This window comes from Bacteroides sp. D55t1_190419_B8 (assembly GCF_015558905.1).
Taxonomy (GTDB): Bacteria; Bacteroidota; Bacteroidia; order Bacteroidales; family Bacteroidaceae; genus Bacteroides; species Bacteroides vicugnae.
In genome coordinates this window covers 1-57,671 of sequence record NZ_JADMOU010000011.1, presented here as the reverse complement: position 1 = coordinate 57,671, position 57,671 = coordinate 1, and the positions used below count along the sequence as shown (strand labels likewise).

General features: G+C 40.1%; 55 protein-coding genes (1 of these 55 running past the window's edge). 39 read left to right on the top strand and 16 right to left on the bottom strand.

Features of this window, described 5'->3' with window-relative positions; all coding sequences use genetic code 11:
* The 6 genes from hcp to I2I13_RS11745 form a co-directional block, all read right to left on the bottom strand.
* Nucleotides 1–1,461: the 5' portion of a hydroxylamine reductase gene (gene hcp / locus I2I13_RS11770; RefSeq protein ID WP_074557015.1), read on the bottom strand. It extends 171 nt beyond the left edge of the window; only the first 1,461 of its 1,632 coding nucleotides appear in the window; its start codon is at nt 1,459–1,461; its stop codon lies beyond the left edge, outside the window.
* 174 nt (nt 1,462–1,635) lie between these two features.
* Entirely contained in the window at nt 1,636–2,304 is a 669-nt protein-coding gene (locus I2I13_RS11765) for a Crp/Fnr family transcriptional regulator (RefSeq protein ID WP_148366943.1), read from the bottom strand.
* Nucleotides 2,305–2,314: 10 nt separating this feature from the next.
* A complete protein-coding gene (locus tag I2I13_RS11760; protein ID WP_195649571.1) occupies nt 2,315–3,628 on the bottom strand; it encodes a PAS domain-containing sensor histidine kinase in 1,314 nt (437 codons plus the stop codon).
* Entirely contained in the window at nt 3,625–4,965 is a 1,341-nt protein-coding gene (locus I2I13_RS11755; protein WP_195649570.1) for a sigma-54 dependent transcriptional regulator, read from the bottom strand. The genes I2I13_RS11760 and I2I13_RS11755 overlap by 4 nt, the downstream gene beginning before the upstream one ends.
* A gap of 97 nt (nt 4,966–5,062) precedes the next feature.
* A complete protein-coding gene (locus I2I13_RS11750; protein WP_370540826.1) occupies nt 5,063–5,671 on the bottom strand; it encodes a hypothetical protein in 609 nt (202 codons plus the stop codon).
* Between the two features lie 52 nt (nt 5,672–5,723).
* On the bottom strand, nt 5,724–6,527 hold the full coding sequence (locus I2I13_RS11745) for a metallophosphoesterase (RefSeq protein ID WP_195649614.1): 804 nt from the start codon (nt 6,525–6,527) through the stop codon (nt 5,724–5,726).
* 267 nt (nt 6,528–6,794) lie between these two features.
* Between I2I13_RS11745 and I2I13_RS11740 the strand changes: the two genes are divergently transcribed.
* From I2I13_RS11740 to I2I13_RS11730, 3 genes are read left to right on the top strand one after another with little or no spacing between them, the layout of a single operon-like run.
* Nucleotides 6,795–9,104, top strand: a complete 2,310-nt coding sequence (locus I2I13_RS11740; RefSeq protein ID WP_195649569.1) for an ABC transporter permease — start codon at nt 6,795–6,797, stop codon at nt 9,102–9,104.
* A gap of 23 nt (nt 9,105–9,127) precedes the next feature.
* Nucleotides 9,128–9,802: an ABC transporter ATP-binding protein gene (locus tag I2I13_RS11735; RefSeq protein WP_004303508.1), complete on the top strand. Its 675-nt coding sequence runs from the start codon at nt 9,128–9,130 to the stop codon at nt 9,800–9,802.
* Nucleotides 9,803–9,820: 18 nt separating this feature from the next.
* On the top strand, nt 9,821–12,139 hold the full coding sequence (locus I2I13_RS11730) for an ABC transporter permease (RefSeq protein WP_195649568.1): 2,319 nt from the start codon (nt 9,821–9,823) through the stop codon (nt 12,137–12,139).
* A 39-nt stretch (nt 12,140–12,178) separates the two neighbouring features.
* On the opposite strand, the gene I2I13_RS11725 is transcribed toward I2I13_RS11730, so the two are convergent.
* Complete coding sequence (locus I2I13_RS11725) at nt 12,179–13,543, bottom strand: MATE family efflux transporter (RefSeq protein ID WP_148366937.1); 1,365 nt, start codon at nt 13,541–13,543, stop codon at nt 12,179–12,181.
* Nucleotides 13,544–13,693: 150 nt separating this feature from the next.
* Between I2I13_RS11725 and I2I13_RS11720 the strand changes: the two genes are divergently transcribed.
* From I2I13_RS11720 to I2I13_RS11710, 3 genes are all read left to right on the top strand, one after another.
* Nucleotides 13,694–14,341: an HAD family phosphatase gene (locus tag I2I13_RS11720; RefSeq protein WP_195649567.1), complete on the top strand. Its 648-nt coding sequence runs from the start codon at nt 13,694–13,696 to the stop codon at nt 14,339–14,341.
* 245 nt (nt 14,342–14,586) lie between these two features.
* Entirely contained in the window at nt 14,587–15,408 is an 822-nt protein-coding gene (gene panB / locus I2I13_RS11715) for a 3-methyl-2-oxobutanoate hydroxymethyltransferase (RefSeq protein WP_148366935.1), read from the top strand.
* Nucleotides 15,409–15,417: 9 nt separating this feature from the next.
* Nucleotides 15,418–16,575, top strand: a complete 1,158-nt coding sequence (locus I2I13_RS11710) for an MFS transporter (protein ID WP_195649566.1) — start codon at nt 15,418–15,420, stop codon at nt 16,573–16,575.
* A gap of 14 nt (nt 16,576–16,589) precedes the next feature.
* Here I2I13_RS11710 and I2I13_RS11705 read toward each other — a convergent pair whose 3' ends face one another.
* Nucleotides 16,590–18,806, bottom strand: a complete 2,217-nt coding sequence (locus tag I2I13_RS11705) for a bifunctional (p)ppGpp synthetase/guanosine-3',5'-bis(diphosphate) 3'-pyrophosphohydrolase (protein WP_148366933.1) — start codon at nt 18,804–18,806, stop codon at nt 16,590–16,592.
* Between the two features lie 177 nt (nt 18,807–18,983).
* Between I2I13_RS11705 and I2I13_RS11700 the strand changes: the two genes are divergently transcribed.
* Entirely contained in the window at nt 18,984–20,618 is a 1,635-nt protein-coding gene (locus I2I13_RS11700) for a phage integrase SAM-like domain-containing protein (protein ID WP_117980045.1), read from the top strand.
* A gap of 223 nt (nt 20,619–20,841) precedes the next feature.
* Here the strand turns inward: I2I13_RS11700 and I2I13_RS11695 are convergent, their stop codons facing one another.
* From I2I13_RS11695 to I2I13_RS11680, 4 genes are all read right to left on the bottom strand, one after another.
* Entirely contained in the window at nt 20,842–21,114 is a 273-nt protein-coding gene (locus I2I13_RS11695; protein ID WP_117980043.1) for a hypothetical protein, read from the bottom strand.
* A gap of 18 nt (nt 21,115–21,132) precedes the next feature.
* On the bottom strand, nt 21,133–21,624 hold the full coding sequence (locus I2I13_RS11690) for a hypothetical protein (RefSeq protein ID WP_117980042.1): 492 nt from the start codon (nt 21,622–21,624) through the stop codon (nt 21,133–21,135).
* Between the two features lie 259 nt (nt 21,625–21,883).
* The gene (locus tag I2I13_RS11685) at nt 21,884–23,698 is read right to left on the bottom strand and encodes a hypothetical protein (protein WP_103877734.1); all 1,815 of its coding nucleotides are present in this window, start codon (nt 23,696–23,698) and stop codon (nt 21,884–21,886) included.
* Between the two features lie 478 nt (nt 23,699–24,176).
* On the bottom strand, nt 24,177–24,671 hold the full coding sequence (locus I2I13_RS11680; RefSeq protein ID WP_062694992.1) for a hypothetical protein: 495 nt from the start codon (nt 24,669–24,671) through the stop codon (nt 24,177–24,179).
* A 66-nt stretch (nt 24,672–24,737) separates the two neighbouring features.
* Here I2I13_RS11680 and I2I13_RS11675 point away from each other — a divergent pair, with 66 nt between their 5' ends.
* The gene (locus I2I13_RS11675) at nt 24,738–25,700 is read left to right on the top strand and encodes a hypothetical protein (RefSeq protein ID WP_103877735.1); all 963 of its coding nucleotides are present in this window, start codon (nt 24,738–24,740) and stop codon (nt 25,698–25,700) included.
* Here the strand turns inward: I2I13_RS11675 and I2I13_RS24495 are convergent.
* The 3 genes from I2I13_RS24495 to I2I13_RS11660 all read right to left on the bottom strand — a co-directional run bounded on the left by I2I13_RS24495 (nt 25,688) and on the right by I2I13_RS11660 (nt 26,754).
* The gene (locus I2I13_RS24495; protein ID WP_229107720.1) at nt 25,688–25,879 is read right to left on the bottom strand and encodes an HNH endonuclease signature motif containing protein; all 192 of its coding nucleotides are present in this window, start codon (nt 25,877–25,879) and stop codon (nt 25,688–25,690) included. The two genes, I2I13_RS11675 and I2I13_RS24495, sit on opposite strands and share 13 nt — an antisense overlap.
* Before the next feature lie 76 nt (nt 25,880–25,955).
* Nucleotides 25,956–26,480: a hypothetical protein gene (locus tag I2I13_RS11665; RefSeq protein WP_229128626.1), complete on the bottom strand. Its 525-nt coding sequence runs from the start codon at nt 26,478–26,480 to the stop codon at nt 25,956–25,958.
* Nucleotides 26,458–26,754 carry a hypothetical protein gene (locus I2I13_RS11660; protein ID WP_103877738.1) on the bottom strand — a complete coding sequence of 99 codons (297 nt, stop codon included), beginning with the start codon at nt 26,752–26,754 and terminating at the stop codon, nt 26,458–26,460. Before I2I13_RS11660 ends, I2I13_RS11665 begins: the two co-directional genes overlap by 23 nt.
* Before the next feature lie 154 nt (nt 26,755–26,908).
* On the opposite strand from I2I13_RS11660, the gene I2I13_RS11655 reads away from it, so the two are divergent.
* The 27 genes from I2I13_RS11655 to I2I13_RS11525 all read left to right on the top strand — a co-directional run bounded on the left by I2I13_RS11655 (nt 26,909) and on the right by I2I13_RS11525 (nt 53,449).
* On the top strand, nt 26,909–27,298 hold the full coding sequence (locus tag I2I13_RS11655; RefSeq protein ID WP_004308833.1) for a phage terminase small subunit P27 family: 390 nt from the start codon (nt 26,909–26,911) through the stop codon (nt 27,296–27,298).
* Entirely contained in the window at nt 27,298–28,920 is a 1,623-nt protein-coding gene (locus I2I13_RS11650; RefSeq protein WP_103877761.1) for a terminase large subunit, read from the top strand. The genes I2I13_RS11655 and I2I13_RS11650 overlap by 1 nt, the downstream gene beginning before the upstream one ends.
* Entirely contained in the window at nt 28,920–30,146 is a 1,227-nt protein-coding gene (locus I2I13_RS11645) for a phage portal protein (RefSeq protein ID WP_117980041.1), read from the top strand. Before I2I13_RS11650 ends, I2I13_RS11645 begins: the two co-directional genes overlap by 1 nt.
* Entirely contained in the window at nt 30,121–31,596 is a 1,476-nt protein-coding gene (locus I2I13_RS11640; protein WP_008648055.1) for a hypothetical protein, read from the top strand. Before I2I13_RS11645 ends, I2I13_RS11640 begins: the two co-directional genes overlap by 26 nt.
* 17 nt (nt 31,597–31,613) lie before the next feature.
* Nucleotides 31,614–32,165: an HK97 family phage prohead protease gene (locus I2I13_RS11635; protein ID WP_195649565.1), complete on the top strand. Its 552-nt coding sequence runs from the start codon at nt 31,614–31,616 to the stop codon at nt 32,163–32,165.
* A complete protein-coding gene (locus tag I2I13_RS11630; protein ID WP_117980038.1) occupies nt 32,165–33,382 on the top strand; it encodes a phage major capsid protein in 1,218 nt (405 codons plus the stop codon). Before I2I13_RS11635 ends, I2I13_RS11630 begins: the two co-directional genes overlap by 1 nt.
* A gap of 1 nt (nt 33,383) precedes the next feature.
* Nucleotides 33,384–33,689, top strand: a complete 306-nt coding sequence (locus tag I2I13_RS11625; protein ID WP_004308845.1) for a head-tail connector protein — start codon at nt 33,384–33,386, stop codon at nt 33,687–33,689.
* Entirely contained in the window at nt 33,686–33,943 is a 258-nt protein-coding gene (locus tag I2I13_RS11620; RefSeq protein ID WP_062695007.1) for a hypothetical protein, read from the top strand. Before I2I13_RS11625 ends, I2I13_RS11620 begins: the two co-directional genes overlap by 4 nt.
* An 11-nt stretch (nt 33,944–33,954) precedes the next feature.
* Nucleotides 33,955–34,272: a phage head closure protein gene (locus tag I2I13_RS11615; RefSeq protein WP_008648050.1), complete on the top strand. Its 318-nt coding sequence runs from the start codon at nt 33,955–33,957 to the stop codon at nt 34,270–34,272.
* Nucleotides 34,265–34,714, top strand: coding sequence for a hypothetical protein (locus tag I2I13_RS11610; RefSeq protein ID WP_032852505.1), 450 nt, complete (start codon nt 34,265–34,267; stop codon nt 34,712–34,714). Before I2I13_RS11615 ends, I2I13_RS11610 begins: the two co-directional genes overlap by 8 nt.
* Nucleotides 34,711–35,112, top strand: coding sequence for a DUF3168 domain-containing protein (locus I2I13_RS11605; RefSeq protein ID WP_062695009.1), 402 nt, complete (start codon nt 34,711–34,713; stop codon nt 35,110–35,112). The genes I2I13_RS11610 and I2I13_RS11605 overlap by 4 nt, the downstream gene beginning before the upstream one ends.
* The gene (locus I2I13_RS11600; protein ID WP_008648048.1) at nt 35,093–35,548 is read left to right on the top strand and encodes a phage tail tube protein; all 456 of its coding nucleotides are present in this window, start codon (nt 35,093–35,095) and stop codon (nt 35,546–35,548) included. The genes I2I13_RS11605 and I2I13_RS11600 overlap by 20 nt, the downstream gene beginning before the upstream one ends.
* 50 nt (nt 35,549–35,598) lie before the next feature.
* Entirely contained in the window at nt 35,599–35,895 is a 297-nt protein-coding gene (locus tag I2I13_RS11595) for a hypothetical protein (protein WP_062695011.1), read from the top strand.
* A 74-nt stretch (nt 35,896–35,969) separates the two neighbouring features.
* Nucleotides 35,970–36,206, top strand: a complete 237-nt coding sequence (locus I2I13_RS11590; RefSeq protein WP_225629834.1) for a hypothetical protein — start codon at nt 35,970–35,972, stop codon at nt 36,204–36,206.
* Nucleotides 36,207–36,212: 6 nt separating this feature from the next.
* On the top strand, nt 36,213–38,021 hold the full coding sequence (locus I2I13_RS11585; RefSeq protein ID WP_117980036.1) for a hypothetical protein: 1,809 nt from the start codon (nt 36,213–36,215) through the stop codon (nt 38,019–38,021).
* Nucleotide 38,022: 1 nt separating this feature from the next.
* Nucleotides 38,023–40,419, top strand: a complete 2,397-nt coding sequence (locus I2I13_RS11580) for a hypothetical protein (protein ID WP_195649564.1) — start codon at nt 38,023–38,025, stop codon at nt 40,417–40,419.
* A complete protein-coding gene (locus I2I13_RS11575; RefSeq protein ID WP_224262699.1) occupies nt 40,406–41,752 on the top strand; it encodes a pertactin family virulence factor/autotransporter in 1,347 nt (448 codons plus the stop codon). Before I2I13_RS11580 ends, I2I13_RS11575 begins: the two co-directional genes overlap by 14 nt.
* Nucleotides 41,753–41,756: 4 nt before the next feature.
* On the top strand, nt 41,757–41,945 hold the full coding sequence (locus tag I2I13_RS11570) for a hypothetical protein (RefSeq protein ID WP_008648040.1): 189 nt from the start codon (nt 41,757–41,759) through the stop codon (nt 41,943–41,945).
* A 364-nt stretch (nt 41,946–42,309) separates the two neighbouring features.
* Nucleotides 42,310–43,461, top strand: coding sequence for a leucine-rich repeat domain-containing protein (locus tag I2I13_RS11565; protein WP_195649563.1), 1,152 nt, complete (start codon nt 42,310–42,312; stop codon nt 43,459–43,461).
* A 347-nt stretch (nt 43,462–43,808) separates the two neighbouring features.
* Entirely contained in the window at nt 43,809–44,759 is a 951-nt protein-coding gene (locus tag I2I13_RS11560) for a helix-turn-helix domain-containing protein (protein WP_195649562.1), read from the top strand.
* A gap of 128 nt (nt 44,760–44,887) precedes the next feature.
* Nucleotides 44,888–46,009, top strand: a complete 1,122-nt coding sequence (locus I2I13_RS11555) for a site-specific integrase (protein ID WP_117921349.1) — start codon at nt 44,888–44,890, stop codon at nt 46,007–46,009.
* A gap of 366 nt (nt 46,010–46,375) precedes the next feature.
* The gene (locus I2I13_RS11550; protein WP_195649561.1) at nt 46,376–47,143 is read left to right on the top strand and encodes a hypothetical protein; all 768 of its coding nucleotides are present in this window, start codon (nt 46,376–46,378) and stop codon (nt 47,141–47,143) included.
* 108 nt (nt 47,144–47,251) lie between these two features.
* Nucleotides 47,252–47,623 carry a helix-turn-helix domain-containing protein gene (locus I2I13_RS11545; RefSeq protein ID WP_195649560.1) on the top strand — a complete coding sequence of 124 codons (372 nt, stop codon included), beginning with the start codon at nt 47,252–47,254 and terminating at the stop codon, nt 47,621–47,623.
* A gap of 4 nt (nt 47,624–47,627) precedes the next feature.
* Entirely contained in the window at nt 47,628–49,019 is a 1,392-nt protein-coding gene (locus I2I13_RS11540) for a DUF3987 domain-containing protein (RefSeq protein WP_195649559.1), read from the top strand.
* Between the two features lie 114 nt (nt 49,020–49,133).
* Nucleotides 49,134–50,156 (top strand): DUF6371 domain-containing protein, encoded by a 1,023-nt coding sequence (locus I2I13_RS11535; RefSeq protein WP_195649558.1) that lies wholly within the window; start codon nt 49,134–49,136, stop codon nt 50,154–50,156.
* Between the two features lie 189 nt (nt 50,157–50,345).
* Nucleotides 50,346–52,376 (top strand): MobV family relaxase, encoded by a 2,031-nt coding sequence (gene mobV, locus I2I13_RS11530; RefSeq protein ID WP_195649557.1) that lies wholly within the window; start codon nt 50,346–50,348, stop codon nt 52,374–52,376.
* A 107-nt stretch (nt 52,377–52,483) separates the two neighbouring features.
* On the top strand, nt 52,484–53,449 hold the full coding sequence (locus I2I13_RS11525; protein ID WP_181975885.1) for a glycoside hydrolase family 5 protein: 966 nt from the start codon (nt 52,484–52,486) through the stop codon (nt 53,447–53,449).
* Nucleotides 53,450–53,582: 133 nt separating this feature from the next.
* On the opposite strand, the gene I2I13_RS11520 is transcribed toward I2I13_RS11525, so the two are convergent.
* Nucleotides 53,583–54,344, bottom strand: a complete 762-nt coding sequence (locus I2I13_RS11520) for an MBL fold metallo-hydrolase (RefSeq protein WP_195649556.1) — start codon at nt 54,342–54,344, stop codon at nt 53,583–53,585.
* A 140-nt stretch (nt 54,345–54,484) separates the two neighbouring features.
* On the opposite strand from I2I13_RS11520, the gene I2I13_RS11515 reads away from it, so the two are divergent.
* The 4 genes from I2I13_RS11515 to I2I13_RS11500 all read left to right on the top strand — a co-directional run bounded on the left by I2I13_RS11515 (nt 54,485) and on the right by I2I13_RS11500 (nt 57,517).
* Entirely contained in the window at nt 54,485–55,378 is an 894-nt protein-coding gene (locus I2I13_RS11515) for an AraC family transcriptional regulator (RefSeq protein WP_117677982.1), read from the top strand.
* A gap of 205 nt (nt 55,379–55,583) precedes the next feature.
* Nucleotides 55,584–56,486, top strand: a complete 903-nt coding sequence (locus tag I2I13_RS11510) for a radical SAM mobile pair protein B (RefSeq protein WP_118145842.1) — start codon at nt 55,584–55,586, stop codon at nt 56,484–56,486.
* Nucleotides 56,487–56,902: 416 nt separating this feature from the next.
* Nucleotides 56,903–57,268, top strand: coding sequence for a leucine-rich repeat protein (locus I2I13_RS11505; RefSeq protein ID WP_195649613.1), 366 nt, complete (start codon nt 56,903–56,905; stop codon nt 57,266–57,268).
* Nucleotides 57,269–57,331: 63 nt separating this feature from the next.
* Complete coding sequence (locus I2I13_RS11500) at nt 57,332–57,517, top strand: hypothetical protein (RefSeq protein ID WP_149958885.1); 186 nt, start codon at nt 57,332–57,334, stop codon at nt 57,515–57,517.
* Nucleotides 57,518–57,671 lie beyond the last annotated feature (154 nt).

Below are 57,671 nucleotides of genomic sequence, written 5' to 3'. Positions count from 1 at the left end.
TTGTTCGTACCAGGCGATGTTGTATACGATAGGCAACTGATTTACATCATCCAGTCCGAAGATTTCTTTCAGTTTTAAAGCGATGACGGCCAGTGAGTAGCTATCGTTACATTGTCCTGCATCCAACACTCTCGGAATCCCGTTGATATCACCTAAAGCCAGTTTATTATATCTGTATTTGGCACAACCGGCAGTAAGAATCACGGTGTCACCAGGTAATTTTTGAGCAAATTCCGTATAGTATTCACGGCTTTTCATACGTCCGTCGCATCCTGCCATTACAAAGAATTTGCGGATAGCTCCGCTCTTCACGGCGTCCACCACTTTATCTGCCAGGGCTGTCACCTGTGCATGAGCGAATCCTCCGATAATCGTTCCGTTTTCAATGGCTATCGGTGGCTGACATTGTTTGGCGTGAGCAATCAGGGCAGAAAAATCTTTCGGTTTTCCGTCTTTGCGTTCGGGGATGTAATGTGCCCCTTCCAAACCACAGGCTCCTGTGATGTAAATACGATCCTTGTAGCTGGCATTTGCACGTGGCGGAACGATACAGTTACTTGTGAACAAGATAGGACCGTTGAAACTTTCAAATTCCTCTTTCTGCTTCCACCAGGCATTTCCGTAATTTCCTGCCAGATGCTTGTACTTCTTTAGTTGAGGATAATAGTGTGCAGGCAACATTTCGCTGTGAGTATATACATCTACTCCTGTGCCCTCCGTTTGTTCCAATAGCTCTTCCAGGTCTTTCAAATCATGTCCGCTGATTAATATACCCGGATTATTGCGTACACCGAGACTCACTTGTGAGATTTCCGGATTTCCGTAGCTGCTGGTATTCGCTTTATCCAACTGTGCCATTGCCGATACTCCATGCTTTCCTGTTTCCAAAGTCAGCTGAACCAGTTCTTCCACTGTAATATCATTGCGGGTCAGTTCGGATAAGGCATGTTGCATGAAAGCAAATATTTCCGGTGACTCGTAGCCTAGGTTATGTGCATGCTCTACATAGGCAGCCATTCCTTTCAGGCCATAGTGTACAAGTTCTTTCAGTGAGCGGACATCCTCGTTGGGAGTGCGAAGCACACCGACAGTTTTTGATTTTTCTTCAAACTCATCTTCGCTTCCATTCCAAAGACATTCGTCGGGAGCATTTTCAATCTTTACCTTGTTGGCAAGTTCTTTTTTCAGTTTCAGTCCTTCTTTGATTTTTTCAGTGATAGCCGCTTTATCAAAATTGGCGTTGGTGATGGTGATGAACAATGCATCATAGATAAATTTGTCTGCTTGTTCGGAAGGATGTCCATCTTTACGCAGATGTTCGTTGTAGACAGCAATTCCACGTACTACGAAGAGTAGTAAGTCTTGCAGGTTAGCCACTTCAGACGTTTTACCGCACACACCTTTCAAGGTACAACCGGTACCCATTGCGGTTTCTTGACATTGATAACAGAACATACTCATAACTTTTACGTTTTTAATTAGTCCAATAGTTTATTTCTTGAACGCAAAAGTAGAGGAAAGGTTTCAGGTGATTCTGTAACCAATGTTACAACAATGAATATTTTTTATATAGATACTCACTATTTGATTATTATCCGGTCAATATTCAATCCATGAATTTTTAAGTCGATTCCATTATTGGATAAGCCGGACCAGTTCTTCTTTCTGTAAGATAGTGATATGCTTACGATCGGCTATCAATAATCCGTCTTCCTGCATATGCGCCAGTTCACGGGCGAGGGAAGGACGGGACACCCCGAAGTAATCACTCAATTCCTGTTGTGAACGGTCGAGGGTGATATGTGCCTGTTGCTGCTGTTTATGTAGTCGGAGCAAGTACGAAGCAAGTTTCTGACGAATCGTCTTAAATGACATGAAGAAAAGCTTATCCGATAAGGTCCGTGCATAATTGGCAGAAAGATTCATATAGTTTTCCAAAAACTGCTCGTTTTTGCGGAATAAACTCAATACACTTGATTTAGGAAGTTCGATAACCTCTGTCGGTTCGTTGGCAGTCACTTCCACCGGATAGCGGTTCTCCTCACCGAACAGGAACAGAGGGGCAATCGCTCTTGGAGCAGCGATGTCCTCCACTTTGATAAGACGCCCCGAATAATCGATCATCTCTCCACGCACACTTCCTTTGGTCAGGATGACAAGGCGGTTGCACACAGCCCCCTGTTGAGCCAGGATTTCCCCTTTCTTATAAGAACGTGTATGGAAACTGATCTCTTCCAGATCGGCAGAAAGTCTTTCCGGAGTGATTCCCCGGAATAAGGGATTGTTGACGAGTGCAGGTATCATATATCAATAGTTATTTGAATTTTAAAATAAACGTTGTTTCTTTCTCCCGCAGCAAAGTGAGACTTCCGCCCGAAAGACGCATGATCTGGCGTGAAATGCTAAGTCCGATTCCACTACCATTTTCTTTGGTGGTGAAGAAAGGTATAAAGATATGCTCTGCTATCTCCGACGGGATTTCAGGGCCGTTGTTCTTGATCTCGATCCATATTTCTTCCATGTCATTGCAATAAGCCCGGATCTCGATTCTACCATCCGGCTGGCTGCCGATTGCCTGAATGGCATTCTTTAGAAGATTGATAACCACTTGGGCGATGAGGTTTTCATCTGCATACAGGATTAAGTCCGCAGGAGAAATCTCCGTGTGGAAACAAATGTTGTCACACGGATTCTGATGGCGGGCAAGTTCAATCATCCTTTCTATGAACGCTTTCACGTAGAACAGCGATGGTTCCGGTGCAGGTATGCGTGTAAACTGCCGGTAAGATTCTACAAAAGAGAGCAACCCTTTTCCTGTGGTGCTGATGGTCTGCAACCCGTGACTGATCTCTTCATCTTTGCCCTCGGACATGGAAAGAAGAGTGTCACAAAGGGAAGTGATAGGAGTGACCGAATTCATGATTTCATGCGTCAGAACCCGTGTCAGGCGAATCCATGAATCTATTTCCTTTTCATCGAGTTCGGTATTGATATCGTTCAGGGCCAGGATACGCAGATGTTCTTTGCGCACATTGATTTCCGATACACGTATGGATAGATTAACGGTTCCCCGTTCGTTGTGAAACATCACTTGCAGTTTGTCTCCGGGACGGCAGTTCTCTATTTTCTCCATGAGCGTAGTGTCTACTTTACTTAACTGATGGATATGCGTGAATATATTCAGCCCCAAAAGACGGAGTGCTTCCTTGTTCTTCTGATAAACCGCCCCATTGTCATTGAGTACCAGCAATCCTGTACTGACAAAATCCAGAATCAGCTCGTAATATTTCTCTTGTTGGGCGGTTTCCGCTTTTACATTATATAAAATGTGTCCCACCCGGTTGAGTGCCCGGTTGATCTTTTGGCTTTCGGGAGTACCGTTTTCTTCGGGAAAATGAAAGGTGTTATCATTGTTTTCAAGCGCGTTAATCATGAAAAGCACCTGTTTGGTGTGAAGTTGGTACAGGCGGATTTGCCAGATGATGCTAAGCACCAGCAGACAAAGACTGACGCCCAACCAACCGTATGATTGATGAATACCGAACCAGACAGTCGATATACAGAAAAGTACAGTCAGCAAAACTCTGAACCAGTACCGAATCCCCAGTTGTTGGATCTGTGAGTTCATAATCCGAATTTTTTCATCTTGTTATAGAGCGTTTGCCGGGTTATTCCCAGTTGAGCGGCCACTGCCGATAAATTTCCCGCACAGGCTTCGAGTGCTTTCCGTATCATCTGCACTTCCATTTCTTCCAGGGTGGAGATGTTTTGTTCCTGAATGGCTATCCGTGGTACGGATAATTGGAACAATTCAGCAGGAATCAGCGGACTGTCATTGATGATAGCCGCCTTTTCGATGACGTGCTCCAATTCGCGGATATTCCCATACCAGGGATGCGCAGTCAATTTATCCTCTGCTTCGGGAGTGAACTTCATCAACGACTTGTCATATTGCTTGCAGAAGTGAGACAAAAATCGTTCGGCCAATGGGATAATATCCTCTTTCCGTTCGCGTAGGGGAGGAATTTCCACATGAATGGTATTGATGCGGTAGAGCAAGTCCTCCCGGAATTCGCCTTTCGCTACCATCTCTTGCAAGTTCCGGTTCGTGGCACATATCAGTCGGATATCAATAGGAATTGGCGTGTTACTTCCCACTTTTACAATGCTTCGCCGTTGGATGGCAGTCAGTAGTTTTGCTTGCAGATGGTAGGGCAAGTTTCCTATTTCGTCAAGAAACAGCGTACTCTTTTCGGCAGCCTCGAACTTACCTGTCCGGTCGGTATGTGCATCAGTGAACGACCCTTTTACATGTCCGAAAAGCTCACTCTCGAATAAAGATTCCGTGATGGTTCCCATATCCACCGCAATCATTTCCTTATGTTTGCGGTTGGAAAGCGCATGGATTTCACGTGCCAGCATCTCTTTTCCTGTTCCGTTTTCACCCGTTATCAGGAGGTTGGCATCGGTGATGGCAACCTTTTCAATCAAAACCCGTAACTGTTGCATTACTTTGCTTTCTCCCCAGTACATAGGCGAGTGAGCAGGCTTTTCTTTGCTTGCTGTTTTCCTGTCATTGTGCGTAGAGGTTGCTGCGGTTTGCAGCGTTTCCACTAGTTTCTGGTTGTCCCAGGGTTTAACGATAAAGTCCGTTGCTCCCTCTTTAATCCCCCGGATAGCCAGTTCAATATCGGCATAAGCCGTAAAAAGTACGACCGGAAGATCCGGACGTACTTTTTTTATTTCATGTAACCAGAATAATCCCTCATTGCCGGTATTGATGCCCGATGTGAAATTCATGTCCAGCAATACCACTTCCGGCATTTCCTCCCGCAGGACGCTCGTCAGGGTGACAGGCGAGGAGAGGGCAACGACCTTTGAGAAATAACTTTTTAAAAGGATTTGTATGGCAGTCAGCACTCCTTTATTGTCGTCTACAATGATGATTGTTCCAGATTTACTCATTTTCGTTCAAGTTTGTACAGCGCAAACTTACGAAAAAAGGATGTGATAATTCAAGAATCATAATTCAAAATTGATTTTAGACTCCTTGTGCCCCCAATCAAAACCACTGGAACTTCAATCCGAATGATAAACTAAGGTAATCACGCGGACGGAGATAACTATTGTTTACCGCACTAATCACATAAAGGTCGCACGTACTTATTTCATAGAAAAAGGTTACGGACTTGGCCATAAATCTGCGTTGCGGGTCAATATCATAGGTCAGGCGTTGTCCCATAAAGACATGGAAACGCACTTTGCTTGAGAAACCATAATACCCTTTCGGATAACGTTCCGGCTCATTCACCCAGAACTGATTTCCAAATACGGTATTCACATAAAGACCACAGGTAAGAGGCTCCGTCGAGAATCCTTTTCCAATGTTAATGCTCCAGGGCATATAGTTCTGTTTGAGCGTCATGGTCACTTTTGCTTTCTTCGAAGAATATTTCGGGATGAATCCGAGCAATACATCCGTTTCCCACTGATTACGCTTTCCATAATCCCATCCTGTGCCGAAAGAGAGTAATCCCATATTTCCGGCATATTGTATTTTGGAATGAGTCGGGATAATCCGCTCCCAGTTTCTGCGGAAACGGTGAACCCGATTGTCATAACGGGTATGTTGGGTCTGTTCCGGTGCGTTTGTCTGGCAGGTGGCAGACATCAGACCGGAAAGCAGGAGAAGCACGTACAGTACTCCTGCGCGTAAGATATAATTAGTATTTAACCAGCTCATATTCGTATTTTTCCGGAGTTATTGTAAATACCAGATAAGTACGGTAATCCATACAATCACTGGTAACATAATGTATTCCATCATCAAAAATCACATCGTCCTGATAGTGATGGGTATGGGCGGCCGTGCAGAACTGTATTCCTGCATACTGTTTGACATAGTGCTGGAATACTTTTGCCACATTATCATTGAACACATCCGTATAGGGACGCGCGTGCATACAAATAACTGTCTTTTCAAACTCCTCCCGCCTGTTCGTTATCTCATTTTCCATAAAGGTAAAGTCCGGTACCGGTTCGGAGTAATCATACTCCAAAGCGTTGGTATTCAAGCAGACAAACTTCACATTGCCTGCGATGAAAGAGAAGTTTGTGGGGCCGAATACAGCCTTGTAGGTTTCCGCTCCCGTGCCCAGGCAGTCATGATTTCCGATCAGAGCCACATAAGGCACATGAAGTCCGTTCATGATATCCCTTTGCCAAAGAAATTCCTTGGTCAGTCCGAAGTCACTCATATCCCCTCCGTGGACGACGAAGTCAATATCATTCCGTTGATTGATCGCTTTTACAAAATCTTCCGTTTCGTCATACCATCGTTGTGAGTCGCCCATTGTTACGAACCGTATCGTAGTTTTACCCTGGCAGCTCGCTTCTATTCTTTCGATGTTGTGTGCATTGACCTCTGTTTCTCCGCTGATGCGGACGTCATACGGATGATAGTCTATCATACCGCATCCCGAAAGGAACAGGCACGAACACAGTGCATATAAATTCTTCCTCTTCATCATTACTTTAATAGTTTATAAAACTGGATGCAAAGATAAAGTTTTCTACCGGGATGGACAATCTCCCCATGGATAATAGAGACTGTTGGAACAATTTAAAGGAGAAATGGAATAGTCTCCCGGTTGTCTAAAAATTAGACGGTACTGTCTAATTTTTAGACAATATTCAGAAAGGTTGAAATGATAAACACCTGATAATGAATTGTTATTCTTTTTTGGCATGCTTTCTGCATGATTGAAAATAGAAAAACAAAAATAAAATATAATATGAAACAAATCTATTATGTGATCCGTACTTTATTGCGGGGGCATGGTTCCAACGTTATCAAAATCCTCTCTTTGGCGTTGGGGCTGACGATGAGCATTCTGTTGTTTGCCCGTGTGGCTTTCGAACAGAGCTTTGACAAATGCTTCAAAGATTATGATAACCTGTATCAGATCTTCTCCGTCTTTTCCGCCAATGGTCAGACTTATGATCCGCAGGATAAGAACTGCGGACCGGTGGCGGGTGCCATACTGGAGAATTTTCCTAAAGAAGTGGAGGCGGCCACCAGCTATTGCGTCTGGATGAGTGCCCCTCTATATCATGGAAGTGTCCGTTTTGAAGCTAACAAAGTGACAGCCGATTCACTATTCTTTCAGACTATGGGTATCGACGTTTTAAGCGGTGTTCCGGAAAAGGAACTGATGCAGAAAGATGTTGTCTTTCTTAGTGACCGGTTGGCTCGTAAGATGTTCGATCAAGAAAATCCGATAGGCAAAGTTATCTCTTATAATAAGGAAATAGAACTGACAGTGAAAGGTACGTATGCTGACATACCTGAAAATGCTACCGTCAGACCGGAGGCTGTGATTTCTCTGCCTACCGTATGGAGCCGTGGATGGGGAAACTACTCCTGGAGGGGAGGCGATAGCTGGATTGCATTTATCCGTTTCCGTCCCGGAGCAGACAAATCCGTGGTGAATGCCCGGTTGAATGACCTGATAAAGAAATATCGTCCTGCAGAAGACCGGAAAGTAGTAGGTTATACCGCTTTTGTAAAGCCGATCCGTGATGTGTACAGGGAAGAGCCGGACGTGAAGCGGATGCGGAATATCATGTCTATCCTGGGAATAATCATCCTTTTTATCGCTACCTTGAACTACGTACTGATCTCCATCTCTTCACTCTCATACCGCGCCAAAGCCATCGGCGTACATAAGTGTAGCGGTGCAGGCAGCGGCAAAATTCTGGGAATGTTCCTATTGGAAACAGCTATCATTATTCTCTTCGCCTTACTACTGATGGGATTAATCTTACTGAACTTCCGCGACTTTATAGAAGATACAACCGCCGTTGAACTCGGAGCTCTGTTCTCTTTAGACCGTCTTTGGGTACCCCTGCTGACGGTAGCTATCCTGTTCCTCATAGGAGGAGCACTGCCCGGACGCATCTTTGCCAAAATCCCCGTTTCACAAGTCTTCCGCCGCTATACAGAAGGAAAGAAAGGCTGGAAACGCCCGCTATTATTCGTGCAGTTTGCCGGCGTAGCTTTCATCTGCGGACTGATGTATGTGGTGATGCTGCAATACTACTATGTCTTAAACAAAGACCTGGGATACAATCCGAAGCGCGTTGTCGTAGCCAATACCGGTTTCGGCAATAAAGAAAACCAAGACTATGCCCTGACTTTCTTCCGCGGCCTGCCTTATGTAGAGTCCGTGTCCAGTGCCGATTCCCATCCCGTATATAGTTATAGCGGAACGATGATTCAGGATGAAAGTGGACAATCACTTTTCTCTTCCCGTTTTTGTAAAATGATGGAAGACTATCCGAAGATGATGGGTATGGTGATGAAGGAGGGGCGTATGCCACGAAATGAAGACGAAGTAGTCATCAATGAAACATACGGCGAATGGATGCACTGGGGAACCGAACTATTGAACCGTGCCGTCTATAATTCAGGCTACGTATGTAAAGTAGTGGGAGTGATTAAAGACTTCCGGATCGGTAATTTCACCAACCCGCAAGCACCTTTCATCCTGATGAGTACCAAGAATTTCGGGAGCTGTGTTCATGTCCGGCTGAAAGAACCTTTTGCGGAGAATCTTCAGAAACTGAATAAAGTATCGGCAGATGCTTTCCCCGATAAAACGGTCGATTTCCGTTCGATGGAGCAGATGATAAAAGAGAGTTATAACTCCATCCGCGTCTTCAGCAATGCTACCATACTGGCAGCGGTTACCATGTTCTTTGTGATGATGATGGGATTGATAGGCTACACAACCGACGAAGTCCGCCGCCGTTCCAAAGAGATTGCCATACGCAAAGTCAATGGCGCCGAAGCCTCCGGCATTTTGGAAATGTTGGTGAAAGATGTGCTCTATGTAGCCGTTGCAGCCGTTGTGATCGGTGTGGCGGCATCATGGTACGTCAATGATATGTGGATGGATATGTTTGCCGAACACGTGCCCGTCAGCTGGGCGGCGTATGTACTGATAGCGATTGTAAATCTTCTCGTTATCGTAGCCTGCGTACTTTGGAAATCGTGGCGGATTGCCAATGAAAATCCCGTGAGTAGCCTTAAAAGTGAATAATTAAAAACATAAATAAAAAGATTATGATTGAAATAAACAACATCAGTAAAGTATTCCGTACTTCCGAAGTGGAGACAGTTGCCTTGAATCACGTAAACCTTGAAGTAAAAGAGGGAGAGTTTGTAGCCATTATGGGGCCCTCCGGTTGTGGTAAATCCACTTTGTTGAACATTCTGGGGTTGCTCGATAACCCTACCGAAGGTTCCTACCGCTTGATGGGTGAAGAAGTGGGCGGATTGAAAGAGAAAGAACGTACCCATGTGCGTAAGGGCAAACTCGGATTCGTATTCCAGAGCTTTAACCTGATCGACGAACTGAATGTTTACGAGAATGTAGAACTTCCTCTGACATATTTGGGCTTTAAAGCATCCGAACGCCGCCGCATGGTAGAAGACATTCTGAAACGGATGAACATCAGCCATCGTGCCAAACACTTTCCGCAACAACTTTCCGGTGGTCAGCAACAACGTGTCGCCATTGCCCGTGCCGTAGTGACCAATCCGAAACTGATTCTCGCCGATGAACCGACCGGTAACCTCGATTCAAAGAATGGGGCAGAAGTGATGAACCTGTTGACCGAACTGAATAAAGAAGGAACAACCATCATCATGGTGACACACTCACAACATGACGCATCCTTTGCCCATCGTACAGTTCATTTGTTCGACGGCAGCGTGGTAGCCAGTGTGATAGCATAAACCAGATCAGAAGCAAGTATGAGACAAATCTATTATAGCATACGTACATTACTGCATGAGCGTACTTTGAATATCGTAAGAGTGCTCTCCCTTTCTTTAGGACTAACAGTTGGCATCTTGCTTTTCTCGCAAATAGCTTTTGAGATGAGCTATGAGAAATGTTACCCGGAAGCGGAGAATCTGATAATGGCGAGAATAGCGGCACAGAATATGACGACCGGCGAAGTGCAGGGCGATGACGGAATGAATTATGACTATACCGTCTGCGATCCGGTAGCTTTTACCCTGGCGCAGGATATGCCTGAAGAAATAGAGTCGGCCACCTGTGTACTTCCTTCCCAGTTTTATCATATTTATAAAGAAGACAAACTGCTGTCAAAAGCAAATTACATGAGGGTTGACACCTGTTTCTTTGAAACGATGGGTATACCCGTACTAAAAGGGAACGCGAAAGATCTCATCATTTCGAATAGCATATTTGTTTCAGAACATTTTGCCCGTGAAACATTCGGCAGTGTAGACCCTATTGGGAAAACCCTTTCGGCGGACAAGCAGTTGGAACTGACAATTCGCGGCGTCTATAAAGACATACCCGAAAATTCGATGCTCTCCCGTGACTTTGTGATTACCATCCACCGCGATGGTCGCTATGCGAGTGGTAACGGTTGGAATGGGAATGATATCTTTTATGCCTTTGCACGCTTGCGTCATGCGTCGGATATAGACAAGGTGAACAGCAAAATCCAACAAGTAATGGCCAAATACAGCCCCTTGCAATGGGATGACTGGAAGTTGGAATACAGCGTTGTTCCTCTTTCGAAACGTCATCTGGATTCTGCCGATACCCAGAAACGTTTGATGATATTCGGCTTCCTCGGCTTTTCAGTGTTTTTTGTAGCCATCATGAATTATATGTTGATTTCAATAGCCACTATCAGTCGTCGTGCAAAAAGCGTAGGAGTACATAAATGCAGTGGAGCCAGTTCAGGGAACGTCTTTGGTATGTTTCTGGCAGAAACCGGAGTCTTGGTTCTACTATCCGTCCTGTTTAGCTTCCTGTTGATAATCAACATGGGCGAATTGATCGAAGACCTGCTGGGAACCAGCCTTGCCTCACTGTTTGCCTGGGACATCATTTGGATACCGTTGCTCACTGTAGCAGTCCTTTTCCTCCTGGCAGGAGGTATACCGGGGAAACTGTTTTCACGTATTCCCGTCACGCAAGTATTCCGGCACTACACGGATGGGAAAAGAGGATGGAAACGTTCATTGCTATTTGTCCAGTTCACGGGTACCTCCTTTGTACTCGGACTATTGCTGGTTACCCTGTTACAATATTCTCACCTGATGAATGGAGATATGGGAATCAAGATTCCGGGACTGGTAGAAGCCGAAACCTGGATGTCAGGCGAAACAGTAGAACATGTAAAAGACGAGTTGCTTCGCCAACCGATGGTGGATGGGGTATCGGCATCCACACACAGCGTACTGGGAGAGTACTGGACACGTGGATTGATTGGCAACGACGGCAAACGCATTGCTACCCTTAATTTCAATATGTGCGACTATGATTATCCGAATGTGATGGGAATCAGAATAACAGAAGGCACCACCATCAAGAAAAAAGGCGATCTATTGGTGAATAAAGAACTCGTCCGTTTGATGAAATGGACCGATGGTGCCGTAGGAAAATCCGTGAGTGGGGTAGAAGGTACCATCGTAGGAGTGTTTGATGATATTCGTAATAGAAGTTTCTATTCCAGTCAGTCTCCTATTGCATTGATTGCCGATAAAGAATCGGCCAATCACACCATCAATGTCCGTCTAAAAGAACCCTATGACGAGAACCTGAAACGCTTGAACGAATGTGTGGCAAAAACATTTCCGAATGTAGCTCTGAACTTCAATTCAGTAGACAGCAAGATCCGGGAAGGCTATAAGAGTGTATATCGTTTCCGTAATGCAGTCTGGATTTCGTCCTGCTTCATCCTGCTTATTGTCATCACGGGATTGATTGGCTATGTGAATGGAGAAACTCAACGCCGCAGCAAGGAAATAGCCATACGCAAAGTGAATGGGGCAGAAGCCTCCGGCATCCTGAAATTATTGATATACGACATTCTGAACATCTCCGTAATCTCTGTTCTGATAGGTACTGCCGCTTCCTATTTTACAGGCCAAATATGGTTGGAACAGTTTAGCGAACGAATTGATATGGATCTGTTACTTTTTATAGGAATAGCCCTGCTGGTACTATTGGTTATCGTGGCTTGCGTGGTAGTGAAAGCCTGGCACGTTGCCAATGAAAACCCCGTAAAGAGCATTAAAGCAGAATAAATAATAAAAACCAACAGGCGGAGTAAAGCTGCTAATGCTTTATTCCGCTACCGTTTCCGGATGTTGTTTAGATACTTTCTTAATGTAAATCATCAGACTGACAACCGCCGTAATAAACGCCAGTGCATCCGATACCGGCATACTAATCCAGATACCTTTCAATCCCCACCAGTTGGGAAAGAGTAGCAAGCAAGGCAAAAGATAAAGCAACTGCCGCGTCAGCGAAAGGAAAATACTTATTTTAGCCTTCCCGATACTTTGGAAGAAGTTACCAATCACAATCTGCGCCCCTACAAACGGGAACATCAATACAGCCAGCCGGATACCGTCTACGGCCAAATCAATCAATTCATCGCTATCCGTGAAAAGAGCCGACACAGCATGAGGGAAGAACTCGCAGATAATAAACCCGCTACTGGTAATCACAACCCCGGAGATAATCCCCAGTCGCAACGTCTGTTTCACGCGGTCTATCTTCTGCGCTCCGAAGTTATACCCCACGATAGGCTGCATACCCATCGTCAGACCTAACACAATCATCACATAAAGCGTCAGCAAACGGTTGATGATTCCATAAGCACCGATCGCCATATCACCCCCGTAATTTTGCAGGCTGTTATTGATGATAATCACAATGGCACACGCACACACATTCATCAGGAAAGGAGACATACCAATGGCGAAGATACTCTCCACAATTCTCCGTTTCATCTTCCAGATATTCCCCTCAAAATGCACCGTACTGTCTTTCTTGACAAAGTGGCTCACCACCCACACCATACCGATCAACTGCGAAATCACCGTTGCCGTAGCAGCTCCCCTCATTCCCCATTCAAAGTGGAAAATAAAGATAGGAGCGAGGATAATGTTCGCCACCACCGTCACCATCGAAGTCAACATCGCCTTTTTCGGGTATCCGGTAGCACGCATCACGTTGTTCAACCCAATCATCGTATAAGTGATAGGAGTACCCAATAAGATCACCTGCATAAAGCTCCGCGCATAAGGAAGCGTCTCGTTACTGGCCCCGAAGAAAACCAATATATCATCCAGAAAGATGAAAGACAAAATACCAAAGAAGAACGAATTAGTGATACAGAGCATCAACGTGTGTGACAAGATTTCCGTAGCCCCCTTCATATCCTTTTGTCCCAGACGGATAGACGCCAGCGTAGAACCGCCCGCCGACACTAATGTACAGAAAGCCACCACCAGATTCATCAGCGGAAAGCTGATGGCCAGTCCGGCAATCGCCATCGGGCCTACGCCATGTCCGATGAAGATACTATCAATAATATTATAGATAGAAGTAATCGTCATTCCTATAATTGCAGGAATGGAATATTGTAACAGCAATTTGCCGATACTTTCTTTGCCTAAGATATGTGGGTCGTTCTTGCTCATGCGCTAGTAGATTTTGTTGGATAAAAACGTATGTTACGTTTTTTTTAGCTTTGCAAAGGTACGAATTATTTGCCTGATTCGATGATTATTCGGAACTTTGCAGCGATGGATACACAAGGTTTAACGTTTAGGTAAAAAGAAAGTTTATATATGAATACAACGAAAACGATTGCGGCACTCTTCGATTTTGATGGTGTCATTATGGATACAGAAACGCAGTACACAGTCTTCTGGGACGAGCAGGGACGGAAATATCTGAACGAAGAAGATTTCGGCCGCCGGATCAAGGGACAGACATTATTGCAAATCTATGAAAAGTATTTCTCGGACAAACCCGAAGCCCAGCTTGAAATAAGCGCTGAACTCTACGTTTACGAGCAAAAGATGTCCTACGAATATATCCCCGGAGTAGAAGCCTTTATAGCCGATCTTCGCCGTAACGGTGCAAAGATAGCCGTAGTCACCAGCTCCAACGAAGAGAAGATGGCCAACGTCTATAATGTCCACCCCGAATTTAAAGGAATGGTAGACCGCATTCTGACCGGAGAGATGTTTGCCCGTTCCAAACCGGCTCCCGACTGCTTCCTGCTCGGAATGGAAATCTTTGAAGCCACTCCCGAAAATACCTATGTCTTTGAAGATTCTTTCCACGGTCTGCAAGCCGGAATGACTTCCGGGGCAACAGTGATCGGACTTGCCACCACCAACACACGCGAAGCCATCACCGGCAAAGCACATTATATAATAGATGACTTTATCGGCATGACCTACGACAAGCTCCTGACTCTACATCGTTAAGAGAAAGAATAAATCCGAAACGCATTATTGCACTTGATAAATCGCTTCCTTATATCGTTAAGGAGCTTTTATTATACCTCACAGAATCCTTTCAAACGCCTCCCCAGCTACCTAAGCGAGGCGTTTGAAAGGATTTTTTGCATTTCCTTCTCTGTTATGAATTAAATGTTATAACTTTGCCGCGATTTTTGAAGGCGCTTGGCGTCGTTTTAATATTTAATCATTAATTTTTAATTTAAAAAGACATGGCTGGTTATATATCGGATGATACAAGAAAGGTGACTACTCATCGCTTGGTTGAAATGAAACAGAGAGGTGAAAAAATATCTATGCTGACTGCATATGATTACACAATGGCGCAGATTGTAGACGGTGCAGGAATGGATGTAATTCTGGTAGGCGACTCTGCTTCTAATGTAATGGCAGGTAATGTGACTACACTACCTATCACACTCGACCAAATGATTTATCATGCTAAATCCGTGGTACGTGGTGTAAAGCGTGCGATGGTAGTGGTTGATATGCCTTTCGGATCCTATCAGGGCAACGAGATGGAAGGACTTGCTTCTGCCATCCGCATCATGAAAGAAAGCCACGCTGACGCTTTGAAGATGGAAGGTGGTGAAGAAATCATAGACACGGTGAAACGCATCGTATGCGCCGGCATTCCGGTAATGGGACACTTGGGACTCATGCCTCAATCCATCAATAAATACGGTACCTATACCGTGCGTGCCAAGGACGACGCCGAAGCCGAGAAGCTGATTCGCGACGCCCATCTATTGGAAGAAGCAGGCTGTTTTGCCATTGTACTCGAAAAGATTCCCGCAACCCTTGCCGAACGCGTAGCTTCCGAACTGACCATACCTATTATCGGTATCGGTGCCGGTGGACACGTAGACGGTCAAGTATTGGTGATTCAGGATATGCTTGGCATGAACAACGGATTCCGTCCCCGTTTCTTGCGTCGTTACGCTGACTTGTACACGGTGATGACCGATGCCATCAGCCGTTATGTTTCTGACGTGAAGAATTGCTACTTCCCCAACGAGAAGGAACAATATTAAATATAGTATATGGCAGTTAAATTGTGGACAGTTCATTTTATGCGGATATGTGTAGCTAATTTGCTGTTGTTTATATCCTTGTATGTGTTATTTCCGGTGCTTTCCGTAGAGATGGCCGACCGTCTCGGAGTGCCGGCTGCACAGACAGGAGTAATCTTTCTCTTTTTCACCTTGGGGATGTTCCTCATCGGTCCTTTCCATGCCTATCTGGTAGATGCATACAAGCGTAAATACGTGTGTATGTTTGCTGCCGCCCTGATGGTAGTGGCGACCATCGGATACGCCTTTGTCACCAACCTCACAGAACTGATTCTGTTGAGCACCGTGCAAGGGCTTGCCTTTGGCATAGGCACAACAGCCGGCATCACATTGGCCATCGACATCACCAACTCCACGCTGCGCAGTGCGGGAAACGTCAGTTTCTCCTGGATGGCACGTATGGGGATGATCGCAGGCATTATCCTCGGGGTATGGCTTTATCAAAGCCAATCCTTCCAAACCCTGCTCACTGTATCTGTCATAACCGGAGCTGTCGGAATCCTCATTTTATCAGGAGTCTACGTACCTTTCCGTGCGCCGATTGTCACCAAACTCTATTCTTTCGACCGCTTCTTATTGCTTCGTGGATGGGTTCCTGCCATCAATCTGATCCTGATAACCTTCATTCCGGGACTGCTGGTTCCCATGGTACACCCTTTCCTAAACGATTTCGTACTCGGAAACACAGGAATCCCCGTACCGTTCTTTGTAGGAACAGCCCTCGGATACATTGTTTCCCTGTTCTTTGCACGTCTGTTTTTCCTGAAAGAGAAAACCTTGCGACTGGTCATTATGGGAATCGGATTGGAAATGGTAGCCATGTCTCTATTGAATACAGACATCTCCATAGGCATTTCCTCCGTACTCTTGGGATTGGGCTTAGGCTTTATCCTGCCGGAATTTCTGGTGATGTTCGTAAAGCTATCCCACCATTGCCAACGCGGAACAGCCAACACTACCCATCTGCTGGCAACCGAAATCGGCATTTCCCTGGGAATCGCTACCGCCTGCTACATGGAACTGGATACAGATAAAATGCTACATACCGGACAGATAGTAGCATCCATTGCTTTACTCTTCTTTGTATTGATTACCTATCCTTATTATATAAAGAAGAAAGTAAGATAGGAGAGTAGCCGGAATTAATTCCGGCTAACTTGTTTTACTCCCTTTATAGTACGTAATTTCTTGATAAGAGCCTCCAGACGTCCCGTATCACCCACCATGACCGTCAGTGTTCCGGAGAACAAACCGTCGTGCGAGTCAATACCGATGGAGCGCAGCGTGATACCGTTCTCTTTTGAGATAATAGAAGTGATATTAGTCACAATACCAATATCATCGTGTCCTACAACCCGCAGCGTGATAGGATATTGTGTACCCACCGATTTCCCCGCCCAACGAGCTTTTACAATACGATAGCCGAAACGCTCACGCATCTGGTTGGCATTCGGACAATCCGCCCGGTGTATCTTGATACCACCACTTACCGTAACGAAACCAAACACATCATCCCCGTAAATCGGATTACAACATTTAGCCAACTTGAATTCCAACCCTTTCAGATTCTGGTCGATCACCAGTACATCTTCCTTAGACGTCGTTTCCTCCTGCGTAGCCTGCAAGTTATACCCTTCGGCACTGCGATACACAATTTCGTCGTGCGTATCACTGTCCCGTTTCTGTTGCTCTACGTATTTATCCAGAATCTCGTTAACGTCCAGTCCACCGTCGGCAATCCGCTGATAAAACTCCGTCACATTCTTGAAGCCCAATCGCTTGATGAGGCGCATCATGGTCGCTTCATCATATTCCAGCTTACGGTTCTTGAATTTCCGTTCCAGCGTCTCCTTGGCAAAAGCATGCTGGCGTGCCACCATCTCCTTGAGAGCCTGCCTTATCTTGGTGCGCGCTTTGGAAGTCGTCACGATGTTCAGCCAGTCCTGCTTCGGAGTCTGGGTGTTTGAAGTCATGATTTCCACTTGGTCGCCGCTGTTCAGTTTCTGTTTAAGCTGTGCATTTTTGCCGTTCACTTTCGCGCCGATACACTTGCATCCCAACTTACTATGGATATGGAACGCAAAATCCAATACCGTAGCCCCCTTGCCGAGCTTGAACAAATCCCCCTTGGGCGTGAAGACAAACACTTCATCCTCGTAGAGATCCATCTTAAACTGATCCATCACTTTCAGCGAGTCGTTGTCCGCATTCTCCAACGCCTCCCGCACAGAAGTCAACCACTCGTCCAGACCCGTTTCACCCTTGATACCTTTATATCTCCAGTGAGCAGCCAAGCCGCGTTCCGCGATCTCGTCCATGCGGCGGGTACGTATCTGCACTTCCACCCATTTCCCTTCCGGGCCCATCACAGTGATGTGCAATGATTCGTAACCATTGCTTTTCGGAATAGAGAGCCAGTCGCGCAGACGCTTCGGGTTCGGCTGGTACATATCCGTAACAATCGAATAAACCTGCCAGCATTCCTGCTTCTCCTTAGCCGGATCCGGTTCCGAATCGAGGATGATACGGATGGCGAACAAGTCATAAATCCCCTCAAAAGACGTTTTCTGCTTCTGAATCTTGTTCCATATCGAATGAATCGACTTGGTTCGCCCCTTGATGTCGAACTTCAATCCTGCTTCCGACACCTTCTTCTGGATCGGCTCGATAAAAGCAGCGATATACTTGTCGCGGGAAGCCTTCGTCTCATTCAGCTTATCCTTGATAAAATAATACGTTTCCTTCTGCGTATATTTGAGAGACAAATCTTCCAGTTCCGATTTCAGCTTATACAGTCCCAGCTTGTGCGCCAGCGGAGCATACAGATATGCAGCTTCGTTCGCCACTTTGATCCGGTCCCCCTCGTTGCCCGTATCTTTGATTTTGCGCATCACGTTCACGCGGTCCGCAATCATTATCAGGATTACACGCATATCCTCCGCGAAAGAAAGCAGCAGATTACGGAAGTTTTCCGACTCGATAGCCGGACTCTTCGCATAAAGCTCGTTTGTTTTCACCAATCCCTTGATGATACTTGCCACGTCATCCCCATATTCGGCGTTCACCTCGTCGATAGACAATACATGCCCTTTCACGATTTCGTGCAACATGATACCGACCAAACACGAACCTTTCATGCCGATTTCCTCCGCAACGATCACTGCCGTTTGTAAATCTCTGATGACGGGATTCATCCCGAAGTTATTGCGTTGCAGACCGTTACACTGGGCCGCTTTGATAAGATGTCTCTTTAACTTTAGGCAATCCTTCCAGGAAATACTATCTCCTGCAGATTGCAACAAATGCCGGTAGAGTGAAAAAAGCTCCTTTTTTTCCTCCGATGTAAAAAAGTCGTCCATATTCAATCTTGTTAATTCGATGTAAAATTAGTTTTTTTCCTGCACATTCAAAAGGAAGTAACAATTATTTGTTATCAGTAACTTATAAATATGGTTTGGTTATCAATATGTCACTTTTCAGCCCTAAAAGAACCAAAGTGAAGAACAATAAAAAAGAACCATTTTAAAGAACCGATTATGATAGGGCAGATTTTTTTTAATGAAGTCAAAGCTAGTTTTAATTTGAGGAAACCGAAAAGTGACAAACCAACGAATATTTATCTAGTATGTCGAATAGATAAAAAGCAGGTAAAGTTATCAACTGGTGTTAGGGTATATCCAGACCAGTGGAATACTAAAAAGCAGGAAGCGTATGTAAGTCCACGGTTAACTGAATTGGATAATATAAATAACGCAATAGTAAACGATGAAATAAATAAACTTAGAACAGACTTTCTTGAATTTAAGCGTTATATTTGCGATAATCCAAATGAGATTGATAATAGCTTATTTTTATTAAAGAAATATATTTACAAAGACAAAATGGTGAAACAACAAGAATTGCAAAAGCCTGTTCAATGGCTTCGTAGGACTATTAGCCAAGATAAAACGATAAAATCAGATGGACAAAGGAATACATTGGCTATTTATTTGGGACATTTAAAAGTATTTGAAGAATTTTTAAAAGCAACAGATAGAGATGATATAACGTTTACTGACATAAATTTGGCTCTAATCAAAGATTATGAGACTTATCTGTTTAATAGACAGGTAGGCAAGGGGAAGACTACTAAAACAAGTACTGTTGGAAATAAAGTAACAGCTTTAATTTCAATTATTAAGCGAGCAGAGCCATACGGTTTGATAGATATTTCTGCTGCAAAGTTGAATCAGTATAAGAAGCCCAAAAGTAGAGAAGGTGATGATAATGAAATATATCTGTCAGAAGAAGAAGTAAGCAGAATGTATGCTTTAGAACTCAAAGGCTTAGAAGAAAAGGCTAGAGATGTTTTTGTATTACAATGTTGGACAGGGCAGAGGTTCAGTGATATGCAATTATTAAATGGTGGTACTGTAAAAGACTTTAATAATGGGAAGATATTGGAAATAGTGCAAAAGAAACGAACACATAAAGTTTCGATACCATTGTTTCCTATTGCTTTAGAGATACTGGAAAAGTATAATTTTCAAGTACCCAAAGTACGTGAGAATACTATGTTGAAATACATAAAGGAAGCAGGACAAAAGGCAGGTATAATAGGCAAACATATTGTAACAGAAGATAGAGGTTCAAAAATAACTAATACTACTTATTATAGATATGAATTGATAGGTACACATACAGGAAGACGTTCGTTTATTAGTAATATGCTGAAACGTGGCTATGATAGTCATATACTTATGAGAATAACAGGGCATACTACAGAAATGGCATTTAAGAAATATGCTAAAATAAGTTCAGAAGATGCAGCTAACTTGATGCTAGAAACAGAAGCTAACAAGATTGAACAAACTAGTAAAGTTGAGCAGTCTAATAAGGTTACTACTGTTAGTAATGAGAATATAGCAGAAGCAATAAGTAAAGGCATTGAAGCTGGTTTGAAACATAAGAATGATATAGCTTATGACTTGTTATTTAATAGTCAGGAAAGTAATATTGAATCTTACGGAATAGATAGAGATGTGGACATAAGCCAATTCGATTTAAATAAGAATGAAATAGACTTTCTTAATAGGTCAATGGATAATTTTGAAGTTGGAACACCATCTTTAAAGGTAAGGAAAATACTGAATAGATTGCTGGAATTGGGAATAGTGGTACGGCTTAAATAAAAAGACACTGTCCACAATTTTGTGTAAATGGAAACAGAATACAGATATAAGAGGAAACTTACAACTGAATCCTGGCACTGTCCACGATTTTGTGTAAATAGAAAACTAGAGGATTCTTCTCGTAGTTTTCTATTTACACAATATTATGGAAAGTCCCTGAATCCTGTTTCCATTTACACAAAATTGTGGACAGTGTCTATCAAAATGGGCTTAAATTAAGACTTTAAATATCGTGTAAGTCTTTGTTTATGTCATTTATACGTCTACGAATTTCGTCTGCAAAATACCTTGGAGAAAGGATTTCCTTTAAATAGAAATCTTTGTTGCCAGAATCTGATTTATCAAGAATGTAATCTAAAAAGTCTTTATTGTCAGGATTTAATATGTATACTTTAAAATCTTCCAATGTTATAAGACTACCTGATTCAGGGTCTGGAAATCTTTTCAAGTAAATTTCTAGCTTCCTTTTCATTTCTTCTAATCTTTCTTTTTGCATAGTATAATTATTAATTGGTTATGCAGCAAAGGTAGTAATATCTTTCAAACTACCATTCATCCATTTGCCATTCTTTCTAATAAAGATTCCAGCCAGATTGGTAGGTATCATAATAACACCTTTGGTTGTTTTGTAGTAGTTGTAATTGGCAGTAGTGTAATTGCAATACGCTGTTTCAGAGCGTAGATTCTTTACTTTGTCTGCATTATATATAAAGCATATATCTTCGCCAAAGAAGTTGACGTACCACGCTGCTTTACAATCGTGAGTATCCTTGACAGCCAGTAGGCTTTTAAGTTTTTCAGTTTCCATTAAATGAGTGGGATAATTAACGTACCGTACATCCCTGCATTTTATTTCAGCTACTATCTTATCTTCGTTGTGTATTAAATAGAAATCTACGGGATTATATCTGCCAGTAGATTCCTTGTATTTGGTTATATTTCCATCTTCTAATAATGACTTGAATAAGTCCCTTCCTTTACGTTCCATTGCTAAAAAGTTATCCATTTGCTAGTAATTTGATTACTAGCCTGTTTCTATATTACATATTCATAAACATTAGCCATTGTGCATTTTCATTACAGGCTAATTAGGTTAATATATTTATTGTCTTGTATTGATAATCCTATCTGCTTCTTTCGTGATGTGTTGCTTAATCTCTTTTACTGTGAATCTTACTAAGTAAGTTGATAATAGTGCTACTGCAATAAGTGTAATGTAAATCATAATTGTTTATTTAAGTAAATATTGTTTTGGTGTATCTTATTTACTTGAATACTATCTTTGGTCTGTAAATCTCATATCCTTTGACTGTTTTACCGTCAATCCACTTGGCGACAGGTTTACAATCAAACCATCTATCAAGGTCTGTAGCTTTGACTTTATCGGTAATACCTAGTATATCATACGCTTCTCTAATCCAGCTCTTAATATCAGCGTTACTAAAGAATCCAGTCTTTATCTGCTTGCTAAGTATTTGTACTATCTTCGTGTCTCTGTTTTTATCCGATTCCAGACTGATAAGAGCTTTTTCTATAGCTGTTTTGATATATCGCAAACTTCTAACTTTATCAGTTCCTAATTTGTGATAGGCAGGTACTACTAATGGCTGTACTCTAACTATTTCGTCTGTTTCTGGAGTAATAACCAGATTCTGTAGTAGTTCCGTATATCTAAGGAAAGCATCTTTAAAAGATAGTTTCTTTCCTGCTTTATTCATTGTTTCGTTTAGTCTTTCATATTCTAATTCAGTGGTCATATTCCCGTTTGCATTGTGTTCCTTTCTTAAAGCGATACCATCATTATAGATAACCTTTTCCAATTTGAAATTATAAAGGTCTAACTTTACCAGCATATCATTCAGGAAATAGTTTCCTTCTTTATCACACACTGCATAGGCACTGTTAAGCATTTTTTCAGCCATACTTTTAGCTTTCTTGCTACTATTGTTGATAGCAGTAATTAATTCGTTTGCACCTTCTATTTCATCATTCATTCTTTGTACCATTTCTTCATAGGTAATATCTAGATTTAGCTTCCTTTTTCCCACACTATTAAAGATGTGTACCATTATGTTTCTAAATGGATTGGATTCAGTCCTGATTCTACCAGCTATCTGGTAAATGTCAGTGGATATATCGAGCAGGGTATTAGTATTGCTGGAATTACTGACTACAAAGCACATACCTGTTTCACTGAAATAATCAGCACCTTCAAATGATTTGGAAGTAATGAAAGTAAATGGCTTATTGGTACTTCTACTGTTGCTGATAGTATATCCTGCTAATTTGTCTCTGTTTGACGGATTATCTGCACATACAATCTTTACTTCATCGTTACCAAGTTGGCAATATTCTAAGATAGAAGCTATATCTGTAACTGAATTTATAAAGAAGTATGCTTCCGTACTTTTATTACCGTTTATTTCTAGATAGCCGTCTTTCTTATAAGCGTTTATATAATTGGCTGCCTTTACATAGGGATGATTGGTTTGGTCTAACTTAACTATTAAGGTATCTGTGTTATCCCATTGAGCTTCTACCAGTTCCACATCTGAAAGGATGGACGGAGTGAAATCTGCACTGATTGGAGTGGCAGACATAAAACAGAATGATTTGTACTTTCTAAAGCAGTCTAGTACACCGTCAACAGCTTTCTGTCTATAACTGTATGCTTTTAGTAATATGTGATATTCATCTATAAGCAGTCTGAAATCGTTAGGATTTAGATACTGCTCCAAATATTCCATCTTATCATAAGTACACATTATCTTTTTTATTCCAGCACTGGAAGCATATTTCTTTAGCTCCTTTTTGGCTTGGTAAGTAAAAGTACCGAATAATCCAAATACAGACTGCTCTTTGCCATCATAGGAGGTAATAGTAGTAAGACCTGATTCTGTTAAGCCCGTCTTATTTACGATAAGTTCTGTAGTAGGTACTGCAATGATATAGGATTCATCATTAAAGAGGACTACAGTAGTACCACCACAGCCAGTAACTACTTTATTAAAGATGCAATTATGTGGTAAATCAGGTAAGTTTAAATATCCATTAGTTGAATTTATTTTTAAGGTTTTCATAGGTTTTTACATATAGAATTGAGGTAGTAAGTAATCTGAATAGTAGTAAATCTGAATTTAGGAGCTAATCTGGTTAAAATCTTTAGTCTTGAGTTCCTTACTTTTTTGGTATGGTATAAGGTAGCATTTGCAAATTTTGGTAAGGATTGGGATAAAATAATAAGCGTATCACTACGCCTATTATCCGCTGTTTCAATTTACTAATTTAAGAAAATGCAGGGAAGAACTGCATTTTTAACAATGGAATCCCAAAGGGATTATATGAATTATGAAAAATGAATCGAAAAGAAGGAACTAGCTACTATTATTCACTAGTTCCATATTTTAGTCAGAATTTCGCAACAATAGAAGCATTTATGATAGTAGCTGCTTCTTCTAATTTGCTGATACAAAGATAATAAAACTTTTTGACTATAAAAACTGGAAGATACACAAATTTTAAAAATAGTGTACAGGTGTTTCTAAGCTCTGTATTTACCTACCAGATGTGCGTGAATGCTGGATGAATGAAGGTAAAGTATGTCTTTTTATCATTTCTTTCCAGTATCCCGTTTTCAAGGGCAAAGTATATACTATCGTGTTGTATGCTTACTTCGTGGACTATTCGATTAAGTGAGAGGTCTACAATATTAGTACCGATTCTGGTGTATGATTTAAGCCGTATAAGTGCTCCTAATTGGTTCTTATTGCCATTAATGTTAAGCAGGTCTGAATCTATGGTTATATATAGTCTATCAGGTTCTGTGTATCTGTATGTGTTATATGTTCCAGTTCTATCTATTACTAAGTATCCTAGCTCATCAAATTTCTTTAAATGCTTGAATACAGTAGTTTCACCTATACCACAGGTACGTACTACATCTTTAATTGTTGCATCTGGATTATTGGCTATTGTTACTAGTGTACAGAAGTAGGTGAACGCTTCGTTATTAGTAAGATTCTGAATGTATTGGATGTTTAATTTAATTTTCATAGGTAAGGTCTGATGTTTATTGTTTTATTATATTTATATTTGCTTCTAAACTTAATAATTGACATTATGAAAAGTAAGAAGAATTGGAATGATTTCATTGCATCTAAGAAATTTAAATATACTCTATTTGCTATTGCAGTAATAGCAGTTGGAATATTATTATGTACTTCTGATAGTATATCTACAACTTTATATGGGGAAGATAACCCAGAAGCTAAAGGGAAAGTGTTAGCTACTTATCTAAGTATAATAGGTGGTGCTTGTGTTATCTATGGTCTATATCTTAACAACAAGAAAATAGGTGAACAAACAAGGCAAAATAATATTGCAGAAAAAACTAATATTGATAAACGTTTTGGTGATGCTGTAGGGTATCTGAATAGCGATAATGACGGAATTGCCATAGGTGGTGCATACGCATTGTTTCAGATTGCTAAAGAGGATGAAAGATATAAGTCTATTGTAGCTAATATCTTTTGTGACTTTATTTCTGCAAATTTTTCTTCAGGAAATAAAACCAGATTAATAGGTGTGGTTAAAGAACTGTTACTTCAGAATTTAGATACTGTATTTATCAAGACTGAATTGGTTTTGCGAAATATTTCTTTCGAAAATGATAGATTCCACGGTAAGGCTAATTTCAGGTTTAAAGATTGTTTCTTTGAAGGTGTATTTTTTAATGTGTTGGAATTTGTTCGTTTTGAATCTTGTAAAATAAATAAAAGCCATTTAATTGATTGTAATAAAATAGATATAGTTCGTTCTGAAATATCTGGAACTAGTATACGAAATCTTTCTATACCTACTAAAGAAGTGAATTTAGTGGATAATATTTATCTAGGACAGGTTGAGATATATGCGCAGACAATTATTGGTACTTTATATATTGGTAGTACTGCAACTTCGTTTGACGATGATTTTGTAGATAAGCGTATAGTAGTTTATACTAATTGTGAAAATAGAATTGAAATTAACGACAGATGTAAGAAAATAGTTTCAATAAAAAAAGGAACATTCTACCATCGTTGAATTTGATTGTGTAATTTGTTATGACACTGTTCACATATCGACATTAAATTATCTGGATTATAAGCCACTTCTTTGCGTTTCATTCCTTCATAATTCATAAAGCTGTCTATATGATGGATATGAAATGCAGGAGTGATTACCCCTTTGGATAAGCACACTTCACATAAAGGTGACCGCATTAGCTTACTAGCTCTAAGTTTGTGCCATCTGTCAGTATTATAAATCTTCTGTCTTTCTATCCTGTTATTTGATGGATTATGCTGTTTCTTCGCTTTCTTTAGATATGGCATTATTGTAGTATTCTGTAGGTATTATATATTCTCCATTTTCCGTAGCTATTTCCAGTGGAAATATCTTTTTCTTCATCATATAGCTTTGCAGTTGTGCATATTTTCTGGCTGTATAGAACTGTATCTTTACTAATTCCAGAACGGCTTCTTCCGTTACTTTATCCAGTCCCATTTCCAAACATTTGATTATAGCTTTATGAAGTAAATCTTCTACAGTTTGGGACATATAGATAACATCTTTATAATTATCGGCACATTGCTTTAGTAAATCTGGGTAGTGCTTAGCTATAATAGCCATAATTTGCTTATGTTGTGATGAAAGTGGTTTGGCTATTGCTGGATTGTAGCTGTACTGCTCGTATTGTGGTTTCCAGTTAATCTTCTTATCTAATTCTTCTGTTGATATGTGAAATATCTGTGCTGTTTTATCTATTCCATAGTCATATATATACTGTTCCAATACTTCTTTACTTGGGATTGTCTTTTTCATTTTTAAATCGTAGGTAGTCATTCATTGTTTGCCTGTTGTAGCTATAGAAGTCTTTCAGTATCGCTTCTACTAACTTTTCTCTATCTAGCCTGCTGTCCGTCTCTTTATATTTGTCTATTAAATCCAGATTCCTGTCAAAGAAATCAGCGATTATCAATCTTAATATTTTAGACCTGTCTTTCTTTAATAAATCGCATAGTTCATTCAGTAGCAGTTCCGTATTCAGGTCTATTTTAAACTTAATTTCTATCGGATAATTACACGTTCTTTCCATAGTGTTTGATTTTTAATTCTATACAAATTTACTGAAATAAAATAGGGTGTCAAAATGAATGTGTTACATTCTTAATTAATTGTGTTATAGTCTCTTTATGTGTAGTTGAGTACCTTTTTAGCTTTACTATTTAGAAAATAAAAAACGTAATACTATGAAGAAATATTCAATTCCTAAAGGTATAGAGAAAGAAGCTGCCGAATACATACAAGGAGTACTTGCAGAGCTTGAAAATAGAGGTGTTTTAGAGAATATAGATAATGCTGCCTTAGATATGCTGGCAAGAAATTACAGCACATTTATCAAGGCATCCAAACAGTTGGAAATAGACGGTTTGACAGTCACCAGTGATAGAGGTAATATAGCACCACATCCATTGGTAAAAGTTGCAAAGGATGCACAAACACAGGCTATGAAAGTTATGTTGGAATTTGGACTGACAGCCAAAGCACGTACCAAATTACCAAAGATGGATAAAACGGATGACGAGGAATCCACACCATTAGAACAATTCATTGTTACTGGTAAGAAAGAAGTTAGATGATGAAACTTTACTATGAGTATGCAAGTAAGGTTCTTAATAATGAAATAGTAACAGGCGATACAATAAAACTGGCTTGTAAGAGATTCCAGAATGACTTATTGAGGGATGATTTGGAGTTTAGGGAAGATGTAGTAGACAGGGCTATTAGCTTTATTGGCACTTTGAAACATTATACAGGCAAGCACGCTGGCAGTAACTTCATTCTGGAAGGCTGGCAACAGTTTATTATAGCTAATATACTGGGATTTTACTGGAAGGGTACAGGAACTAGGAGATTCACCAGTTCATACATAGAAGTATCCAGAAAGCAAGGTAAGACTGCTTTAGCTGCCGCCTTATGTTTGTATTATCTAATTGCTGATGGTGAAGATGGTGCAGAAGTCTTGCTGGCAGCAAACAGTAAGGAACAGGCAAAGATAGCTTTTGATATGTGTTCCAAGTTTAGTAAGGGACTGGATACCAAAGGCAAATATTTGACAGCTTACAGGGCTGATATTCTGTTTAAGGCTACTAATAGTAAATTGAAGGTACTTGCTGCTGATGATAGCAAACTGGATGGATTTAATGCCAGTTTCGGTTTACTGGATGAATACCACGCTGCCAAAACAAGTAAGGTAAGGGATGTAATAAAATCCAGTATGGGTATGCGTGAGAATCCACACCTGTGTACTATTACTACTGCTGGATTCGACAAAACTTTACCTTGTTACCAATTAAGAACTGTAGCTATAGAAGTGCTTAATGAATTGAAAGCAGATGATGAAATGTTTATTGCCATCTATTCTTTAGATGCTGCTGATGATTGGAGAAGTGAAAAGAACTGGATGAAAGTTGCTCCTAATTTGAATATTACTGTTACCAGCAAATACATCAAAGGACAAGTACAGCAGGCTATTAATAATCCTTCTGATGAAGTGGGAGTACGTACCAAGACACTTAACCAATGGTGTGACAGTGCTACAGTCTGGCTGTCTGATGAAAGTATTATAAAGTGTACACAAGCAGTAGACCTGTCAAAATTCAAAGGATTACCCTGTTATGTTGGAGTGGATTTAGCTGCTACCAGTGATTTAACTGCTGTATCTTATTTAGTCGTTGATAGTGATAAATACTATTTTAAAACTCATTACTACCTTCCTGAATCGGCACTTACAGATAAGACAGACAAGGAACTTTATAAGCTATGGAAAAGGGCTGGTTTACTTACTGTTACTGCTGGTAATGTTACTGATTATGATTACATAACTACTGATATGCTTAAATATTCAGAAGTAGTTAATATACAGGCTGTAGGATATGATAAGTATAATGCTACACAGTGGGCTATTGATTCGACAGAAAAAGGATTGCCACTTGAAGAATACGCACAGACATTAGCCAACTTCAATAAGCCTACCAGAGAGATGGAACGGCTTATATTATCTGGTAAGGCAGTAATAGACAACAATGAAATAAACAGGTATTGCTTTAGGAATGTGACTTTGAAGTCAGACCATAATGGCAACATCAAACCTAACAAACAAGTAGACAAAAAGAAGATTGATGGAACTATATCTATGATACAGGCTTTAGGTATGTATTTACAAGTACCACACTACACAAACCAAATATTTACATTTTAATGAAATTCAATTTCCATCCATTTAAAAAGAAAGAAGCTAGACAAGAAGAACGTAGCTACAACTTTCTTTCAGATTCTCTATTTTATAATTCAGCTACTACATATTCAGAATCAAAAGCTATGTTGCTATCTGCTGTTTACAGATGTGTAGACGTGATAAGTGATTCTGTAGCACAGTTGCCGTTAGAACCGTATTATGTAGATGATGAGGGCTTTAAAACCAAGTTTACCAAGCATCCTACATACTGGTTATTAAACAGAGAACCGAACGACCAAATGAGCAGATTTACTTTTATCAAGACACTAGTTACCAGTGTGCTTCTTACAGGTAATGGCTATGCTCTTATTAACAGAGATGAAAAAGGTGATGCCAAAGAACTGATATTTCTAAAATCAGATTCTGTATTAGTCACTTTTAAAAACGGCAAGAAGATGTACAACATTACAGGGATGAATCAACTGGTAGAAGCTATCAATATGATTCATATCCTGAATTTCAGCTATGACGGGATTACAGGCATAAGCACTTTGAAGCACGCTAGAAATACATTAGGGTTAACTGCTGATTCAGAAGCGCACGCAGAAGGATTTTTCAAAGGAGGTGCTAATCTGGCTGGCATTATCAAAGTGGAATCCTCATTGACTGCACAACAGAAGCAGGACATTAAAACAGCTTGGAGTAGTGCTTTTAATTCTATTACTGGTACTCCTAATGGCGTGGCTGTAATGGAAGGCAATATGACTTTTCAGCCTATAACAGTGAATCCGTCTGATGCACAATTACTGGAAACCAGACAGTTTAATGTGATTGATATTTGCAGATTCTTCGGTGTGTCACCAGTCAAGGCATTTGATTTGTCCAAGTCCAGTTATAGTACAGTAGAAGCTACTCAACTAGCTTTCTTGACTGATACGCTTTCACCACTACTGGAAAAGATAGAACTGGAATTTGAACGTAAACTGTATAAGCCGTCTGAAAGGAATAATATAGATGTTCGTTTTGACACTTCCGTTCTTCTTCGAGCAGATAAGGCAAGTCTGGCTAGTTATTATAATACGCTGTTCCAGATTGGTGTGATTACTCCAAATGAAATCAGGAAGAATTTAGATTTGCCAGCTATTGAAAACGGTGACAAGTCATTTGTACAGGTGAATGTACAGACATTAGATAAAGCGGTTACTAAGCAAACGGAAAAAGACGATGAGGTATATAATCAAGGGGAATGATTTTAGCTTTACTTGGACTATAAAGGATTGCAACGGCTATGTAGATTTATCTGCTGTTACTGATTTGGAAGTGATGTATCAACATTCTACAGTTCCATCCAAGAAATATGTAGCAGATGCCAGAATAGTTGATATAGTCCTTAAAGAGAGGGAAGAAGATTTAGGGGATACTGTTCTTTATGACAGTACTTTAGTGAAAGGTATTGAGTTTGAAGTAACAGCCGAACAACAGCAGGAAATGCTTTTGGGAGACTATAATGTTATCTGTACATTTATAAAGAATGATGATAGTCACTGCTATAAAATGATTAGGGCTTATACCATAGTAGCAGATAAAGATGGTCTTAAATATTGCTGTTCTGAATCAAAGGAAAGACTGATTAAGCTAAGTCAGTTGATAAATGATATGGGATTTATCACCAGAGATGATTTGCCTACCAAAGTAAGCGAGTTGCAAAATGACTGTAATTATGTCAATATAAATAGTGTACCTACTAAACTTAGTCAATTAGTGAATGATAGAAACTTTGCTTCCAAAGATGAAGTTCCCAAATATACAACGGAGCTTTCCAATGATGCACAGTTTACCAATGTTGTAGACTTGGCAAAAAAGGTTGATAAAGAATCTGGCAAAGGATTATCTACTAATGATTATACTAATGAAGATAAAACCAAACTTACTAATTTATCTGATTTTGATTCGACAGGTATTAATAAGGAACTAAAAGAACTGGAAGAAGCACTGGCTGCTAAAGCTGATACTAGTGAAATACCTAATTTCACGTCTGATTTAATAAATGATTCCAAGTTCGTAACAAGTTCCGATTTACTTGCTGAAAATGTAGGATATGACAGTACAACTGTGAAAGACACATTGGATTCATTGCTGTACGAAGCTATTAATATAACTTCATTTACCAGTAACGTAGAACCAGTACAGGAAATAGGAACTAACATTAACAGTATAACACTTACTTGGAAGTTAAGCCAGCCAGCAACGGAACAATTTATTAATGATGTACCTGTGACAGGCAGTTCTTTCACATTTGATACTCCATTCAACAGCAATAAATCATTCACACTAAAGGTAAATGATGGAACTACCATCAAATCTAAAACTATTGATATTAAGTTTATGAATAATATATATTACGGTGTATCATCTTCTACTACTTATGATTCCAACTTTATTGAATCTCTTACAAAAGAACTACGGCAAGCTACAGAAATGAATTTCAGAGTAAATGCAGGCAAGGATGAATATATCTGTTTTGCATATCCTTCTCATTATGGAGAAGCCGTATTTAGTGTAGGCGGATTTGAAGGAGGATTCAGAGAAGTAGCCAAGTTTTATTACACCAATGAATCAGGATATAACGAACAATATACAGTTTACTGCTCTGATAATCCCTGTCTGGGAGATACTAGGGTAAAGGTAATATATGTATAAGGGATTACTACGATACTATGAAAGAAACACGAAATTGTAAAATTGAAAAAAGAAACGAAGATTCCAGAATTGTTGAGGGTTATGCAATAGTATTCAATTCTGAATCTAGAGATTTAGGCGGGTTTACAGAAGTTATAGAACCTACGGCACTGGAAGGAGTGCTACAACAGTCAGATATTTTGTGCCTTTTGAATCATAATGAAGACAGAGGTATTCTGGCACGTTCTAAATATGGTGCAGGCAGCCTGAAACTGGAAGTTGATTCTACAGGTCTTAAATATAGCTTTGAAGCACCCTGCACAAATCTGGGAGATGAATTGTTGGAAGGTTTAAAGAGAGGTGATATTACTACTTCATCTTTTGCTTTTACTATTGATTCCGATACTTGGACAAAGAAGGAAAATGGTTCTTATATCAGGACTATCAATAAGTTCAAAGAACTGTTTGATGTGTCACCTGTCTATAAAGAAGCGTATCCTGATACGAGTGTAGCACTTAGAAAGCTGGAATCATTCGATAAAGAAGATTTGACTGATTACTATATGGAGCTAAGACACAAACTACAATAATGAACACTTTAGAACTGTTAGACAAAAAAGAACAGTTAAAGCAACGGGCAGAGGAAATAGTTTCCAAAGCAGAAAAGGAAACCAGACGGTTAAATGAAGGTGAACACGCTGAATTTAATTCTATCACCGTTGAACTGGAAGACATAGATAAGGAAATAAGAAAGATTGCAAGCGAGACAAAACTAACAAACACAAATAATACATCTATGAAAAAAGAGAAGTTTTCACTTTTAAAGGCTATTAATGACGTAGCCAATAGCAGACAACTGGACGAAAGAGCGCAAGAAGTTGTATCTGCTGGTATTGCAGAATTTAGAAAATCAGGACAGAACTATTCTGGACAAATCGTATTACCGATTGAAGAAAGAGCCGATGTGCAAGCGACTGTAGAGGGTGCAGGACAGGAAACCGTAGCAGAAGATAAACTGGCTCTGTTAGAACCATTGAGAGCTAATTTAGTAATGGTTAAAGCTGGTGCAAGCTATCTGTCTGGACTGGTAGGTAATGTTTCTATTCCTGCTTATTCTGGAAGTAATGTTAGCTGGGCTGGTGAAGTTGCTGCTGCTACAGACGGTGCAGGTGATTTCAGTGAAGTAAACTTAGAACCAAAGAGACTAACCGCTTATGTAGACGTTTCCAAACAATTCCTGATTCAGGATTCTGCCAGTGCAGAAGAGATGCTTAAACGTGATATTGTAAATGCTATTTCGGACAAACTGGAAGCCACTATTTTGGGTAGTGCTGCTGGTTCTGCTACTATGCCTGCCGGTATCTTTAATGGCGTTACTCCTGAAACAAAGGATATTACTTATAAGAGATTGGTTGATATGGAAACTGCACTAGAAGAAGCTAATGTAGCAGGAAACAAGTGTTTCATTGTATCGCCATCTGCAAAAGGTATTTTGAAAACGACTGCTAAAGATGCTCTTTACAATGTAACTGACGGTGGTGTACATACCTGTGTTGGTTGTGCTGGTTGTCTGATGGAAGAAAATGAAGTGAACGGTTATCCAGTATATTGTACATCTAATGTTACCAGTAAAGGTGTTGTAATGGGACACTTTGAAGATTTTGTTATTGGACAATGGGGTGGGATTGACTTAACAGTAGACCCGTACACACAAGCAGCTAACGGTAAAGTAAGATTGGTTATCAATGCATATTTCGATGCAAAACCAAGAAGAACAGGTTCTTTCCAAAAAGCTATCTTGAAATAATATGTACGTCAAACTGGAAGAAGCTAAGAAGCACCTTCTTTTGGATGATTCTTTCAAGGATGATGATTTATATATACTTGGATTGATTGATGTTGCAGAGGATGCAGTAGCACGCAATTTGAATCTGAAACTGGATGAATTGGCAGTGGATGGGGAATTTACCCCACCTGCTGTTATTCACGCTATTTTATTACTGATTGGTAATCTATATGCCAATCGTGAGCCAGTATCTTATTCATCCGTTAATAAAGTGCCATATACATTTGATTATCTAATTTCACTTTATAAAAACTACAAAGAAGTATGATTGACTATATACATAATAGAGACGGTAGGGCAACGTCTACACAGGTTAGTAGAATGGATGATATAACAGAGGATGTATTCACACCAGAATTTTATTTTCTCATTAAAAATACCAATGATAATGAAGTAACTGTAGAAATTAGACCTGCTGGACAAGAGAAGTTTATAACTACGGTTCTTTATCCTGGCTGGAATCCTGAATTATGTAGTGCAGTAAGAATAAGCGGTGAAACTGGATTACAGTACGGCTATTAATACTATATACTATGAGGGCAGGGCTACTGACAGAGACAATATTACTACAGGAATCAGTACCTGTTAAAAATGAGTTTGGGGCTACTTCTATGGAATGGGTAGACTATCTGCAAACAAGAGCCAACATTAAGTTTAATTCTGGTAACAGGGTTAATCAGAATAATGAAATATTTACTTCTTATACACTTACTTTCACAATCAGGTACTATCATAAGGTAAACGAGCAAATGAGAATTATCTATCAAGATAAGAAGTATAGGATATTGGCTATCAATTCAGACAGGACAAAACAATCCACAGAAATCATAGGAGAGCTTATTAATGAATAACGGTGTAACTGTAGACGCTTCACAGGTACTAAGAATGTTTAGTGAACTTAATAGCAGACAGCAAAAGAATGTGTATAAGAATGCACTACGGAAAGCTGGACGAATTTTGCAAAAGGAAACGAAAACACAACTAAGAAGCGTAGTAGGTAAGACAATAAATCATAAGAATAGATGGGACGGTAAAACTTTAGGCAGTGGAATAAAACTAAAGGTTGATAAGAAAGCTACAGAAGCGAAGGTTCATATAATGGGGGACTTTAGGTTAAAGTTCTTTGAACTTGGAACAACTACCAGACGACTTAGAAAAAACGGAGCTAACAGAGGTAGAATGAACGCTTCTCACTTTTTCAGGACTGCCAAAGATAATAAGGAACGTGCCATCTTTGATAATATAAATCAAATGGTTGAAGAATCAATAACAAGGATTTCCAAAAGAAGATGAGCTTACAAATAGGAAAAGCTATCTATCACTTATTAAGTAAAGATAGCAGGATAAAAGAAAAGGTAGGTTCTAAGATATATCCGTTGATAGTTGAAGAATCCACCACTTTTCCTTTTATCATTTATAAAAGGACTAATATTAGTCCTAACTACACCAAAGGCAGTTATTCTGTAAATGAATCCGTTACGGTTGATGTGGTTATTGCTTCTAAAGATTACACGGATACCGTTGAACTGGCAGACTATGTAAGGGATGCTTTAGAAGGTAGAAGGGGGAACTTTGCAGGAATAGAAATAAATGATATAAGGATGATTAGCGCAGATGAAGAATACATAGAAGATACATTCATTCAAAATATAACATTCGACATAAACACAAATGGCAAACAAAATACTTAGAGGGAATGACCTGATGATTTTTAAAGATACCACTGGTGCTGGCACTGCTTATAAAGCATTGGCATTTTCAACCAGTTGCCAGCTTTCCTTAACGGGAAACACTTTGGAAACTTCATCAAAAGACGGTGGCAAGTGGACTAGTAAAGCGGTAAGCAAATTAAGCTGGTCACTTACAACTGACAATTTATATAGCGTGGAAGATTTTAATGCTTTAGTAAATAGCTGGATAAGCAGAGAGGAATTAACTGTAGCTTTTGCCGTATGCACCAATGCAGACAGCGATACAGGTCTGCCTGCCGATGGCTGGAAAATAGGCGGTGGCTACACTGGTAAGGTGGTTATCACTAGTATTACCGCTAATGCTCCAGATAATGATAATGCTACTTACTCTGTTACTCTGGAAGGAACAGGGGCTTTATCGCCTAAAGTAGCGTAATATATTCACTGGGGAAGCTGTTGCAGTTTCCCCTTTTTTATTTATATACTATGGAAATTCAAATTAAAGGTACTGCATATAATATACGATATACTATCAGGGCTATGTTCGTATTTGAACAGATAACAGGCAAGATATTCAGATTGGAGAATCTGACGGATTACTACCTGTTTTATTATAGCCTGCTGATAGCGAACAATCCAGATTTACAAATGACATTCGAGGACTTTATTAATGAATGCGATGATGAACCAGCCTTAGTTATCCAGCTACAGGAATTTCTTTCTAAAGAGATGGAAAAGCAGTCTGCATTCATTAGTGATACTGTAGATTCAAAAAAAAAGTAACGATTAGCGAACTGTATGCTTTAGTAGTTCTCGAAGCAGGTATAGCACCTGATTATTTTCTGGACAGGATGCAGATGTATGAAGTGAAGGCAGTCTTGGAAAATCTGCAACATAAGAATAAGACTGGCTGGGAACAGGCTAGGATGATAAGCTATATCATAGCCCAAACTAACAGTACCAAGCAGTTATCACCTACTGATATTATGAAGTTTGATTGGGATGAAGCCAAAGAGAAAGATACTTCTATCAGTAAAGACGATATAGCCAGACTACAGGCTAAAGCTAATCAATTTATAAACACACAAAACTAAATATATATGGCTGATTTAGTAACCAGACTATTACTTGATTCATCTGGTTTTAATAATAACATAGTTAAGAGCAGCAGGCAAGTACAGGAGTTTCAACAGATAACAGGCAATATAGTAGGTACTATAGGAAAGTTTGCTGCTGGTATTGGAATTGCGACTACTGCCAGTGACGCTTTTATGAAGATAATAAGAAGCTCACAGGCTACTAATGATGAATGGGACAATACATTAAATTCCTGTAAAGGAACTGTAGATTTATTCTTTCAGTCTATGTCTGCTGGCAGTTTTGAAGCATTTAATAACGGTGTTCTTTCTACAATAAGGAATTTGAAAGAACTTTCTGCTTTGCGTGATTCGTTGACTGATGCTAAGTTATCAATGGGATTCAATACTAAAGTCTTTGAAACGGAGTTTACGAAATATGAATCTATAATCAGGGATACCACTAAAAGCAAGCAGGAACGGGAGAAGGCATTTAAAGACTTGCAAAAGTTGAAAGACGATTTTAAAATAGATGTTACTGATGTCTTGGGAGGTGCAGAAGAAGAACTTATTCAATCATTGAATATTAGAACAGGACGAAAAGACTTTAATATTAATGATATACATAAATATATATCAATCAATAATAATGATTTTTCATCTAGAAATGAGAAAAGGGCATTAACGGAGTATCAAGACCAGTTAAAGGCATACGAAAAGGAAATAAACCAAATACAAGGCAGGATTAATTCTACCAGAGGTGATACTAATGAATGGACAGGTGAAACCAAAAAACAGATGAGGGAAAAACTGTCTTCTATTAAGCAACAAATGGAACTATTCAAACAGCAAAATTCAGAACTTGAAAAGCAGAATTTCTTGAATCAGGATAATGATGCCAATAGAGGTGAAATGATTAAAAACTATGAATATGCTTATGATTTGAAAAAGCGTATGTATGATTTTGATAAACGTACCTTGGAATTACAGAATAGTCTTAAACCTGCTGGAGGAAATAATAAGGTAAAAACAGAAGAAGTAATTCCTGCTGGTTCTGTTGCTGAATTGGATAAGCTGATAACGGAAGCCAGAAAGAAGTATGCTGCTGCCATTACAGACGATGCCAGAGTATCTGCACTAAAACTGATACAGGAACTGGAACAGAAAAAAATAGTTCTGAATATTACTGCTAAATATAACAGTAGGGAGCAGGGAGATTTAAAACCTGCTGGTATTCCATCTGTTAAAGGCTTTAATTCAAGGGATATTGGTAAACTAACTTCTCCATTTGTAACAGAAGAAGATGTAAAAGTAAATAATGATTATGCAACTTCATTAGGTGCTATTGCTACTGTTATGGGTTCTATATCCCAAATGACAAATGAAGGTGCTTCTGCTTGGTTAACTTGGAGTGCTAATTTAATGACAGCTATAGGTACTGCTATTCCTGCTATAGAAGCTCTTATTGCTGCAAAGAAAGCGGAGTCTATAGGAAATGCCGTAGCCAGTGCCACGCAAACACCAGTAGTAGGTTGGTTGTTGGCTGGTGCTGCTGTAGCTTCTGTAATAGCAGCTTTTGCCACTATGCCACAATTTGCCAATGGTGGTGTGGTTGATGGCAGTTCCTTCTTTGGTGATAAGATATTGGCTAGGGTGAATAGTGGTGAAATGATTCTGAATAAAAGTCAGCAGTCCAATTTGTTCAACCTGTTAGACGGTGGTTCACCTGTAAAAGGAGGTGCTATGTCTGGAGAAGTTGAATTTAAGATTTCAGATAAAGCACTGGTTGGAGTTTTAAAACAACACAGTAATAGAACAAATAGACTAAGGTAAAATGGGCTATCAATTAATATATAACTCATCTTTTAAGGATATAGATGAGAATACTATCAATATTGAAATATACAGGGATTCAGGAGGTACTTTGATAGCTTCTGAATTACTCTGTTCTGCTGATGCAGTTTCAATTAACTATGAATCAGATGATGATGTGTTCAAACCAATCAAATGTTCGGATTGCCAGATTAATGTCTTAACGACAAAGGTACTGGCTAATCTGTACACAGCATTAGGAAACCAGATATATTGTACCATCTCAAAGAATGGTTCTTTATTGTGGTGTGGGTATTCTGTTCCTTGTCTTTACAGTACGGATTATAATGAAGAATATAATTTGTTGTCATTGCAGTTCAACGATATTCTTTCATCCCTTAATAATTATAACTACACCTATCTAAATGAAAAGCAGTCTATAGTGTCTTTCTATCAGGTAATCAAACATATCATAAGCCAGATTGATTCCAATGGACTGATAAAGAATGCCTATGTACACAACGCAAAGAAGATAAATGATACTACTGATTTACTAAATAACTTATTCATATTAGATAGAAATTTCTTCGATGAAGCGAATGAAGCAGAGAACTGTAAAGACGTACTGGAATATATTGCAAGGTATCTGGGTATGACTTGCTATTATTATGGTGATTCTATTTACTTCGTGGACTATGATATTATTAAGAATATCAATTTATATACTAAATATACCCTGTCAGATGATAGTAATACGGTGGTAGCACTTGATAACACCGTTATTAATGTTAATCAGAATATTTATGAAAGTAATGCCAGTATAGCTATTGGTGAGCTATATAATAAGGTGGTGGTAGTTGCTAATTCAAATTCTAATAATACTATAATTCCTGAATGGAATGATGAGGATGATATTATAAATCAGAATGCAGACGCAAATAAGTATTATGAATCGACAAGGGATATTAGTGGTAAGAATTATACATTATTGAATGCTTTCTTTAAATCGAAGAATAATTGGGATTGGAATAAGCCATATCTTTTTGAAATTAACAAACCAATAGAACCGATAGAAGAAGTAACTCCAGATAATGCTGCATCAAATGGCAGCTACTGGCAAAAGGCAGCATACTATGAGACTGCAAATGAACCTTCCTCTTTAAATTGGAAGACATATTTTACGATAAGTGATTACGGTCTGATGGGATGGAAAACAACAGACGGAGTCCAATTGTCATTGAAAAATAAGCTACCTATAGCAGTCAAAGGTGGAACTTTCATTATTGATATAAATTATAGGCTGTCTGGTGATTGGAATGCAGCAGAATGTATTGTAACATCTGATGAACAATACTATGATGGTAAATATTCCACGGGATTCACGGATACGATGTTTAAATGTAAACTTGCAATTGGTGATAAGATGTACTATGATGGTGATGGATGGGTTAATTATCAGGAGTATCATAATAAAGTTGCAAGGAATTATTATAAGATATGTAACGGTCCAAATACTTGGGCAGGTGCAACTTGGTATAAGTATCTGGATGAATACGGTTACTGGCGATTTGTTACTAAAGGGGAATATGATTCTATTTCTGGACGTGAAAAGTATAGCGGTGGATATGCAGATAGAAATTACGTGTATTCATATATGAATAGCAGTAATGAGCGTGTATTTGTCGAGAAATGGTTCTATGATGAATGTAAATTGCAAGACTGTTTTTATCTGGTGCATAAGAATAAAGTAGGGGATAAGGTGTTTGATACAGATTATTCATTGACTAATACAGTTTCGTGGCGTATGAATCTGGCAGAAAGTGAAGATGGTGTTGCCGTTTCATTACCATCTGATAAAATGACATTAGGGGAGTTGACATTTGAACTTTACGCTCCTAATCAACTTGGAACTACTCCTATGAGACGTACCGATAAAGAACCTGTCAGGTGTAATTCATTTCACATTAATGATGTTAAATTGAAATATACTACATCTGATTATGTGAAGGATATTTTTAATGATGAAACGTATGATGAAGACTTGAAGTTTGAGAATGTAATTGATGAAAATATAGTGAATGATTTTGATGATATTGAATTTAGAATCAATACTTATAATGAGCACGCAGGCAGCTATAGCTATGTTCTTACTAAGGTGGGAGATGAATATTACTTTGTTGATACGTTGACTGATGGAGTTTCTAAAGATAAATTGAAAGCAGAAGAACACTGTATTAATAAGTATGTGAATTACTATAGTAAACCACGATTCAGATACAGTAACTCAATAAAGAATAGGGATATATCGCTTAATTCAATCCTGAAAGAGAATACCTTGAATAAGAACTTTGTAATCAATTCCATCACCTACGATTTGATTAATAATAAATGTGATGTTGAATTGAATGAAATACGATGATATGGAAATAAAATCTAACTATATACCACATAATTTCAGAAACAAGTATTTAAAGAATGTAGGTGGAAGTTATTCAAGCACAGTTTTACAGCCAACAGTATCAGGTGAAGCTGGTACTAAAGTTGTGGTAATTGATGATTTGGAAACTTCCAGCAAGGATAAGGCATTATCTGCCAATATGGGTAAATACTTGAATGAAAACAAACAAGATAAGAATGAATATGTAGATACGATAAATCAGTATTTAAGTACTGATTCTGATGTGAAATTTAAATCTGTCGCTGGCAAGAATGGAGAGTTTGACAATCTGAAAGTAAAAGGAGGGCTGGATATCTTTACTATTACGAGTAATGAGGTAAGGGGAACTAATGGAATTTTATATGTTACTGATTCAGCACAGGTAACAGGTATAACTTCTAATGAAAATAATGTAATGGTTCTTACAGTCAGTGATTCTGTCTTTAGGGTGGATGATATTCTACTTAGCCAGACTTTTGATTCATCTTCAAAGAAGATAGTTTTAAAGGTTAATACTGTGGATGGTACGACTATTACCTGCAATGTAATAGAAGCACTAGGCAATATAGAAACTGGTGATGCTTTAGTAAGGATAGCCAATACGAGTGATGCAGCCAGACAAAGTTCTATCCTGCTGAATCCGTATGATGGCTGTATTGATATACGTACAGGTTGTACTTCTGAATCAGATTCCACAATATCCAGTAGAATAGGTAATCTGGATGGAATTACTGATACAGATTTCGGTGAACTGTCTGGTGATGGACTTTATTCTAATAATGCTTATCTGTCTGGTGCAATAAGAAACCTGTCTGGAAAATGGGAATTGAAGGATGATGGTTCTGGTAAGTTGGCAAATGGAAATATTAGCTGGGATACAAATGGTAATCTAAACTTAAAGTATGGTACGAGGAAGGAATTTAAAACTATAGATATTGATGATTATGATTTTGCAAACGCATTTGAAGTTGATTTAAAGGATGGGTTGAATTTCTTCTTTACGAAAAATAAGGATAATGACCCTAGAACAATAATATTACCTTGCAGTGATACATTTATAGGGCTTGAAGTTGAAATGATATTTAAGGGAAATCCCGGTTTAATAAGACTTGAATGTGCAAATAATTATGCGTTTATGTATAACGGGCAAGATATACGCTATATTTCAATCGGACATTATCCAAGACGATTAAAATTAGTTGCAAGAAAATATAATTTTTCAACTAAGGGTATGTGTAGTTGGTGGATTGATAATGCAGCAGAGTTTAAAATCAGTAGTGATGGTACATTTGCAGGAACATTCAGGTCTATTTGAGTTTATGAATCAGCAACAAATACAATTAATAATAGCCTGCATACTGGTTGTCGTAGGTATAGGATTACTGATAGCAGGATTCTGTGTAGTACCTGTAGGTATTATACATAGTTCTATTCTGGTAGCATTTGGTGAGGTGCTTACTTTCGTAGGAGCTTTATTTGGAATAGATTATCATTATAAGAGCAAATAATATTAGCCTGTAGTCTTGATTGATTACAGGCTTTTTTTTGTACCTTTGCAGCAATTCCAGATGTCTAATGAGTTAGAATTGGAAGGACATATTATCGAAAGGTGTTATTGAAATTATCTTCTGCTGACAAATTCTCGCAAAATTTGAAATGGAGTGAAGATGGTAACGATAGCACTCACATCATTTGTTATATACTTACCTTGTATTAGGTTTCTATATTTCAAAATTGGTGTGGGGCTATTGTTTTATCCACTCCAAAGGCAATGCGAGAAGCCAGTCAGTAGGGTAAAGCAGATATAGTTCCCACACCTTTTTATTTATAACTGCTTTCTAGGGGGACAAGTAAGCTGAATAATTTATTAATATGAGCAGATTTAGATTGGTGGCAACTGCATTATTAGTTGCATTGTGTGCAGGGTTTTATTCCTGTGGTGGAGATAATGATGAAACACCTTTGAACAATGATGACAATTCGAATATCAGTAATGAAAATGGTAATAGTGTTATTGTGGGAACTACTGCTATGGTACAGTTGAAAAAAGTAGGTGCACTATCTACATTAATTTCTGATAATGTAAAGTTCAACATAACAGATTTAAGGATTATGGGAGATATTAATGGGGATGATATTGCATTAATCCGCGAAATGGCAGGTGCAGATGTTAAAGGTAATGAGACAAATGGTAAACTGGCTAATTTAAATCTTTCGAATGCAAATTTGGTTAATGGAGGGATATATTATACTGGAATAACACAAGAAGTATCCTCAAGTAATGAACTATGGCAATATATGTTTTATAAATGTGGTTCATTGACATCAATTGTACTTCCTAATAATATAGCGCATATAGGTGCTTTTGCTTTGTCATATAGCGGTATAACATCTTTTACTATTCCTAATAATATACAGACCATAGGAAATGAAGCATTTGCTAATTGCACTAAACTTGAATCTATTGTTATAGGAAATAGTATAGTCAGTGCAGCAGAGAATATGCTCGATGGTTGTATTAACTTAAAAAAAATAAGAATGCTTAGTGATAATAGCACTTATACTATTGAAGGTAAAATCTTCCAAAATGGTATGTTGTTTAATGAAAGTAAAAGTGAATTAATAAGATGTTGTTATTTGGGTTCTTCTAATTATATAGTACCTAATGGAGTAAAAAAAGTAGGAGATTATGCATTTACAGGATGTAATCAATTAGAATCTATTACTTTTTCAGACGATGTTATAATGGTAGGGAAGTACGCTTTTCAGAATTGTCATAAACTTACTTCTGTAAAAATTGGTAGTGGAGTTTCTTCAATGTCAGAAACAGCATTTGAGGGATGTGCTAATTTGGATGAATTTGTAGTTATAGATAACAAGGGTGCGTATTCTACACAGGATGGTATTCTTTATAACAGAAGTAAAACAAAAGTGGTAAGATGTCCTTTGAATAAAAGAGGAATTATTAATCTACCTGCTAGTATAGGTACTATTGGTGATTATGCATTTTCTAGTTGTATTTAGAGCCTTATAACTAACCATAACTTACTATGATTAACTAAACGTAAAGTCTTGATTTTCAATACTCTTTGATTTTTAACACTTTCTGAGTGCTTTTTGGCAGTTCCCGATTTTCCACATATTTTTGCAACGTATTTCTACCGTGGAGAATTTGCGGAGCTTTTATTTTGTCATATCGTGAACGTAGTTGACAAGGGGTTACGAGTGACTACAATGGATGACATATTTGAAGCTGAGAGGCAAAAGCGTAATATCGTGGACTGGGTTGACAAAGGTTGTCAATAGTTCACTTCTATTTACTCCAATGGTGGAATACTCAAATATATATGAACGAATCAATATAAAAGAGTATGAGACCGACAAGAAAATGTGAATTTTGTGGCAAAACATTTGTGCCAAGGAGTGGTATGCAGAAATACTGTTCCGAAGAATGTCAGGCAGAGGCAAAACGTATTAGGAAGAAAAGACAGCAGGACTTGATTAACGGTATTGAGCCAATCATGGATCTGCAACATCAGGAGTATCTTACCTTCTCCAAAGCTGCCATTCTGATGGGATGCACCCGGCAGTATATCTACAAACTTGTGGCTAACGGCAAGTTGAAGGCATCAAGATTGAGCAGCAGAATGGCATTCGTGAGAAAGGCTGATATAGAGAAGATGTTTGAGGGTAATCCCTACAAGCGTGTGATTCCTGCCAGCAAGAGCAAGCTCAGTAAAAAGGCAAAAACAGAAAAGCCAACACAAAACCAGGAATCAATAAAAGGGAAAGAGGAGAATGAGGTGCTTGACTATTATTCGGGCGAGGAAGTGATGTCCATTTATAAGGTCAAGAAGTCTTGGCTCTACACCTCCGCTAAGCGTAACCAGATACCGATGTGCCGTATCGCTGGCAAGAACTATTACAGCAAACGGCATATTGATGAGTTCTTCGGTACTGCCGTTGACCTCAACAGCATAACAGAATGGGTGACTGCTGATGATGTAGAGGAAGCCTTTAGCATGAGCAAGTCAGCACTTAGGGCATACACCTACCGCCATAAGATACCGACCAAACGTGAGTATGGTCGTACCTATTATTCCAAGGAACATCTTGAAGAACTGCGCAGGACTGACCTCATGAGCGATGACAGCTATTATACCACAGAGCAAGTACAGCAGTTATATGGTCTGACAAGTGCCAATATCTGCCATATAGTGAAAATACACCATATCAGCAAGGTAAAAGTGGGTGTAAAGAACCTGCTTTTGAAGACAGATGTGGAACGTGCAATGGCAGAAAGAGCAGCTAAAGGACTGTGAAAGCAAGTGATTTCAGCATTATCCATCAGTTACTATGAATAATTGGAGTCACGGATGCATCATTTTATTCCTTTGCAGCCGTGAAGAGACGCTTCACCACGAATAATCATCAATAATACATATCAGTTATGAGCAACATTTGCAAGACCGTATCATTGCGTACACGCAAAATCAAGGACGGACACATGCTGTCCTATTATCTTGACTATTATCCAGGCTATCGTGACGAGAGCACGATGAAAGTCATCCGCCATGAGTCGCTTGGCATCTACATCTATGCCAAGCCGAAGAACCAGATGGAACATAAGTACAACCTCAACCTTACGGCAAGAGCCGAGGCGATACGCTGCCGTCGCTTCGAGGCTATCGTCAACGAGCGTTACGACTTCTTCGACAAGGAGAAGATGAAAGGAGATTTCCTCGCCTACTTCAAGAGACTGGCAGACAAGAAGAACTCCAAGTGGCAGCACGTCTATATGCACTTTCGTACCTTCACGCAAGGCAAGTGTACCTTCGGTGAGATAAACGTGGACTTGTGCAACAGATTTCGTGAGTATCTGCTGACAGCACCACAGGGACTGCATAAGAACAGAAAGCTGCATATAAACTCAGCAGCCAACTACTGGTCAACTTTCCGTGCTTCAATCCACACAGCCTATCGTGACCGCAAGATAAAGGAGAACCCGAACGGTTTCTTGGAGCGTATCGAGACAATCCCGACTGACAAGGAGCATCTTTCACAAGACGAGGTTATCCGCTTGGCATCCACACCATGCTCTGCTCCTGCCTTGAAGCGAGCCTTCCTGTTCTCTTGTCTTACGGCATTGAGAAAGAGCGATATCAAGAAACTCACTTGGGAGGAGATACAGCCATACGGCAGCGATGGTGTGATGTATGTCACCACACGAATGCAGAAGACAAAAGACATCGTGCATAACCCAATCAGTGAGGAAGCCTTGGAACTGATAGGCTATTCACCAGATAAACGAGGTAAGGTGTTCCCTGATTTCAAAGACTCCATGACACAGGCACCGCTGAAAAATTGGCTGAAAGATGCAGGGATTACCAAGCATATCTCCTATCATTGCTCACGCCACAGCTTTGCCTGTCTCCAGTTGGACGCAGGAACAAGTATTGCGGTTGTGCAGCGTTATCTCGGTCACAAGAATGTGGCAACAACAGAGGTGTATGCCAAGATTTCCGATGCTCAGAAACGTGCTTCGGTTGGCTGTATCACCTTGAAGAAGTAACCATTTGACAATAATACACAGAAAAGGACTGTTGGAATAATTGGGTTCCAATAGTCCTTTTCTCATTTTGTTGGTTCTATTTGTAGTCGTGAATAGAACCAATCTGACAAATTCATTCCAATTTCTGTTGATATTGAAGAGAAACTGTAAATTTCCCTTTTCTTTGCCCTTACCTTTGTAGCCAGTAATAAGCAGCAACTGGCACTAACGAGCTGTTTCAAGTATGATTCAGAGTATGAAATCATATTAGAACGCTAATAAAGCGTAAAAGAAAGAGTGCCAGAGAACGTAAATGCTGTTTTTACATGCTTCTGCATCTAACTTTGTGGAAGTTTTTGAACGAATAACAATAAAACGAATACAACAATGATAGAAAACAAGACAACTTCAGATTGTACCATCTACGCTTTTGTTGGTACTGCAATTCTCGCCATCTCTCTTGTCGTGGCTATGTATGTAGGCAATGACTTTCACCAAAGTCTGTTTGTCGAGTCAATCATCTTTGTAGGGAGCAATATCCTGCTTTGGGCGATATTCATTTCTATGGTGAATTATCCCTATGAACTGATGACCATTGGTAGCAACAGCAAGACAAAGAAAAACGTTGTAGAAGCAGAGCCAGCAACAGAACAAGAACAGCCAAAGCAAACATTACCACAAACAGAGTCAGCACAATACAGTCATGAGGACTATGCCAAGTGTGTAGAGGCACAAGAAAAAGAAGCACAGGAGATAAAGGAAAAACGAACGAGAGCCGTACTTGACTATGTGCATCGTACCATGTCAAGGTTTCTGTATGAGGAAGATTTGTACAAGGTAATTGAGGCTGTCAAGGAATGGAGCAACGACTCCAACTATACCCCAATAGCAATAAACCGTTTCAAGGAAAATGTTGAGAATATCCCTTTAAGGCACTTCGTGTGGAATATCGCAGAGCGTTTGGGTAAGCGTGATTACACAATGGCTATGCGAATAGCCTTTGTCAAGGCTTTGTTTCCCAAACCGTTTGAAGGCTTGGACTACAGCACATTGAAGAACCTGAAAGCACCATGTTCCAATGATGTCATTCCTATTGACGAACCTGCTAATGGTAGATATGATTTCCATGATGTGACGGAGGAAAATCCCGAATAATCCCCATTGTTAGAGTTATTCCTTCGTGAATGACAAATGACTGTCACGAACCTCAGTAACGGAAGCATCATTCTGTTCCTTTGCACCAGTTATTAACAAAGTATCAGAATGAATAAGGAATTAACTTTCAACGACCTTCCAATGGTCGTTGCCCAGCTTCGGGATGAAGTGGTGGGCATGAAGCAGATAATCACCAATCTGCAATCACAGAACAAGCCACAAAAGGCGAACACGCACATACCTATGAGTGTGGAGGAGGCATCGGCATATCTCAAAATGCCGATGGCAACTCTCTACATGAAACTTGGAAACGGCAGCATTCCTGCCACCAAGCCGGGCAAGCGTTACTGCCTTTATCAAGACGAACTTGACAAGTGGCTGGAGACTAACCGCAAGAATCCTGTACCTCTCACGGCGGAGGAAGAGAACGCAGCCATTCTTGCTGGAAACAAGCGCAAGCCGAAACCCTTAAACTGGTAATATCATGGATGCGCTTGAACTCTGCAACAAAATCAACATGGAAGCCGAGTCTTTAGCGGACTCAGGCTTCCCTCTTGAGGTATTTCCACAAAAAATGCAGTCCATCATCATAGACATGGTGGTGCACGGCAATTTCAAGGTGGATTATGTCGCCATGTCCATGCTGTCGGCAGCATCAGCGGCTCTTGGCAATACCTATCGTATTCACGTTAAGCAGGATTGGGACACAAATGCCGCCCTTTATATCATATTGGTTGGCAGACCTGGCATGGGCAAAACTCCACCATTACAGCTTGCATACAAGCCAATTCGGGAGTATGAACGAAAGCTGTTTGACAAGTTTTGCTATGAACTTGACCTATATGAGGCAGCATGTGCAACAAAGGAAAGCGGAAGCAAGGAAATGAAGAAGCCTATTCTGAAAAGGGTCACATTGGATGACTTTACATTGGAGGCTCTGGTATTGGAGCATTACAACAACTTGCGTGGCATAGCCATCAACTATGATGAAATTCTCGGACTGCTTGCCAATACAGACAGGTATGGGAAAAATCCCATGCTTGAACGCCTACTTTCCATCTGGAGCGGATGCCACTTGGAGAACACACGTGTCAAGAATGACCGCCCACAACGTGTAGAAGAGCCATGTGTCAACATCATCGGTACAACGCAGACCAAACGAATGAAGGAACTGATGGGTTCCAAATTCATGGATACAGGTTTTCTTGACCGTATTCTGGTTGTATATCCCAAATCCAAGAAAGTTCCACACTGGCTGGATGAGGAAGACAGCCATGTGCGCCAGAGCGAGGCTTCAAGAAAATGGGCTGACATCATCGGGAAAATCTTTGGACTTGACTATGCAAGGTGTAATGACACAAATGAATGTTGTCCAAATATCCTTTATATGGACAAGGACGCACATTCCCTTTTCTTTGGTTGGTGGAACAGAAATGTGGATGCCATCAATGCCATAGAGGACGATGAAGATGTTGAAACGAGGGTGATGAAGCACAATACCCACGTCGCACGCATTGCCTTATTGCTCCAAGCTCTAAGATACGCCTGTGGCGAGAGCCATCTGCAAAGTATTGATGTGGATTCCATAAAAGGAGCATTACTGCTCAATGAATATTGTGAGAATTGTTATCAACGCTGCCGAGCCTTTGTTGCTGAAGACACCTGTGATTCTATGTCCAAGGAGTTGCTGTATCTGTTGGAAGACAGTTTTGACACAAAAACAGCCATAAAAACAGGAATGGAGAATCTGCATGTTACAGACCGTACTGTGATGAACTATATAAAGGAGCTTATGAAGTCTGGACTAATCACAAAGGCAAAGAAAGGATTTTACGAAAAAGTAAAGTTCGAAACAGGACAGGCAACTGAAACATAAACCAACCTGTTTTCAGTATTCATTTGTTTCAGTTTTTCCGTTGACAAGTGCGTAACTGAAAACATGAAAGAACTGAAAGCTGAAATTCACCAATAATTCATTTCAGTTACGATGATGAACGAGTATAGATTTCACTTGGAGAAATACAGATCGGGCAATCGTTACACATGCCCGAATTGTGAGCGCAAGCGTTGTTTCACAAGATACATAGATGATGAGGGGGAAGTGTCCTTCCCTGACAATGTAGGCAAATGCGACCATGAGCATAGTTGTGGGTATCACTATACTCCTAAAGACTATTTCCGTGAGCATCCAGACTTTCTGTCTAAGGACAAATTGCCAAATCCGACAAGAAGGAATACCCAACCGAAAGTCGTAGAAAAGCCTATGTCCTATATCGCCAACGCTATTATGGAGCGTTCCTTGTCTCATTACGGAATCAATCCGTTATACCAGTACCTTTCCAAGGTCTTTGGTGAACAAGAGACAGAAAGGCTGATGAAGATGTATCATGTCGGAACATCCTATAAGTGGGGAGGCTCAACCATTTATTGGCAAGTTGACAAGGATGATAAGGTGAGGACTGGCAAGGTCATGCTGTATAATTCCAAAGACGGACATCGTGTGAAAGAGCCACGTTCTTATGTTGGATGGGCGCATGCTTTTCTTCATCTTCCAGATTTCAACTTGTACCAATGTTTCTTTGGTGAGCATTTGCTGGCACAGCATCCCACAATGTCGGTCGCTATTGTCGAGAGTGAAAAAACCGCCATAATCGCATCCCATTTCATCCCCAATTTCATTTGGCTGGCAACTGGAGGTATGCATGGCTGTCTCAACCAAATCGCTGTCAAGGTATTGGGAGGTCGGGACATCATTCTGTTCCCTGACCTTGGAGCAACGGACAAATGGAAATCAAAAATTCCATTGCTGCAATCTGTTTGCAAAAGGGTTGTCATAAGCAACGTCTTGGAAGACAATGCCACCGATGAACAAAAGGCCAATGGTCTTGACATTGCCGACTTCCTGCTGATGACGGAAACACCGCAGATGGCGCTACAAAGGCTGATAAAGCAACATCCACCACTCCAACATTTGATAGACAGTCTTGGGTTGGTGTTGGTGGAAGAGCCATAGCAGAGTTGATAAGAATCTGCGAGCACGCTTGCGTGACGGACTTTCACAAAAGTCCTAAACATAATAGGGACTTTTAGATTCACCTGCTGACGCTGTTCACTTAAAAAGTCCTTCTATTATGCTCAGGCTCCGCCCGAGACCTGTCTCCAATTATACAAGAACTACGTTACAAGCTCAAATGAAATTCTTATGGAAAGAAACATACCACGTGCCGCCATCCATGTAGGCACAGACAAGAAATCGTTCTCGTCCCAAGTGGGCAACGAGGCGGAACGCAGAGGTTGGGACGAGAAGCGTTACCAACTCAAAAACGCGGACATAGACAAGAACAACCATTATAACTACTCACGCAAGAGACTCAACTTTGAGATAGTCAAGGATGGAAAGATAGTGCCTCTTGGTTCCCAGTCGGTGCCGTTGCATGAACGCTTGCAGCACAGACTTGATGAACTTGGCTTCAAGCCGTATATGGATGCCAAGCGTCCCGACCAAGTTTCAAGGAACAGTCCGAACTGCACTGTCGGCATAATCTTCAGTGGTGACCATGATGTGCTTAACAGGCTTGCCTTTGGTGGACAGAAACTCAACACATCAGATCCAAATGCTGACCACAGCAATGTGACATTACAAAAAGGCATCTATGACTGGGCATTGGACACCTACCGCTTTGCATGTGAGAAATGGGGAGAAGAGAATGTCATCGGCTTTGATGTGCATTGTGACGAGACAAGCATCCATGCCCATGTGCAGACCGTGCCTGTTGAACAAGTAAAGAAACGTGGGCGCATCGGAAGCAAATACATTCACAAGGATAATCCAGAAAATGTTCTTACAACCAAAGAATGGAGAGCACTTCCAAAAGAAGAACGTGACAACTACACAAAATCGGAAGTTGCAAAGGGTGTTGTTGAAAGGGTCTCTTATGCCAAAGTGTGGGGAGAGCGAGCAAAGGATAAGTCACAGTATTTATCACAACTTCATACCGACTATTACAACAAGGTCGGTCATAAGTATGGCTTGGCAAGAGGCTTCTCCTATGATGAACTTTCAGAGGAAGAGAAACGGGGACGCAAGCACAAAAACAAGGTGGTACTTGAGGCGGAACGTCAGGCGAAAGTTGCTCTTGACAAAGTGGAGAAATATGCTGTGCTTGCCACAATCGACAAGAAGGAGCTGACCATTCCTTTTCTCAACATCAAGGTTCCTGTTCAAGAAGCGATGAATGCCGTAAAGAAAGAACTTGCCATCCCAATTCCTACTATTATCGGACAAAAGGCGTGGCGTGAGGAGCGTGTAAACAACATCAACGCAGCTATCAAAGCTCTTGTTGCAGCCATCAATGCAGAACGTGACAAACAGAATGAAGGTGTACGCAAGTCTGTCAACAAGACATACACTTACTATATGCAGAACCTCAATAAGCAGATAGAGGAGAACAAGTCGCTTCGTGCCGAGAATGATGCGCTAAAGACTGAAAACAACAAAGTCAAACAACGCATATCCCAACTTGACGAGAAGGCTGTGGAGCGAGTGACTACTCAACTTGTCTATGCGAAGGAAGAACTCGCCAGTGCCAAAAGTTATAATACCACACTTATGGAAATGTACAATGATTTGAAGGCTCGTTGGAATGCCATTTGGCAGGAGCCAGAAATGACAGACGCATGGAGACGCCTGGAAGTACGCAAGGAAAGAGAAGCAAAAGAAAAGGCTCGGCAAGAAGCCGAAGCCAAACGTGAAAGCATGGCTCGTCAAAATAGATACATAGGAGTGCTTGACAAGTTCATCCATGAGGGACATGAAGCTTTATCATCCTTTGCAAAAACAGACAGAGTCAACTTCAACGAGAAAGAATCGGCTTCCATATACTATGGCATTATGGCATCTGCTGTAAAGCATAATATTGGATTGGACTCTAAAGCCAGTATAGAATCGGCAGCAAAAAGGTTCTTATCTGATATGTCTTGGCATGGTTTTACAGACTTCAAGCAGGAATGTGTCACTAATTGGACAAAACTCTTCGCCACGAATGAAGTTCAATTTACAAACAACGCCATTGACAACTTCCTTACTTTTGTTGACCACATGTCATGCAGTGCAGACACATACGTTTCACTTGGTGGCTCTAATGGTTGTGCCGACCAACTTACAAATTGGGACGGAACACAAAAGGCAGGATTGGGAACTGTTACACGGATAAAACATAGAGTGCTGCGATGATTGTTAATAATAAGGAAAAAGAAGTCCTCATTTTAACTTCAACCGTTTTAGATGGTCTTTATATTGTGACCACGTCATTAAAATGTAAAATAGATAACAATAAAATCATGAGAAAATTATTTATAAGTCTGATGCTGACTTTGACAGCATTCATAGCAAATGCCCAGCCTTCTGCCATCGCCCCACGCGACTATCAGCAGATGCTGAAGAAGGGGATAGATGTAGATTGGTGGGGAAGAAGTGAGAAAAACAAATATGGTGCCTATTCGGAAACGGCTGTAAAGAGATTTGCACAGCAAGGAATCAAGCATGTAAGATTCCGCCTGCATCATTATCGTTTCACAGACGAGGATTTCAAGAGACTGTTTTCGCAGATAAATACCTGCATGCAGAATGACCTGATTCCGATTATAGCCTTCTCAGCCAAACCTTATAAGGAGAATCCGAATGCAGAGGAGCATAAGAATGTTGTAGAGTGGTGGAAGATGATGGCAGAAAGATGTAAGGAACTCTCACCAAAGGTTTCGTTTGATTTGATTGTAGAGCCTTCGGACAAAGTGAAAAAGGATGTGGCAGAACTCAACTCCCTTTATGAGGATTGTGTGACGGCTATTCGCAAGACCAATCCTAAGCGAATCATCTTTATTGCCCCTTCGAAACTGTCTCATCCCGAAGGTCTTCAATACTTGAAGATTCCTTCGCAGGGCAATGGCTATCTGATGGCTGAATGGCATTTCTATGCTGCAGGTCCCAGCAAGACAAACGTCAAAAAACGCTGGACTACAGGCACGGCAGAGGAAAAGCACCAGATAAAGAAAAGTATCAAGGTTGCAGTTGACTGGCAAAAGAAAACTGGTATTTACACCTGGGTTGGAGCTTGGATGCCTGGAGATTATAACAAAGGCGATAATTATAGTGTAAAGGAACAGATAGAATTCGCTTCATTCATGACCCAGCAGCTTGATAAGTATGGGATCCCCTTTGCCATTAATGCTGATGATCGATTTTACGATTATCAGGCAGAAAACTGGATTCCCAAATATAAAGATTTGTTGAATAGGATATTCATGTAATATTTGCCATTTTTGCATCGGTGTATTCATAATTGAATGACAGCGTGCAAAAATGGCAAATTTTCGCAATTTAAGTGCAAAGATACAAATAATAATCAGAATGTAATAAGATGGATGTTTTTGTGTGGCAAATCTACATTTCTACAATCTCTCCGTCCTCGGGAATATGGATGCGGTCTGCCTTACCGCACTTCATTACTTCTTCTCTCAGGGCAACACGGGTAACCTGATTGTGGTTGACACCTTCAAGATGGGTTGCCACGAAGGTTGCCGCTGGCGCATAGTCCATTGCCTTTAATACATCAGGAATGTGCATGATGACATGTCCGCCCAGATGGAATTTGTTTCCGCCGGCGTTCACGATGATGACCTGCGGACTCCAGCGGTCTATATTTCTACGTACGCCGCAGTACCAGATAGTGTCACCAGCCAAGTAGCATACTGGTTCTGTCTCATGACGAAGCACATAGCCGCAGGTGTGACCTGCTGCGGGAAGCATCCACCAGTGGCCGTGATGGCTTTCTGTCTTCGACAGACGGATGTCGCCGAAACGTGAGTCTTCGCCAATGATTTCCACATGGGTAAAGCCATGACTAAGGACTGTATTCCGGTCTTGCTCGTCTTGCACAAAGATGTGAACCGACTTGCTCAGCAGCTTATAGGCAGCATCGTCTATGTGGTCAAGGTGCAGATGGGTAAGCAATACGCAGTCTATGTTGTGGACAATATCTTCCGCCTTCATCGGCAGGTCGTGGAGCGGGTTGCGCAGCTTCTGATGGTGAGAGAACGGGAATGGAGCAAACGATCCTTTACCGCCGAGCATGGGGTCAACGAGGAATCGCTTTCCTGCATACTCGATAATGATGGTGGCATTTCTAATCTGTTGAATCTTCATAATCTTAATGGTTTTGAGGTTTTAAATAATGGTGCAAAGGTAGTCTTTAACGTTAAATTTAACTATACCATTATATCCGCCATTTATGTCATTTTGATAAATCAACGAAAATATGTAACTTTGCCCCAAAATAACAGATTATGGCAAAGCAACGACAGCGATTGATAGAAGTGCCGTTTAGCAAGACGGAGTGTGGTGTGGATTTCTTCATCAACACGGCGCACGGCAGAGAGCGTCCCGGTGTGCTTACGGAGTATGAAGCGTTCAAGACCGACTTTTTCGAAATCTTTTTCATCAGGAAAGCAAATGGCTACGTGCTGATAGACTACAGAAAGATAAAACTGAAAGATGGTATGGTGCTCTTCGTGAAGCCCCACCAGCAGCAGGAGTGGCACATCGATGAGAAGGCTCTCGACTATGATTTCCTAATATTCCGCGAGGATTTTATGCGAACGTTCATTGCCGACAAGTTCTTTGTCTATCGTCTGCAATACTGTCAGCAGACCAAAACACCGCCATTTTTGATGTGTTCTGAGGCAGAGTGCAAAGAATATCAGTGGTTGCTTCAGAAAATAGGGGCAGAACTTCGGCAGCCTGAAGCCGACAGCTACCACATAATCGTAAGTGTGCTTTGTTATCTGCTGGCAACGATGAATCGCCATTACGCTCGTGAGTATCAACTTCCTTTTGCGGCTCCCAAAAATAATTACGCCTTTCAGTTTATAGAACTGATGGAAACTCACATTCGGAAGTTGCAGCGTGTGCAAGACTACGCCTCGCTGCTCAAGATTAGTCGAATCACCCTAAACCATAGTGTGATGGCGCAGTATGGAATATCTGCTATGAATTTGCTGAAACAGCGACTATTGGCAGAAATAAAAAACGAACTTTTGTTCACCAACAAGTCAATAAGCGAGATAGCCTATGCTTTCAATTTCCCTGAACCATCCCACCTAATGCGCTTCTTCAAGCAGCAGACGGGCATGACATGCGGAAATTTTCAAGAGGACTATAGGAATGGTGTATATGAATGAGGATGGCGCACAAAATGACAACTCTGTGCAGTTCAAGAATATAATCATCGCTCATAAGCTGTAAACCATATTTAGTGGCAGACAGGTTTATCAAAATGATAGAGAATATATTGTTAATGGTATAATGTGTCTTTGTTTTATGCACTACCTTTGCACTCGTAATCAAAACAAATAGCATGATGAAAGAAATTAAAATTGTAGAAAAATGACAGAAACACTCATTCAAACGAAAGAGGTTCGTGGCATCATGACCAAGTCAAACCTCCCAGTAGGAGGCTATTCGGTGAATCCATACGTGGGTTGCACCCATGGCTGTAGGTATTGTTACGCCTCATTCATGAAGCGCTTCACAGGACATAAGGAAGAATGGGGCACTTTCTTGGACGTGAAGCATTGGCCTGCTATCGTGAATCCGAAGAAATATGCCGGACAACGGGTGGTTATTGGATCTGTGACCGATGGATATAATCCTGAAGAAGCAAAGTACCGCAGGACACGTAAACTGCTTGAGGAACTCAAAGACAGCGATGCGGAGATACTCATTTGTACAAAGAGCGACCTCGTGCTGCGCGACCTTGACCTGCTCCGCCAAGTGAAGAAAGTCACCGTATCGTGGTCGGTCAACACGCTTGATGAGCCATTCCGTGCCGACATGGACAAGGCCGTGAGCATAGAGCGACGCCTCGCAGCCATGCGAAAGTGCTACGAGGCGGGCATCCGAACCATCTGCTTTGTGTCGCCCATCTTCCCTGGAATCACCGATTTCAAGGCTATTTTTCATGAAGTGAAAGACATTTGCGACCTCTTTTGGCTTGAGAACCTCAATCTACGGGGTGGTTTTAAGGCCAACATTATGGATTATATCAAATCACACTATCCCCATTTGCTCCCACTTTATGAAGAAATCTATTCGCAAAATGACCGAACATATTGGAAGCAATTGGAGCAAGAGGCCGCAAAAATGGCGCAGGAGGTTCAATGCAAGTATGTGGATAATGAATTGCCTTACGAGCGAAGTCCCAAAGGACATCCCACGATAGTGAATTATCTTTATCACGAAGAAATCAGAGGGTCAGAAAATACGGGTAAAAGAAATGTGCAAAGATAGTTTTTACTTCGGTAGTTTTGAAGGGTCTTTATATTGTGACTGCGTCAGTAAAATATAAACCTCACTTTCGCAGAGATTTCACAGCAAATGAATTTCTACAATCCTGCCCACTTTACCCGTTTCGTCAAGAACCAGACAGGTGATTTTCCTACTGAGCTAAGGCTAAAACAGAAACAGGAGAATAAATGAAATTGCATGTAGAAGCATAGGTATTACATTTACTCGTTTATTGTCACAAGTAGACTCAACTATAATATGCTTTCTTGACATTTAGAGTAATATGGTGTAATCGAAAGTTAAATACGTTAAATATTCACCTTTTCGTATCTAATCAGAATCCATACGGTCACTTTTCTACCGTTTAGAGCGTATAATACTGATAATCAACTAATAATAGATACAACTAGAGTACAGGAATAACTTCTATTTATATTACAGAAACTGGTACTATTGGTAGTTGTGCATTTTCTAATTGTACAAATTTGGAATCTATACATATAGCAGATAGATGGAACACTGTAACTTTTATAATGGATTATGCATTTGAAAATTGTGTTAAATTATCGTCAATAACTATTCCTGCTTGTTCTAAAGTGTGGGGAGAAGCATTTGTAGGATGTATAGGAATGAAAGAAATTCATTTGAAATGGGGATATTTGAATAGTAGTGATTTAGGATTTTTGTATCGTTTAAATAAGGATTGCAAGATATTTATTCCTCGTGGTCATTTGGGTACATATATGAAATACTGGACTGATATTGACAGATTGGTTGAAGAATAGAAAAAGATTGGACTAATATAAAAAAATAGGTATCTTTGTTGTTGTAATTTAAATAATGAAAGTATGAAAAGAAGTATGAAGCTAGTAATAGACGTTAGCAAGAAAGGTGTTTTAGATAAGCTAAATGCATTTCTTGAAAGTTTTCAGCAACTACAGTTGGGTGAATATGAAAATGGAACAATAACGTATGATGAAGAAAAAGAAGATGAAATAAATACATTATTGAAGAAGTGTTTTTTAGCAGATTGATTGTCTAAGTGATTAATAGAATTGAAAGAACAGTATTTGAAGAAATTCATTTGCTGTTTTTTTTATAGTATAGGGTTAAGTGTTGAAGTATTAAAGTAAATTTGCAGTTATAATCATTTAAACAATAAAATTATGAGTATTTAAGAATTTAAAA

Excerpts from the sequence above, each read along its gene's own strand:
- I2I13_RS11570 (WP_008648040.1), top strand. The coding sequence starts at position 41,757 with ATGAATCAGCAACAAATACAATTAATAATAGCCTGCATACTGGTTGTC.
- I2I13_RS11755 (WP_195649570.1), bottom strand. The coding sequence starts at position 4,965 with ATGAGTAAATCTGGAACAATCATCATTGTAGACGACAATAAAGGAGTG.
- I2I13_RS11750 (WP_370540826.1), bottom strand. The coding sequence starts at position 5,671 with ATGTCTGCCACCTGCCAGACAAACGCACCGGAACAGACCCAACATACC.
- I2I13_RS11540 (WP_195649559.1), top strand. The coding sequence starts at position 47,628 with ATGGATGCGCTTGAACTCTGCAACAAAATCAACATGGAAGCCGAGTCT.
- mobV (WP_195649557.1), top strand. The coding sequence starts at position 50,346 with ATGGAAAGAAACATACCACGTGCCGCCATCCATGTAGGCACAGACAAG.
- I2I13_RS11655 (WP_004308833.1), top strand. The coding sequence starts at position 26,909 with ATGAAGAAATATTCAATTCCTAAAGGTATAGAGAAAGAAGCTGCCGAA.
- I2I13_RS11630 (WP_117980038.1), top strand. The coding sequence starts at position 32,165 with ATGAACACTTTAGAACTGTTAGACAAAAAAGAACAGTTAAAGCAACGG.
- I2I13_RS11575 (WP_224262699.1), top strand. The coding sequence starts at position 40,406 with ATGAAATACGATGATATGGAAATAAAATCTAACTATATACCACATAAT.
- I2I13_RS11710 (WP_195649566.1), top strand. The coding sequence starts at position 15,418 with ATGGCAGTTAAATTGTGGACAGTTCATTTTATGCGGATATGTGTAGCT.
- I2I13_RS11600 (WP_008648048.1), top strand. The coding sequence starts at position 35,093 with ATGGCAAACAAAATACTTAGAGGGAATGACCTGATGATTTTTAAAGAT.
- I2I13_RS11565 (WP_195649563.1), top strand. The coding sequence starts at position 42,310 with ATGAGCAGATTTAGATTGGTGGCAACTGCATTATTAGTTGCATTGTGT.
- I2I13_RS11580 (WP_195649564.1), top strand. The coding sequence starts at position 38,023 with ATGGGCTATCAATTAATATATAACTCATCTTTTAAGGATATAGATGAG.
- I2I13_RS11695 (WP_117980043.1), bottom strand. The coding sequence starts at position 21,114 with ATGCAAAAAGAAAGATTAGAAGAAATGAAAAGGAAGCTAGAAATTTAC.
- I2I13_RS11500 (WP_149958885.1), top strand. The coding sequence starts at position 57,332 with ATGAAAAGAAGTATGAAGCTAGTAATAGACGTTAGCAAGAAAGGTGTT.
- I2I13_RS11735 (WP_004303508.1), top strand. The coding sequence starts at position 9,128 with ATGATTGAAATAAACAACATCAGTAAAGTATTCCGTACTTCCGAAGTG.
- I2I13_RS11690 (WP_117980042.1), bottom strand. The coding sequence starts at position 21,624 with ATGGATAACTTTTTAGCAATGGAACGTAAAGGAAGGGACTTATTCAAG.
- I2I13_RS11730 (WP_195649568.1), top strand. The coding sequence starts at position 9,821 with ATGAGACAAATCTATTATAGCATACGTACATTACTGCATGAGCGTACT.
- I2I13_RS11625 (WP_004308845.1), top strand. The coding sequence starts at position 33,384 with ATGTACGTCAAACTGGAAGAAGCTAAGAAGCACCTTCTTTTGGATGAT.
- I2I13_RS11550 (WP_195649561.1), top strand. The coding sequence starts at position 46,376 with ATGATAGAAAACAAGACAACTTCAGATTGTACCATCTACGCTTTTGTT.
- I2I13_RS11745 (WP_195649614.1), bottom strand. The coding sequence starts at position 6,527 with ATGAAGAGGAAGAATTTATATGCACTGTGTTCGTGCCTGTTCCTTTCG.
- I2I13_RS11645 (WP_117980041.1), top strand. The coding sequence starts at position 28,920 with ATGAAATTCAATTTCCATCCATTTAAAAAGAAAGAAGCTAGACAAGAA.
- I2I13_RS11590 (WP_225629834.1), top strand. The coding sequence starts at position 35,970 with ATGTATGAAGTGAAGGCAGTCTTGGAAAATCTGCAACATAAGAATAAG.
- I2I13_RS11720 (WP_195649567.1), top strand. The coding sequence starts at position 13,694 with ATGAATACAACGAAAACGATTGCGGCACTCTTCGATTTTGATGGTGTC.
- I2I13_RS11595 (WP_062695011.1), top strand. The coding sequence starts at position 35,599 with ATGGAAATTCAAATTAAAGGTACTGCATATAATATACGATATACTATC.
- I2I13_RS11605 (WP_062695009.1), top strand. The coding sequence starts at position 34,711 with ATGAGCTTACAAATAGGAAAAGCTATCTATCACTTATTAAGTAAAGAT.
- I2I13_RS11640 (WP_008648055.1), top strand. The coding sequence starts at position 30,121 with ATGAGGTATATAATCAAGGGGAATGATTTTAGCTTTACTTGGACTATA.
- I2I13_RS11560 (WP_195649562.1), top strand. The coding sequence starts at position 43,809 with ATGAGACCGACAAGAAAATGTGAATTTTGTGGCAAAACATTTGTGCCA.
- I2I13_RS11555 (WP_117921349.1), top strand. The coding sequence starts at position 44,888 with ATGAGCAACATTTGCAAGACCGTATCATTGCGTACACGCAAAATCAAG.
- I2I13_RS11705 (WP_148366933.1), bottom strand. The coding sequence starts at position 18,806 with ATGGACGACTTTTTTACATCGGAGGAAAAAAAGGAGCTTTTTTCACTC.
- I2I13_RS11765 (WP_148366943.1), bottom strand. The coding sequence starts at position 2,304 with ATGATACCTGCACTCGTCAACAATCCCTTATTCCGGGGAATCACTCCG.
- I2I13_RS11620 (WP_062695007.1), top strand. The coding sequence starts at position 33,686 with ATGATTGACTATATACATAATAGAGACGGTAGGGCAACGTCTACACAG.
- I2I13_RS11675 (WP_103877735.1), top strand. The coding sequence starts at position 24,738 with ATGAAAAGTAAGAAGAATTGGAATGATTTCATTGCATCTAAGAAATTT.
- I2I13_RS11660 (WP_103877738.1), bottom strand. The coding sequence starts at position 26,754 with ATGGAAAGAACGTGTAATTATCCGATAGAAATTAAGTTTAAAATAGAC.
- I2I13_RS11725 (WP_148366937.1), bottom strand. The coding sequence starts at position 13,543 with ATGAGCAAGAACGACCCACATATCTTAGGCAAAGAAAGTATCGGCAAA.
- panB (WP_148366935.1), top strand. The coding sequence starts at position 14,587 with ATGGCTGGTTATATATCGGATGATACAAGAAAGGTGACTACTCATCGC.
- I2I13_RS11665 (WP_229128626.1), bottom strand. The coding sequence starts at position 26,480 with ATGAAAAAGACAATCCCAAGTAAAGAAGTATTGGAACAGTATATATAT.
- I2I13_RS11525 (WP_181975885.1), top strand. The coding sequence starts at position 52,484 with ATGAGAAAATTATTTATAAGTCTGATGCTGACTTTGACAGCATTCATA.
- I2I13_RS11650 (WP_103877761.1), top strand. The coding sequence starts at position 27,298 with ATGAAACTTTACTATGAGTATGCAAGTAAGGTTCTTAATAATGAAATA.
- I2I13_RS11585 (WP_117980036.1), top strand. The coding sequence starts at position 36,213 with ATGGCTGATTTAGTAACCAGACTATTACTTGATTCATCTGGTTTTAAT.
- I2I13_RS11680 (WP_062694992.1), bottom strand. The coding sequence starts at position 24,671 with ATGAAAATTAAATTAAACATCCAATACATTCAGAATCTTACTAATAAC.
- I2I13_RS11610 (WP_032852505.1), top strand. The coding sequence starts at position 34,265 with ATGAATAACGGTGTAACTGTAGACGCTTCACAGGTACTAAGAATGTTT.
- I2I13_RS11760 (WP_195649571.1), bottom strand. The coding sequence starts at position 3,628 with ATGAACTCACAGATCCAACAACTGGGGATTCGGTACTGGTTCAGAGTT.
- I2I13_RS11615 (WP_008648050.1), top strand. The coding sequence starts at position 33,955 with ATGAGGGCAGGGCTACTGACAGAGACAATATTACTACAGGAATCAGTA.
- I2I13_RS11740 (WP_195649569.1), top strand. The coding sequence starts at position 6,795 with ATGAAACAAATCTATTATGTGATCCGTACTTTATTGCGGGGGCATGGT.
- I2I13_RS11520 (WP_195649556.1), bottom strand. The coding sequence starts at position 54,344 with ATGAAGATTCAACAGATTAGAAATGCCACCATCATTATCGAGTATGCA.
- I2I13_RS11535 (WP_195649558.1), top strand. The coding sequence starts at position 49,134 with ATGAACGAGTATAGATTTCACTTGGAGAAATACAGATCGGGCAATCGT.
- I2I13_RS11685 (WP_103877734.1), bottom strand. The coding sequence starts at position 23,698 with ATGAAAACCTTAAAAATAAATTCAACTAATGGATATTTAAACTTACCT.
- I2I13_RS11545 (WP_195649560.1), top strand. The coding sequence starts at position 47,252 with ATGAATAAGGAATTAACTTTCAACGACCTTCCAATGGTCGTTGCCCAG.
- I2I13_RS24495 (WP_229107720.1), bottom strand. The coding sequence starts at position 25,879 with ATGCGGTCACCTTTATGTGAAGTGTGCTTATCCAAAGGGGTAATCACT.
- I2I13_RS11510 (WP_118145842.1), top strand. The coding sequence starts at position 55,584 with ATGACAGAAACACTCATTCAAACGAAAGAGGTTCGTGGCATCATGACC.
- I2I13_RS11700 (WP_117980045.1), top strand. The coding sequence starts at position 18,984 with ATGATAGGGCAGATTTTTTTTAATGAAGTCAAAGCTAGTTTTAATTTG.
- I2I13_RS11515 (WP_117677982.1), top strand. The coding sequence starts at position 54,485 with ATGGCAAAGCAACGACAGCGATTGATAGAAGTGCCGTTTAGCAAGACG.
- I2I13_RS11635 (WP_195649565.1), top strand. The coding sequence starts at position 31,614 with ATGAAAGAAACACGAAATTGTAAAATTGAAAAAAGAAACGAAGATTCC.